The 57,671-nt window shown below is 49.6% G+C and carries 57 protein-coding genes (2 of these 57 running past the window's edge); 16 read left to right on the top strand and 41 right to left on the bottom strand.

Going from position 1 to position 57,671, the window contains the following annotated elements:
• The 3 genes from SPIBUDDY_RS01040 to SPIBUDDY_RS01030 all read left to right on the top strand — a co-directional run.
• Positions 1-214, top strand: partial view of an ABC transporter permease gene (locus tag SPIBUDDY_RS01040; RefSeq protein WP_013605902.1) — the end only. The gene continues 710 nt to the left of window position 1, outside the view; only the last 214 of its 924 coding nucleotides appear in the window; its start codon lies beyond the left edge, outside the window; the stop codon is at positions 212-214.
• 10 nt (positions 215-224) lie between these two features.
• On the top strand, positions 225-1,100 hold the full coding sequence (locus SPIBUDDY_RS01035; RefSeq protein ID WP_013605901.1) for a carbohydrate ABC transporter permease: 876 nt from the start codon (positions 225-227) through the stop codon (positions 1,098-1,100).
• A gap of 196 nt (positions 1,101-1,296) precedes the next feature.
• The gene (locus tag SPIBUDDY_RS01030; RefSeq protein WP_013605900.1) at positions 1,297-2,565 is read left to right on the top strand and encodes an ATP-binding protein; all 1,269 of its coding nucleotides are present in this window, start codon (positions 1,297-1,299) and stop codon (positions 2,563-2,565) included.
• 70 nt (positions 2,566-2,635) lie between these two features.
• On the opposite strand, the gene SPIBUDDY_RS01025 is transcribed toward SPIBUDDY_RS01030, so the two are convergent.
• From SPIBUDDY_RS01025 to SPIBUDDY_RS00995, 7 genes are all read right to left on the bottom strand, one after another.
• A complete protein-coding gene (locus SPIBUDDY_RS01025) occupies positions 2,636-3,031 on the bottom strand; it encodes a hypothetical protein (protein WP_013605899.1) in 396 nt (131 codons plus the stop codon).
• A 394-nt stretch (positions 3,032-3,425) separates the two neighbouring features.
• A complete protein-coding gene (locus SPIBUDDY_RS01020) occupies positions 3,426-4,541 on the bottom strand; it encodes an ABC transporter ATP-binding protein (protein WP_013605898.1) in 1,116 nt (371 codons plus the stop codon).
• Entirely contained in the window at positions 4,522-6,222 is a 1,701-nt protein-coding gene (locus SPIBUDDY_RS01015) for an ABC transporter permease (protein WP_013605897.1), read from the bottom strand. Before SPIBUDDY_RS01015 ends, SPIBUDDY_RS01020 begins: the two co-directional genes overlap by 20 nt.
• A gap of 81 nt (positions 6,223-6,303) precedes the next feature.
• Positions 6,304-7,335: an ABC transporter substrate-binding protein gene (locus SPIBUDDY_RS01010; protein WP_013605896.1), complete on the bottom strand. Its 1,032-nt coding sequence runs from the start codon at positions 7,333-7,335 to the stop codon at positions 6,304-6,306.
• A 117-nt stretch (positions 7,336-7,452) separates the two neighbouring features.
• The gene (locus SPIBUDDY_RS01005) at positions 7,453-8,151 is read right to left on the bottom strand and encodes a response regulator transcription factor (RefSeq protein WP_013605895.1); all 699 of its coding nucleotides are present in this window, start codon (positions 8,149-8,151) and stop codon (positions 7,453-7,455) included.
• On the bottom strand, positions 8,148-9,185 hold the full coding sequence (locus SPIBUDDY_RS01000; RefSeq protein WP_013605894.1) for a sensor histidine kinase: 1,038 nt from the start codon (positions 9,183-9,185) through the stop codon (positions 8,148-8,150). Before SPIBUDDY_RS01000 ends, SPIBUDDY_RS01005 begins: the two co-directional genes overlap by 4 nt.
• 4 nt (positions 9,186-9,189) lie before the next feature.
• Entirely contained in the window at positions 9,190-10,317 is a 1,128-nt protein-coding gene (locus tag SPIBUDDY_RS00995) for an ABC transporter ATP-binding protein (protein WP_013605893.1), read from the bottom strand.
• A gap of 231 nt (positions 10,318-10,548) precedes the next feature.
• Here SPIBUDDY_RS00995 and SPIBUDDY_RS00990 point away from each other — a divergent pair, with 231 nt between their 5' ends.
• Together SPIBUDDY_RS00990 and SPIBUDDY_RS00985 are read left to right on the top strand one after the other, a co-directional pair.
• Positions 10,549-11,610, top strand: coding sequence for a helix-turn-helix domain-containing protein (locus SPIBUDDY_RS00990; protein WP_013605892.1), 1,062 nt, complete (start codon positions 10,549-10,551; stop codon positions 11,608-11,610).
• An 80-nt stretch (positions 11,611-11,690) separates the two neighbouring features.
• Complete coding sequence (locus SPIBUDDY_RS00985; RefSeq protein ID WP_013605891.1) at positions 11,691-12,560, top strand: AraC family transcriptional regulator; 870 nt, start codon at positions 11,691-11,693, stop codon at positions 12,558-12,560.
• A gap of 5 nt (positions 12,561-12,565) precedes the next feature.
• On the opposite strand, the gene SPIBUDDY_RS00980 is transcribed toward SPIBUDDY_RS00985, so the two are convergent.
• The 13 genes from SPIBUDDY_RS00980 to SPIBUDDY_RS00920 form a co-directional block, all read right to left on the bottom strand.
• Positions 12,566-13,861 carry a TRAP transporter large permease gene (locus tag SPIBUDDY_RS00980; protein WP_013605890.1) on the bottom strand — a complete coding sequence of 432 codons (1,296 nt, stop codon included), beginning with the start codon at positions 13,859-13,861 and terminating at the stop codon, positions 12,566-12,568.
• The gene (locus SPIBUDDY_RS00975; RefSeq protein ID WP_013605889.1) at positions 13,858-14,427 is read right to left on the bottom strand and encodes a TRAP transporter small permease; all 570 of its coding nucleotides are present in this window, start codon (positions 14,425-14,427) and stop codon (positions 13,858-13,860) included. Before SPIBUDDY_RS00975 ends, SPIBUDDY_RS00980 begins: the two co-directional genes overlap by 4 nt.
• A gap of 73 nt (positions 14,428-14,500) precedes the next feature.
• Entirely contained in the window at positions 14,501-15,490 is a 990-nt protein-coding gene (locus SPIBUDDY_RS00970; RefSeq protein ID WP_013605888.1) for a TRAP transporter substrate-binding protein, read from the bottom strand.
• 20 nt (positions 15,491-15,510) lie between these two features.
• A complete protein-coding gene (locus SPIBUDDY_RS00965) occupies positions 15,511-16,257 on the bottom strand; it encodes a 6-phosphogluconolactonase (RefSeq protein WP_013605887.1) in 747 nt (248 codons plus the stop codon).
• Between the two features lie 28 nt (positions 16,258-16,285).
• Entirely contained in the window at positions 16,286-17,479 is a 1,194-nt protein-coding gene (gene nagA, locus SPIBUDDY_RS00960) for an N-acetylglucosamine-6-phosphate deacetylase (RefSeq protein ID WP_013605886.1), read from the bottom strand.
• Between the two features lie 141 nt (positions 17,480-17,620).
• Positions 17,621-17,800 (bottom strand): hypothetical protein, encoded by a 180-nt coding sequence (locus SPIBUDDY_RS00955; protein WP_013605885.1) that lies wholly within the window; start codon positions 17,798-17,800, stop codon positions 17,621-17,623.
• Positions 17,801-17,903: 103 nt separating this feature from the next.
• Entirely contained in the window at positions 17,904-18,257 is a 354-nt protein-coding gene (locus SPIBUDDY_RS00950; RefSeq protein ID WP_013605884.1) for a TIGR04076 family protein, read from the bottom strand.
• Positions 18,258-18,383: 126 nt separating this feature from the next.
• Positions 18,384-19,892, bottom strand: a complete 1,509-nt coding sequence (gene garD / locus SPIBUDDY_RS00945) for a galactarate dehydratase (RefSeq protein ID WP_013605883.1) — start codon at positions 19,890-19,892, stop codon at positions 18,384-18,386.
• The gene (locus SPIBUDDY_RS00940; RefSeq protein ID WP_013605882.1) at positions 19,889-21,379 is read right to left on the bottom strand and encodes a tripartite tricarboxylate transporter permease; all 1,491 of its coding nucleotides are present in this window, start codon (positions 21,377-21,379) and stop codon (positions 19,889-19,891) included. The genes garD and SPIBUDDY_RS00940 overlap by 4 nt, the downstream gene beginning before the upstream one ends.
• An 11-nt stretch (positions 21,380-21,390) precedes the next feature.
• Positions 21,391-21,846, bottom strand: a complete 456-nt coding sequence (locus SPIBUDDY_RS00935; RefSeq protein WP_013605881.1) for a tripartite tricarboxylate transporter TctB family protein — start codon at positions 21,844-21,846, stop codon at positions 21,391-21,393.
• A 71-nt stretch (positions 21,847-21,917) separates the two neighbouring features.
• Positions 21,918-22,952, bottom strand: coding sequence for a type 2 periplasmic-binding domain-containing protein (locus SPIBUDDY_RS00930; RefSeq protein ID WP_013605880.1), 1,035 nt, complete (start codon positions 22,950-22,952; stop codon positions 21,918-21,920).
• Positions 22,953-23,402: 450 nt separating this feature from the next.
• A complete protein-coding gene (locus SPIBUDDY_RS00925) occupies positions 23,403-24,317 on the bottom strand; it encodes an AEC family transporter (RefSeq protein WP_013605879.1) in 915 nt (304 codons plus the stop codon).
• Positions 24,318-24,341: 24 nt separating this feature from the next.
• The gene (locus SPIBUDDY_RS00920; RefSeq protein WP_013605878.1) at positions 24,342-25,667 is read right to left on the bottom strand and encodes an enolase C-terminal domain-like protein; all 1,326 of its coding nucleotides are present in this window, start codon (positions 25,665-25,667) and stop codon (positions 24,342-24,344) included.
• A gap of 307 nt (positions 25,668-25,974) precedes the next feature.
• On the opposite strand from SPIBUDDY_RS00920, the gene SPIBUDDY_RS00915 reads away from it, so the two are divergent.
• Complete coding sequence (locus SPIBUDDY_RS00915; RefSeq protein WP_013605877.1) at positions 25,975-26,766, top strand: IclR family transcriptional regulator; 792 nt, start codon at positions 25,975-25,977, stop codon at positions 26,764-26,766.
• Here the strand turns inward: SPIBUDDY_RS00915 and SPIBUDDY_RS00910 are convergent.
• From SPIBUDDY_RS00910 to SPIBUDDY_RS00880, 7 genes are all read right to left on the bottom strand, one after another.
• Entirely contained in the window at positions 26,747-28,135 is a 1,389-nt protein-coding gene (locus SPIBUDDY_RS00910; protein ID WP_013605876.1) for an ATP-binding protein, read from the bottom strand. The genes SPIBUDDY_RS00915 and SPIBUDDY_RS00910 overlap by 20 nt on opposite strands.
• Before the next feature lie 139 nt (positions 28,136-28,274).
• Positions 28,275-29,177: a dihydrodipicolinate synthase family protein gene (locus tag SPIBUDDY_RS00905; RefSeq protein WP_013605875.1), complete on the bottom strand. Its 903-nt coding sequence runs from the start codon at positions 29,175-29,177 to the stop codon at positions 28,275-28,277.
• 2 nt (positions 29,178-29,179) lie between these two features.
• Entirely contained in the window at positions 29,180-30,064 is an 885-nt protein-coding gene (gene garR, locus SPIBUDDY_RS00900; RefSeq protein WP_013605874.1) for a 2-hydroxy-3-oxopropionate reductase, read from the bottom strand.
• A gap of 266 nt (positions 30,065-30,330) precedes the next feature.
• Positions 30,331-31,488, bottom strand: a complete 1,158-nt coding sequence (locus SPIBUDDY_RS00895) for a type III PLP-dependent enzyme (protein WP_041380893.1) — start codon at positions 31,486-31,488, stop codon at positions 30,331-30,333.
• Between the two features lie 58 nt (positions 31,489-31,546).
• Complete coding sequence (locus SPIBUDDY_RS00890; RefSeq protein WP_013605872.1) at positions 31,547-32,503, bottom strand: D-2-hydroxyacid dehydrogenase; 957 nt, start codon at positions 32,501-32,503, stop codon at positions 31,547-31,549.
• 88 nt (positions 32,504-32,591) lie between these two features.
• Positions 32,592-33,011: a response regulator gene (locus SPIBUDDY_RS00885; RefSeq protein WP_013605871.1), complete on the bottom strand. Its 420-nt coding sequence runs from the start codon at positions 33,009-33,011 to the stop codon at positions 32,592-32,594.
• Complete coding sequence (locus SPIBUDDY_RS00880; protein WP_081454585.1) at positions 33,008-35,125, bottom strand: substrate-binding domain-containing protein; 2,118 nt, start codon at positions 35,123-35,125, stop codon at positions 33,008-33,010. Before SPIBUDDY_RS00880 ends, SPIBUDDY_RS00885 begins: the two co-directional genes overlap by 4 nt.
• 429 nt (positions 35,126-35,554) lie before the next feature.
• Between SPIBUDDY_RS00880 and SPIBUDDY_RS16490 the strand changes: the two genes are divergently transcribed.
• The 3 genes from SPIBUDDY_RS16490 (at position 35,555) to SPIBUDDY_RS00870 (ending at position 37,481) form a co-directional block, all read left to right on the top strand.
• On the top strand, positions 35,555-35,695 hold the full coding sequence (locus SPIBUDDY_RS16490; protein WP_425358136.1) for a DUF3644 domain-containing protein: 141 nt from the start codon (positions 35,555-35,557) through the stop codon (positions 35,693-35,695).
• Positions 35,674-36,579, top strand: coding sequence for a DUF3644 domain-containing protein (locus SPIBUDDY_RS00875; RefSeq protein ID WP_081454584.1), 906 nt, complete (start codon positions 35,674-35,676; stop codon positions 36,577-36,579). Before SPIBUDDY_RS16490 ends, SPIBUDDY_RS00875 begins: the two co-directional genes overlap by 22 nt.
• 392 nt (positions 36,580-36,971) lie before the next feature.
• Positions 36,972-37,481 (top strand): FUSC family protein, encoded by a 510-nt coding sequence (locus tag SPIBUDDY_RS00870; protein ID WP_013605869.1) that lies wholly within the window; start codon positions 36,972-36,974, stop codon positions 37,479-37,481.
• Here SPIBUDDY_RS00870 and SPIBUDDY_RS00865 read toward each other — a convergent pair whose 3' ends face one another.
• Positions 37,482-39,614 carry a KamA family radical SAM protein gene (locus SPIBUDDY_RS00865; RefSeq protein ID WP_013605868.1) on the bottom strand — a complete coding sequence of 711 codons (2,133 nt, stop codon included), beginning with the start codon at positions 39,612-39,614 and terminating at the stop codon, positions 37,482-37,484. It lies immediately after the preceding gene.
• A 350-nt stretch (positions 39,615-39,964) separates the two neighbouring features.
• On the bottom strand, positions 39,965-40,420 hold the full coding sequence (locus SPIBUDDY_RS00860; protein ID WP_013605867.1) for a hypothetical protein: 456 nt from the start codon (positions 40,418-40,420) through the stop codon (positions 39,965-39,967).
• A gap of 223 nt (positions 40,421-40,643) precedes the next feature.
• Between SPIBUDDY_RS00860 and SPIBUDDY_RS00855 the strand changes: the two genes are divergently transcribed.
• Positions 40,644-41,507, top strand: coding sequence for a DUF2156 domain-containing protein (locus tag SPIBUDDY_RS00855; RefSeq protein ID WP_013605866.1), 864 nt, complete (start codon positions 40,644-40,646; stop codon positions 41,505-41,507).
• Entirely contained in the window at positions 41,504-42,280 is a 777-nt protein-coding gene (locus tag SPIBUDDY_RS00850) for a GNAT family N-acetyltransferase (RefSeq protein ID WP_013605865.1), read from the top strand. Before SPIBUDDY_RS00855 ends, SPIBUDDY_RS00850 begins: the two co-directional genes overlap by 4 nt.
• Positions 42,281-42,285: 5 nt before the next feature.
• On the opposite strand, the gene SPIBUDDY_RS00845 is transcribed toward SPIBUDDY_RS00850, so the two are convergent.
• Both SPIBUDDY_RS00845 and SPIBUDDY_RS00840 read right to left on the bottom strand, forming a co-directional pair.
• A complete protein-coding gene (locus SPIBUDDY_RS00845) occupies positions 42,286-43,503 on the bottom strand; it encodes a hypothetical protein (RefSeq protein WP_013605864.1) in 1,218 nt (405 codons plus the stop codon).
• A gap of 89 nt (positions 43,504-43,592) precedes the next feature.
• A complete protein-coding gene (locus tag SPIBUDDY_RS00840) occupies positions 43,593-44,252 on the bottom strand; it encodes a Crp/Fnr family transcriptional regulator (RefSeq protein WP_013605863.1) in 660 nt (219 codons plus the stop codon).
• A gap of 84 nt (positions 44,253-44,336) precedes the next feature.
• Between SPIBUDDY_RS00840 and SPIBUDDY_RS00835 the strand changes: the two genes are divergently transcribed.
• Both SPIBUDDY_RS00835 and SPIBUDDY_RS00830 read left to right on the top strand, forming a co-directional pair.
• Positions 44,337-44,666, top strand: coding sequence for a cupin domain-containing protein (locus SPIBUDDY_RS00835; RefSeq protein WP_013605862.1), 330 nt, complete (start codon positions 44,337-44,339; stop codon positions 44,664-44,666).
• A complete protein-coding gene (locus tag SPIBUDDY_RS00830) occupies positions 44,663-45,274 on the top strand; it encodes a 4Fe-4S binding protein (protein WP_013605861.1) in 612 nt (203 codons plus the stop codon). Before SPIBUDDY_RS00835 ends, SPIBUDDY_RS00830 begins: the two co-directional genes overlap by 4 nt.
• 84 nt (positions 45,275-45,358) lie before the next feature.
• Here the strand turns inward: SPIBUDDY_RS00830 and SPIBUDDY_RS00825 are convergent, their stop codons facing one another.
• Positions 45,359-46,039 (bottom strand): peroxiredoxin, encoded by a 681-nt coding sequence (locus SPIBUDDY_RS00825; protein WP_013605860.1) that lies wholly within the window; start codon positions 46,037-46,039, stop codon positions 45,359-45,361.
• A gap of 140 nt (positions 46,040-46,179) precedes the next feature.
• Between SPIBUDDY_RS00825 and SPIBUDDY_RS00820 the strand changes: the two genes are divergently transcribed.
• The 3 genes from SPIBUDDY_RS00820 (at position 46,180) to SPIBUDDY_RS00810 (ending at position 51,389) form a co-directional block, all read left to right on the top strand.
• Entirely contained in the window at positions 46,180-47,133 is a 954-nt protein-coding gene (locus SPIBUDDY_RS00820) for a substrate-binding domain-containing protein (RefSeq protein ID WP_245523792.1), read from the top strand.
• A 281-nt stretch (positions 47,134-47,414) separates the two neighbouring features.
• A complete protein-coding gene (locus tag SPIBUDDY_RS15545; protein ID WP_013605858.1) occupies positions 47,415-50,207 on the top strand; it encodes a PAS domain S-box protein in 2,793 nt (930 codons plus the stop codon).
• Between the two features lie 30 nt (positions 50,208-50,237).
• Positions 50,238-51,389, top strand: a complete 1,152-nt coding sequence (locus tag SPIBUDDY_RS00810) for a YgeY family selenium metabolism-linked hydrolase (RefSeq protein ID WP_013605857.1) — start codon at positions 50,238-50,240, stop codon at positions 51,387-51,389.
• Here SPIBUDDY_RS00810 and SPIBUDDY_RS00805 read toward each other — a convergent pair.
• The 9 genes from SPIBUDDY_RS00805 to SPIBUDDY_RS00765 all read right to left on the bottom strand — a co-directional run.
• Entirely contained in the window at positions 51,339-52,586 is a 1,248-nt protein-coding gene (locus SPIBUDDY_RS00805; RefSeq protein ID WP_013605856.1) for an MFS transporter, read from the bottom strand. The genes SPIBUDDY_RS00810 and SPIBUDDY_RS00805 overlap by 51 nt on opposite strands.
• Before the next feature lie 94 nt (positions 52,587-52,680).
• Positions 52,681-53,043, bottom strand: a complete 363-nt coding sequence (locus SPIBUDDY_RS00800) for a DUF4180 domain-containing protein (protein WP_013605855.1) — start codon at positions 53,041-53,043, stop codon at positions 52,681-52,683.
• Positions 53,040-53,927, bottom strand: coding sequence for a M23 family metallopeptidase (locus SPIBUDDY_RS00795; RefSeq protein ID WP_013605854.1), 888 nt, complete (start codon positions 53,925-53,927; stop codon positions 53,040-53,042). Before SPIBUDDY_RS00795 ends, SPIBUDDY_RS00800 begins: the two co-directional genes overlap by 4 nt.
• 57 nt (positions 53,928-53,984) lie before the next feature.
• Positions 53,985-54,473 (bottom strand): GNAT family N-acetyltransferase, encoded by a 489-nt coding sequence (locus SPIBUDDY_RS00790; protein ID WP_013605853.1) that lies wholly within the window; start codon positions 54,471-54,473, stop codon positions 53,985-53,987.
• Positions 54,457-55,293, bottom strand: coding sequence for a class I SAM-dependent methyltransferase (locus tag SPIBUDDY_RS00785; RefSeq protein WP_013605852.1), 837 nt, complete (start codon positions 55,291-55,293; stop codon positions 54,457-54,459). Before SPIBUDDY_RS00785 ends, SPIBUDDY_RS00790 begins: the two co-directional genes overlap by 17 nt.
• A complete protein-coding gene (locus SPIBUDDY_RS00780; RefSeq protein WP_013605851.1) occupies positions 55,247-55,681 on the bottom strand; it encodes an iron chaperone in 435 nt (144 codons plus the stop codon). Before SPIBUDDY_RS00780 ends, SPIBUDDY_RS00785 begins: the two co-directional genes overlap by 47 nt.
• A gap of 1 nt (position 55,682) precedes the next feature.
• Positions 55,683-55,961: a DUF1905 domain-containing protein gene (locus tag SPIBUDDY_RS00775; RefSeq protein ID WP_013605850.1), complete on the bottom strand. Its 279-nt coding sequence runs from the start codon at positions 55,959-55,961 to the stop codon at positions 55,683-55,685.
• A 120-nt stretch (positions 55,962-56,081) separates the two neighbouring features.
• Complete coding sequence (locus SPIBUDDY_RS00770; RefSeq protein ID WP_013605849.1) at positions 56,082-57,383, bottom strand: ATP-binding protein; 1,302 nt, start codon at positions 57,381-57,383, stop codon at positions 56,082-56,084.
• 180 nt (positions 57,384-57,563) lie between these two features.
• Positions 57,564-57,671, bottom strand: partial view of a DsbA family protein gene (locus SPIBUDDY_RS00765; RefSeq protein ID WP_013605848.1) — the final stretch only. The gene runs 753 nt beyond the window's last position; the window shows 108 of its 861 coding nt (coding positions 754-861); the start codon falls outside the window, past its right edge — the gene reads right to left on this strand; the stop codon is at positions 57,564-57,566.

Here is a 57,671-nt window from a genome sequence, read left to right as displayed (position 1 = left end):
GCTGTTGATCTTCGAACAGGTCCTGGTCATGTACAATGCAGCCGTCTACGATGTGGCCGATGTACTGCAGACGTACGTATTCCGAGAAGGGGTGCTTGCAGGAGACCTGGGGTACTCGATTGCCGTGGGTATGTTCACTTCGATTGTAAGCTTGACGTTGGTGCTTTCCACCAACAAGCTCAGCGCCCGGTTCCTCGACGAACCGATTTTGTAGGAGAAAGAGCATGAAACAAGCTACAACACCAAGTACGATCCGCGAGAGCGGAGGGCGTAAGCTCTTTCGGGTTATCAACACCCTGATGCTGGCCTTCATCTGCCTGATTTTCATTATCCCCATCTGGAACGTACTCATCACCTCGGTGGCCAAGGACGTCGATGTCATGGGTGCCGACTATCTCTTGATGCCCCGCTCCTTTACGTTAGAGAACTACTGGAGAGTGCTGAACAGCGGCTATATGGGTGCGTTCAAGAACTCTTTGTTCGTCGCCCTGCTGGGGACCGGACTTTCCATGCTGATTACGGTTCCTATGGGCTTCTCCCTTGCACAGAAGCATCTGGTGGGAAGGTCGGTCATCATGAAGGCCATTGTATTCACGATGGTCTTCGATGCGGGCATCATGCCGTTTTATATCGTTGTCCGCTCGCTGGGTCTTATCAACAGTATGGGAGCCATCATATTCCCGGTGGCGATCTCCACGTTCAATCTGATCATTATCAAGAACTTCATGGCCAGCATCCCGGTCTCGCTCATCGAGAGCGCCACCTTGGATGGTTGCAACGATCTGATGATTCTGCTCAGGATTGTACTGCCTCTTTCGGTTTCCATTATTGCGGCGGTTACATTGTTTTACTTTGTAAGTTACTGGAATAGATATTTTGAGGTTATTATGTTCATCAATGACAGCCGCAAGTACACCCTGCAGGTGGTCTTGCGCTCTCTGATGTTCGAGTCCGACGAGTCCCTCGGTGGTGGTCAGTATGTGTACAACAACCTGAAGATGGCAGTCATGGTACTGGGCATGCTTCCTGTTCTGATCATTTATCCGTTCGTCCAGAAACACTTTGTTTCCGGTCTGATGCTCGGAGGTGTCAAGGGTTGATACGGGGTAGGTTCTACTTCTGAGTTCTTCATAGTATCCCTTTGCAGGCCGGCTTCATACGAGGCCGGCCTGCTTTTTGTGTCCAATCTACCGAATAATTATCGTCCAATCTACCGAATGGATACTGTCCATTTTACCGAATTAAGTTGCTTGATCTCTTGTTATGCAATATCATATTGATACAGGAGGAATCCGTATGAAGGAATATCTACCAAGAGTTGCTGATAGCGTGTTGAACAATAAGCTTGAGGCAAAAGGAGCTGTACTTATTGAAGGACCTAAATGGTGTGGAAAAACAACTACGGCATTACAAAAAGCAAAAAGCGTAGTATTAATGCAGGATCCTCTTCATAAACAACAAAATCTAGCTCTGGCTGAGCTAAATCCTTTACAACTGCTCACAGGGGAGACTCCCAGGCTCATCGATGAATGGCAACTTGCACCTCAGTTATGGGATGCCATCCGTTTTGAAGTTGATAAGCGGGATGAATTTGAACAGTTCATTCTCACAGGATCTTCTGTACCGATTGCTGATATGTCAAATTCACACACAGGCACAGGACGCATAACAAGAATGACAATGCGACCAATGACACTGTATGAAAGCAAAGATTCCGATGGATCGGTATCCCTACGGTCACTGTTTGGACCAAGGAGTGATGTTTCTTCAGAGAGCAAAATTTCAATCGAAGAACTCGCTTTCCTCATATGTAGAGGCGGGTGGCCGAAAGCCATTGGTCGGTCGGAAAGAATTTCCTTGCAACAAGCTTTTGATTATGTGGACTCAATTATTGCTCAAGATGTATCTCGAGTTGATGGAATTTCGAGAGATCCACAACGCATGAAAAATCTACTCCGCTCATATTCCAGATTTGTCGCTTCTGATACAAAGATTACTACAATCCGTGATGATATGGTCGTAAATGATGTTGATACTCTTGATTATGATACTGTCTACTCATATATCTCTGCATTGAAAAAAATCTTTGTCATAGAAGACCTTCCAGCTTGGAATCCCAAACTTCGTTCCAAGACAGCAATAAGAACAACTGATACACGGCATTTTACCGATCCATCCATTGCAACCGCATCACTGGGTATTGGGCCACAGGATCTATTGGGAGATTTGCAGACCATGGGATTGTTTTTTGAAAACCTCTGTATACGTGATTTACGAGTTTTTGCTGAAGCTCTCGATGGGGATGTTTACCATTACAGAGACAAAACCGACTTGGAATGCGATGCAGTCATTCACCTTCGCAATGGCTCTTATGGATTAGTTGAAGTAAAGCTGGGAGGTAGCGCTATTGATATTGCAGCTGGTAATTTGCTGAAGCTTCAGGAGAAACTTGATACAGATCGAATGAAACACCCCTCTTTTCTCATGGTCCTAACAGGAACGAAGTATGCATATACACGAAAAGATGGTGTTCATGTAGTGCCTATCGGATGTCTGGGATTATAACAAGGCTTTCCACCGTGATGGAACTAGATTTATAAACAGGTACAAGCCCTCCCCTCGGAGGGCTTGCCTTTCAGCTCTCCTCGAACAACTCCTCGAAGGTGGGAGTGTTGTCCACCGAGTCTTCTTCGTATTTCTCTTCCTCTAGCGTCCTGACTGTACTATTTCCTATCGAGTGGTAGAGATAGAGCTGGTCGAGGTACTCGATGGCGGTTCGGATTTTGGAACGAAGTAGATAGCCGCTACGGTCGACCTTGGAAAGCATTGCCTTCAGGTCAACCTCGGGCTTCCAGTCATACGCTTTGCCGTGGAAGTCCACGATCTTCTCCAAAATCTGCTGGATTTCTCGTGGTGTCAGCGGCTTGAGTTGCGGTGCTTTCACAATCTCATCAAGAACTGCCTTCATGGGCATCTGGTCCTCGCCATAGAGCTCCTGGAGATTCTGGTACTCTGACTTGGCCTCAATCACATCCTCGGTATAGGATTATAATCACACTTTACGCAGGTTTTTTGTGATATATGGTTTATTTAGTCTATATACAATACTTTTACTAGTACAGTATTCCATCAGTAGGTAGCTTGTTCAAATTTTGAACATCATGCTATAGAGCACAGGAGGGAAGAGGCCAAGGCCGCAGAGTTGCTCGGCCTATCTGGTATGGAGTTTCATCGTAGTCGTTATATGAGAGATAGAGATGCCACAGTTGTTAGTCAGTGATACCAACATCTTCATCGATTTGGAAGAGGGTAATCCCTCACAAAATACCTGCAGATTGTGTGATATCCATCACGTTTTCTGCAGGTATTCTGTGATTCACTCTCTTCTCTAGGTATTCAATACGTTTCTTACTTGTAAAGTCTCCTCAAGCAGGCAGGAACGCCGAGTTGGAGGAGTCGAACAGGGCGTAAACCTCACTGCCCTCCTCGAAGATTTTCATCCCCGAAAGGTAGGGAACCGAGGCCTTGATCTCCGTGTTGTTTTTCAGGCGCAGCTCATACTCGATATGGCTGCCCACAAAAATGGATGAAATAACCTGTGCAGGAAACGAACTAGGATCGCTGCTCTGCTGTTCCACTTGGATGCTCTCCGGTCGTACTACCAAGGCGGCATTGTTTCCTACGTGGTAAATCACCTCGGTCTTTTGGTACTTGTCCGGCTTAAGGGCCTTTGCTGCATAGGTTTTGCCTCCAGGCACACTGGCTGTGAGTGTTTCATCATCAATGGCCGTTACTTCCAACTTCACAATATTGGCCTGGCCGATGAAGTCGGCGACAAACAAGGACTGCGGATTGCTGTAGATCTCAAACGGGGTGCCGATCTGCTCCACCTTGCCCTTGTTCATGACCACAATGCGGTCAGCCATGGTGAGAGCCTCGCTCTGGTCATGGGTGACATAGAGGCACGTAATACCCAGCTTCTTCTGCAACTTGCGGATTTCGGTGCGCATATGCAGGCGTAGCTTTGCATCCAGGTTGGAAAGCGGCTCGTCCATCAACAATAGCTTGGGTTCCATCACAATGACCCGGGCCAGAGCGACGCGCTGCTGCTCGCCGCCGGAGAGCTGACTGGGATAGCGGTTCTCCGTATTCTGCAACCCTACCAGAAGCAAGGCCTTGATCACCTTGGGCCGTATTGCATCATCCTTCTCGCCCCTGGACTTCAGGCCGTATGCCACATTGTTGAAAACGCTCATATGGGGAAACAGGGCATAGTTCTGGAACACAAACCCGATACCCCGCTTGTTCACCGGCGTATTGGTCATGTCCTCGCCTTGGATGGTAATCTGTCCACCGCTGGGGAGCTCGAAGCCTGCAACCATGCGCAGTGTCGTTGTCTTGCCGCAGCCGGAGGGGCCGAGGAACGTAACCAGCTCACCCTCTTCCACCAAGAGGTTGACGGTATCGACAGCACGGACGGTTTCCCGGCCTTTCTGGAATACTTTCGTTACATCTTTGAGTTCAAGCGCCGACTTTTTCATAGGAAATCTCCTGGGATTTATGGAATTTGGAGGTGGAAAGCTTCATCAGGTACAGCATGATTGCATCGGCAATGAAGACGATGACGATCAGGACCATGGAGAATGCCGATGCCTGGGAAAACTGCAGCTCGGTCATGCTCTCCAGGATTCTGGTAGTCAGGAGCGTCCAACGCACCGATACCAGGAATATGGTTGCACTGATGGCTGTCATGCAGTGGATGAACAGATAACGCATACCTGCAAGCACTGCCGGGATGATCAAGGGAATGGTGACATGGGTGAAGGTGCGGATCGAGCTAGCCCCAAGGCTGAGGGAAGCCTCCTCAAGGGCCGGGTCGATTTGCTCAAGGGAGGCGATCACCGAGCGGATGCCGGTGGCATAGTAGCGGAATACATAGGCGGCAACCAGAATGCTCAAGGTGCCGGTCAAAAGGATCGGACGCTGGTTGAAGGCAATAATGTAAGCAATACCGACAACCGTACCGGGAAGTGCGTAATTGAGCATGCTGCTGAATTCAAAGAAGCGCTTGCCGACGAACTGCTTGCGCTGGGCAACGTAGCCGATTACCACTGCAAGAACCGAACCGATGACCGTCGAGAGGATTGCAATCAAGAGGGTGTCCGAAATGGCCTTCTGCCCATGCTTGAATACATAGAGGTAGTGGTCGAGGGTGAAACTGTTGTTCACGCTCCAGACCTTCACGAACGAACCCCAGAGGATGATCGCATAGAGGTAGAGGATGAACACCACCAAGAAGGAGCAGATGACGGCAATAAAGGCTGTCAAAGCAGAGGGAAGTCTCGCAAACTCCGTACGGGCACCGTTCTTTCCTGTCACCGATACAAAGCTCTTGTTGCCAAGCAGCATGCGCTGTAAAAAGAACACCAGCAAGGCAGGAACCAACAACAGGAAGGAAAGGGTTGCTCCGCCTCTCAGGTCGAACATGCCGGTGATCAGCAAGTAGGCTTCAGTAGGCAATACCGGGAACGTGTGCCCTCCCAGAATGAGTGGGGTGGCAAAGTCGGCCAAGCTTGCCCCGAACAACAGCAACACTGAGTTGCCGATACCCGGCAGCGACAGGGGAATGGTAATGGTTCTGAACATTCTCCAGCGCGATGCTCCCAGGCAGAGGGCGGCATCGTCGAGGGTTGCGCTCATGGTATTCAGAATCGCGGTAATGACCATGAAGGCAACCGGGAAATACGTCAGGGTTTCAGAAATCCACGTTCCCAGAAACCCATAGATGGAGAAATCACCAATGCCGAATGCTTTGAGCAACATGCCGTTGGGCCCCAGAGCCAGCGTCAAGGAGATACTGCTGGTAAACGGAGGGGAAATGAGCGGCAGGATGGTGACAGCCCCCAACAAGGTCTTAAGAATTTTTGGTAGATTGGTCCGGGTTACGGCAAGGGCAAACAAGTACCCCAAGAAGGTGCCTGAGAGGCTGACTGCGGTGGCAAGAATCAAACTGCCGTACAATGCCCTGATGTTATATCCGGTTCCCAACACCTTTTTCATGTTGGTAAATGACAAGGCTCCGTCGACTATGAAGGTAGTCAGCAAGAGACGTATCAAAGGAAGGAAAATGAAAACAGCGAACGAAAGCCAAACGGTAACCAGGGCAAAAAAGAGTGCCGGGTCGGTTTTGGAGAGTGACTTGCGTTTCATCGTACCATGCATGCGATGTTCCTTTTGATAGAGGTTTGACAGAGGGACCGTCTTAGGTCGACGATCCCTCCCTGTCCGAAAAAAATCCTTGCGTTACTGCTGAATGACTTCAGCAATCCAGCGTTCAACCAGACGGGTCCGATTCTCGCCCTTCCATGCAACCTCAGCTTCAAGCAACTTGACTTTGGACATGTCCAATGCCGGGTTGGTGACCGTTACATCGGGTCTGGTGGGGATGTAGTTGATCAGGTTGGCAACCATGACTTCACCGAGTCTCTTGGTGGAAGCCCAATCCATGAGAGCCTTTGCAGCTTCCAGGTTCTTTGCTCCCTTAATGATGCCCGAGGCCTCAACACCGTAGGTCACGCCTTCCTTGGGATAGGAAATGACCAAATCGTAACCCTGTTGCTGGATGTCAAGTGCGTCGACGATGTAGAAGACACCCGAGGCAGCCTGACCGGTTGCAACCGGCATGGCACCACCGGCTCCGCCCTTGGTGTAGAGCTGAATGTTCTGGTGAAGCTTCTTCTGGTAGGCAAACGCTTCGTCCTCACCCATTACCTTCACCAACGAGTAGATGCGTTCGGTAGCTGTGCCGCTGGTGCGGGCATCGGCCATCTGCAGGCTGTTCTTGTAGGCGGGATCAAGCAGGTCGTTCCAGCTGGTCGGGGGATTCAGGCCTTTTTCCTTGAGGTATTTGGCATTGCTCATGAATGTGAGCGGAATGACACCGATTCCGGTCCAGTAGCCCTTTGCGGACTTGAACTGGGTGGGAACCTTAGCAGCTTCGGAGGGTACATACACATCGAATACACCCTCAAGTACGCCGGCTTCATAGGTGTCGGCTGGGCCGCCCCACAGAGCATCGACCTGCGGATTAGCTTTCTCGGCGATGATTCTCGCAAGAGCCTCACCCGAGGAAAGGCGTACAAAATTCACCTTGATTCCGGTTTCCTTGGTGAATTCTTCAAAAATCTTGGTGGCATACTTCTCAGGCATGATGGAATACACATTCAGTGTTCCTCCTACCTTGGGCTTGGCCTCTTCCACACCGGCTGCAAAGACGGGTGCCATACACAGAGCAACCAACAGCAGGAGAGTCAGTACTTTCTGCATTTTGTTCATAACGTTCCTCCCTTTCTCAGAACTTATTCACTTTGCTGGAAATACGCATATATCCAGCACGTATGTACAGTCTCAGCCCAAGGGTGAAGAACCGCAAGTTACAAAACCGTAACAATGTCATTTCCCAATGAGAGAGGTATCGGTCAGAAGGTAGCCATACCCCCAACGGTTGAGCAGATAGCGAGGATTGGAAGGATCCTTCTCCAGTTTCTTACGCAACCTGCTGATATTCACCTTCACCATCTCAGGGCCCTGAATCCACTCTTCAGCATTCCAAACCTGCTGCAGCAGCATTTCACTGGAGACCGGCGTATGGGCATGCTTGGCCAGAAACTCAACAATCTTGTACTCCGTCGGGGTGAGATTAATCAGCTCTCCCTCGATGGAAACGGCACTCTTACGCATATCGATGGTTAGAGAGCCGATGGCAAGGAGGGCAGCCGCTGCTTCGGCCGGTCTGGTTCTGCGTAGAATCTTCTCTACTCTGAGCAACAGCTCCTTAAGGTTGAACGGCTTGGAAACATAGTCCTCAGCCCCGACCTCCAGACCTTCAACAATCTGGTCGTCACGGTCGTGGCTGCTCAACACAATTACCGGAATGTCCATGGCTACCAAGCGGGGACATACTTCCAAACCATTGAGGCCGGGCAGTCCTATATCGAGGATTACGATATCGGGCAGCCACTCTTGTGCAAGGACCAGGGCTTCATCGCCGCGGCCGGTGGTCCTGGTCTCATAGCCGGCATCCTCGAGCACAAAAGCAAGTACATCCTGAATGTCACGCTCATCATCGACTACCAAGACTTTCCCTTTCACCTTGAAGCCTCCGCCGGTAGATTGAATGATACCATGGTACCCATCTCCTTGGTACTGGTTATGTACACCTTGCCATGGTGGCGCTCGATGATGGCCCGAACAATGGAGAGACCGAGGCCGAATCCATCCTGATACTCCCTCTTGTCCTGGTTCTCCTGGTAGAACTCCTTGAACAAGGTCTCCCTCTCACTGCCCAGCAGGCCGTGGCCGGTATCGGTTACGGTGACGACCACCTGCCGGTCATCCTGTGTCACCGTAATGAGAATAGAGCCCTGCTCATCGGTGTGCTTACTGGCGTTGTGGATCAGGTTGATCAGGACTTGGCGGATCCAAGCCTCGTCAGCCTTGGGTCGTGACAAAAGCGAGGGAAAGAAGCATTTGATCTGCTGCTTTTTTACCAGCAGCATCGGTTGCATGGTATCGCTGACTTGACGGATCAAAAGCCTGAGGTCGATGGGCTTGGATAGGTCGGGTTGCCAATCCTGTTCCATCTTCAATAGTGTCAGCATGTTCTCACTGAAGGTGATCAGTCGGTGGGTGTTGATGAATATCGACTCCATGAATTTTCTCTGGCGGGCGTTGAGCGGGCCGGGAATTTGCTCCATCAAGACATTCTCCGTTGTCTGCATGATGGTAAGCGGGGTCCTGATCTCATGGGCAAGGGTTGCCAACATGTGCTGGTGGGCTGCTTTGGTGATCGATTTCTCTCCCTTCTTGGTCAATCGTGATCGATATTTGACCACCAGGGAAGCAAGCGAACCTGCAACCAGGATAAGAACTGCGGCGGTCCAGGAGAAGGTAGGAAACGCTGTGAACCGAACAACTGCCAGAACTATTGGAACCAAAAGAGCGCTCAGGACGTCCACCACGAGGCGTTGTTCTCCAAGGGTCGGGCGCAACGTACAATAAATCAGGAAGCAGGACAGGACGATAAAGGCTTCATGAAAAAGCAACGAGACAAGGTACACTAGGATGGATTCCAATACCAGGCTGAGCACGTGCAGTACAACATCGTTGGCATTTGCTTTGTTCATCAGCCTACTCCTCTATCCCGAACAGATGAAAGGAGTCCGGATGGAAGGTAAGCACCACTTCCGTATCCACCTCAAATTGGGGTGCATCGCCCATACTATTCGGTTGTACCACCCGAATGCTTGCATCCCCGAAGGCAAGGGTATACTCAAAGGCTTGGCCACTGAATTGGCAAAGCTCAACTACGGCCTTGCATTGGTTTTTACCTAGGCTGGTACTGCAAACCTCGATGCCGATGGTTATCGGATTGATACAGAGCAGCAGCATTTCCTCTCGAGTAGGCTGGCCCTCACAGTTGGGGAGGGGAACCTCAAACTCAAGGTCCTGCAACATAATTTGGACTGATTGGGGGCCCACCTGATTTACACAGACATCGTAAAAGTTGGAATTACCGATGAAGTCGGCAACAAAGGGAGTCTTGGGATGGTTGTACACCTCCCTGGGCTTGCCTATCTGGATGATTCTGCCCTTGTTCATGACAATGACCCGGTCGGGAATGCTGAGCGCTTCGCTCTGGTCGTGGGTGACATAGAGCACGGTGATGTTCAGCGTCTCCTGCATGCGTTTTATCTGAGCGCGTGTCTGCAGGCGAAGGCGAGCGTCCAGGTTGGACAGCGGTTCATCGAAAAGCAGGATCTTGGGCTTGAGTACCAAAGCCCGGGCGAGGGCGACGCGCTGCTGTTGGCCATCGGAAAGTTCATCGGGAAACCGTGTTTCGGTTCCCACCAGATTGAGCATCTGGCACATCATTGCCACATCGTGGCCGATGATCTCATCGGAAAGTTTCCGGGCTCTCAGCCCATAGGCAATATTCTCAAAAACATTGAGATGGGGAAACAGGGCATAATTTTGGAAGACCATGGGAATATTACGATCCTGAGGCCCCAGATGGGTGATCGGCTTGCCTTCCAAAAGGACTTCTCCGCCACTGGGCTTGAGAAACCCTGCAATAATTCTCAGCGTTGTGCTCTTGCCGCAACCGGAGGGACCGATGAGAGTGACAAACTCACCTTCTGCAATGCATAAGGAAACAGATTCCACTGCCTCTACATAGTGTGTTTTGGAGATCTGGTAGGTCTTGCTTATGTTCCTGAGTTCAAGGAAAGCAGGAGAAGTCGCTTGCTTGGATGTCATGGTGGAAGGATACACCACCTGAGGGTAGGACCACCAGAGAAAACAACAGCAGAGGTTTTTGATAACGATAATCTCTTGCGGGGCTTGGCCTAATCACATCATTTTGCTAAACGCTGCCTATACAACCTCCAATTATTGTCCCATAGATATTTCATTTGTTGTAGATAATGGTTTATAAATATGTAAAGTAGTGTTTTTTTATAAACCAGACAACACAAGGAGAAACCAGCAATGTTTGCTGAGCGATTGAAACGAGCACGTGTCTCATCAGGATTCTCGATGCAAAACCTTGCTACGAAGGTGGGAATAAGTGCCAATATGATTAAGAAGTACGAACATGGGGAAAGCATGCCCTCTTCGGCAACCCTCATCAGGCTGGCGGCTTCTTTGGGCCTCAAAAGTGAGTATTTCTTCCGTCCTACACAGATTACCTTACAGAACATCCAATATCGGAAAAAGTCATCGCTTTCCCGGAAAGTTCTCCAGCAAATTGAAGCTGATGTGCTTGAACAAGCAGAACGCTGGTTCGAGTTGAAGCAACTTTGGCCCCACTTTCCCATTTCTCCACCAGTACTGCCTCCTGCCACTATTGAGAATCTTGAAGATATTGAAACGTATGCGATGAATCTTCGATCTGCGTGGAATCTGGGTACCAAAGAAATCCCCAATCTCACTGCGCTAGTGGAAGAACACGGATTCTTGGTAATTATGAGCAATATTTCAGCTCAGGGAGCTTATGATGGACTGCAAGCATCCATTGAAGGAACGCCCATCCTTGTTTGTCAACAACAAGGCGACGGTACCCGCCAACGCTTTACCTTGGCTCACGAGTTGGGTCATTTTGCGTTTGCATCGTCGCTTCCAGAAGGCTTGAATCTAGAGTTGTGTTGCCATCGTTTCGCCCAGGCATTTCTCATACCATTACCCACAATCTACTCCTTCCTTGGGACAAAGCGACATACATTGGAGATTGGAGAGTTGTACCATATCAAACATCGGTATGGGATCAGTATGCAAGCATGTATCCGACGTGCATTTGACACTTCAATCATCTCAGAATCTACGTACAAACACCTGTGCATGCTGTTCTCCTCCAATGGCTGGAAAAAGCAAGAACCAGGAGAGCCATATTCTCTTGAGACAACATCCTTTTTCAAGCACCTTGTGTATCGAGCATTAGGGGAAGGCATTATCGAAGAAGCCAAAGCAGCTGAGTTGCTCGGTCAATCTGTTATGGAGTTTCATCGAAACCGATATATGAGAGATAGTGATGTCGCCCTTGTTAGTCAGTGACACAAACATCTTCATAGAAATTGCAGATTGTCTCACCCCACGCTCTTTGGTATGCTACACAAAGTCAGACGAGGTACACGATGGCCACCTTTGTTCCTTACAAGAATTACTTTTATAATCAATTCCACGGAATGTCCTCACTCATCGTACATTCGGTGGGTATAGAACAAAGCTCTCCCGGTTTTGTGCACGGCCCCGATGTCAGGCAGTTCTATTCCCTGCATTTCTGTCTGCATGGAGGGGGAATACTGCGTACGAACAACAAGGTCCATACCGTGGAAGTGGGAGACCTGATGTTGATCTACCCTCATACAAAAGTATATCCGAAGGCTGATCGCCAAAACCCGTGGGAGCTCTGCTGGGTAGGCTTTACCGGAGGCGATGCCCGTCTATTGACCGATGCAATCGGGTTCACCCCGTTGAAGCCTGTCTTGCAAACCCCGATCGGCAGCAGGGCGAAAATTGAGGAGACGTTCCGTGAAATCTATGGCTGCCGGGGTGACAGACCAGCCCAGATCGTAGGAATGACCGGTAAGCTGTATTCGTGTCTCTCTTTCCTTATGACGCAGACAAGTCAGGTGTTCCCCCATAATCCCGGTCTTGAGTATATGGAACCCGCCTGTGAGTACATTGCCGCAAATTTTGCAAACAAAATTACCGTAGAGGATATCGCCCGGGCTGTCGGAGTCAGCCGAAGCTGTCTGTATCGTGCATTCCTGGCAAATATGTCACTGTCACCTTTGGACTACCTTACCGAATACAGAATAAAAGCATCATGTAACCTCTTGGAGAAAGGCTGTTTCTCCTTGAAGGAGGTTGCCTACCAGTGTGGCTTTACCAATGCATTGTATTATTCAAAGGTGTTCAAAAAAGTGATGGGCTTTCCGCCCACCAACTATCTGGACCACCTTTCGGCCTATCGACCGAAGGTGGAAGATAGTGAATCGTAACTGCCTTATACGGCATACCCCAAAGACATGGGGATAAAAAGAGCAATGGAAGGAAATACTACGATAAGAACCAGAACAACCAAGTAGGCCAGGTAGAAGGGCAAAAAGCCCTTGATTACCTTCTCAATCGGCATATTGGCAATTGCACACCCTGCCCACAGGGACGTTCCCACCGGGGGAGTAAGCAGTCCTAGACCGAGCGTCAGAACCATGATCAAGCCAAAGTGGTAGGGATTGAATCCAAAAGACATGGCTACCGGGTAGAGAATCGGGGTGAGAAGAATCAACAAAATGCCCATATCCATGAAGCATCCGAGGATTATCATCAACAGGATCATCAGGAACATAACAACAGCAGGACTTGAGGAAATTGACAGCAAGCCACTGGCTACAAGCATGGGCACTTTCAGATAGGCAAGGCAATAACTGAATGCACTGGACGTGGCGATGATGGCCATGATGGTACCCAAGGTCTTCAAGGACTTAAGCAAGCAAACCATCAATTTTCTCATGTTCATCGTCTTGTAGAAGAAGGTGGTCACAATAAAAGCATAGACTGCCGCAATTGCACCGGCCTCGGTTGCTGTAAATACACCGGCTACGATGCCGACTGCAACAATAAGGATGGTTACCAGACCAAGCAATGCTTCACGAATGATGACAATATTCTCTTTCCAGTTTTTCTTCTCCGAGATAGGGTACTTTTTCTTGACGGCAATAATGAAGGAACAAACCATAAGAGATGCAGTCAACAACAGCCCCGGCAGGTATCCGCACATGAACATCGTACTGATGGAAAGTCCGCTACCGGCTGCCACCACGTAGAAAATCATATTTTGGCTGGGAGGGATGATTACCCCTTCCACGGAACTGGTACAGGTTACTGCGATGGAATAGTCAGCATCATAGCCTTCCTTAATCATGGCAGGAATCAAGAAGGAGCCAATCGAAGAGACGTCCGCAATCGAAGAGCCTGAGATTCCACCAAAGAACATCGACACGACACAGTTGACCAGGGCTGTTCCACCGCGGACGCGACCGATCAGGACATTGGAAAACTTGGTCAGTCGGTCGGAAATTCCTCCATCGGTCATAATTTGGGCCATGATGATGAAGAAGGGAACACACATAAACGTGAAACTGGTAATACCGGTAGCCATTTTCTGGAACAAATTGAAAAAGGGAATTCCCAAATAGGTTGCAGTGAAAAGACTGGCCACGCCCAGTGCGAAGGAGATGGGAAAGCGCAGCATCATGAGAATAATCAAACTGCCGAAAAGAATCAGAATACCGTTGGTCATACCGTACCTCCCCTCTCTACCGTAACTTCATCAATCGTCTTTGGTCTGTCAGCATCCCGCTGATACTCGCTGCGAGGTTTGAGAACAGTCGACACAAAATTCACCAGGGAGTAGACAAGCATCAAAGCGCCGCCTACCACAAGAGGGGCATACAACCAGCCTTGGGATAATCGGGTTGCAGGCTGTGGTTTCGGGAGGTTGAGTTTGGTCAGCATCCATCCATACTTAATCATTTCAGCAAAGAACCATACCAGAAGCCCATGCCTGAACAGATCGGCTGCTTTTCTGAGCGTAGGAGATAAGCGATTGTACAGAAAATACAGGGCCGCATGGTCATCGGTATAGATATCGATTGCCATGCACAGGTACCCAAACCAGACAAGAAACATCAGTGTTACTTCTTCAGACCAGCTGAACGGAGCATCAAATACAAAACGCATGACTACCTGAACGAAGGTAATAAGAGTTACAATGATAAGAATGACACTACATACATATCGTTCAGCTTGTATGAACTTATCGAAATAGCCTCTGACTTTCATCAGAATTTTCTGGTTGTTATTCATGACGTTACTCCAAGACGGGATAGGTAAGTTCCTCCCTCTCAATGCAGGAAGGAACTTCCATCATTACAAAAGCTTAGTTTACAGCCTTAATCTTCTCGATGATCGACTTGTACTGAGGATACATGTCATAAATCGGGGAGACTGCGTTCTGGAAAGCCTTTCCATCAACTTCGAAAATCTGGCATCCGGCTTCTTCCACTTTGGCTCTGGATTCGTTCTGGAAATCCATCATAGCCTTGCGCTGCCAGACGGCGGCCTCTTTTGCTGCTTCACGAACTGCCTGCTTCTGGCTGTCGTTGAGCTTGTTCCAGGAAGTCTGGCTCATCAGCAACATGGCAGGAGGTGCCATATGGGCATCGAGTGAGTAAAACTTTGCCACTTCATAGTGCCCGGAGGTATAGTAGGAGACAAAGTCATTCTCAGCTGCATCGATAACACCGGTCTGCAGACCCTGATACACCTCGCCATAGGCCATCGGAGTAGCGGCACCACCGAGAAGCTCTACCATCTTGATAGCTACTTCACTCTGCTGTACACGAACTTTCATGCCCTTCACATCGGCAACACTCTTGATCGGTTTCTTGGTGGAATAGAAGTTTCTCGATCCAGCTTCCCAGTACTCCAAACCGATCATGTTGTATTTCTTCAAGGAATCGGAAACTCCCTGACCTACAGCGCCATCAAGCACGTTGTACTTGTGTTCATTGCTGGTGAAAATGTACGGAAGGGTGAATACACCAACTTCATCTGCCGTTGAGGCAAGGGCTGAAGTGTTGATGCGGGCAAAGTCCAAGGCACCAATCTGTACCTGATCAATGGTTTCGTTCTCGTTGCCGAGCTGGGCATCAAGATACACATCGATCAACACGGTTCCGTTGGTTTTCTCCTTCACCAATTCGGCGAACATCAGCATCCCTTTTGAGATGGGGTTGTTTGCAGGCTGGTTCTCTGCAAGCTTGAAGTTCAGAACAGCATTTGCTGCATCCTTGGATTCTGATCCACCCTGGGCAAACAGGACGGAGGCCAACAGCAACACCACAAGAACAGTCGCTAACTTTTTCATTTCGTTCTCCTTTTCGATTCTTATTTTCCCCACGCAACCAGCTTTGATGCTGATTCATGGTCGATAAACAAATTCCAGTCCGCATGGGTTTTCAGCAAGGTAGCAGGAACCATCGGATCCACTGCCTTGGTGAGGGTGTTGTACACCGCCTCAGCCTTCACCGCATGCGGGACCGAGGAGACGATGTGCCTTGCAGACAGGATCTGCCTGGGGCACATCGTGATCGCCTGTACCGGCACATCCTGGATGCTGCGGAACCATCCCTCGCCCACCTGCTGCTGCTTGCAGCGGCCGTCCAGCTCCACCACCTTGTAGGCCTGCTCGGTCTCAAAGTCCGCCGGAGGGTCGTTGAAGGCGATGTGCCCGTTCTCCCCGATGCCGATGACCCCCACGTCCACCGTCTTGCTCCTCAGCTCTGCACTAAGGGCGGCGATGTTCTTCTGCACATCCCCTTCCCCGTTCACGAAGTGGGCCGCCTTCAGCCCGACCTTGGAGACGAAGCGCTCCTTGAGGTACCTGCGGAAGCTCGCGATGTGGCTCTCGCTCAGGGCGACATACTCGTCCAGATGGAACATCTCCACCTTGGCCCAGTCGACATCCTCGGCCGTCAGGGCCTCCATGGTCTCGAACTGGCTCGCCCCCGTGGACAGGATGATCCTCGCCTCCCCCCTCTGGGCTATCGCCTCGCATAGCAGTTCGGCTATCTTCTTGGCTGCCCGCTTTCCCAGCTCCTGCGGGTTTTGCGCAATCGTGATGGTAATACTCATATTCGCTCCTCACTCATAGTTGGTATATTCAGTTCCTAACGGGCACTTCCATCCCGCTGACAAAGACACGCTTGACATCGATTCCCTCATCGAAGATCACAAGGTCGGCCTGCTTGCCCACAGTAAGCGAGCCGGTCTCATCCCCCAGGCCCATGAAGGTGGCTGGCAACAGCGACGATGCCCGCACGGCCTCCCACAGCGAAAGCCCAATGTCGCGCATCAGGACGCGGACCATCCGGTCGCACGTGGCGACGCTTCCGGCGAAGCAGGTTCGGTCCGGCATCTTGGCGATCCCGTCCTCGACGATCACCGGCGTTCCGCCCTCAAGCGGACCCAGGATTGACGGTCCCTCTGCAAGACCTGCAGCCCTCATGCTGTCGGTGCACGCGCAGATCTGGTCATGCTTCTTGGCCTGGTAGACGAGCCTGAGCAGGGCCGGGGGCAGGTGCATGCCATCGGCGATGACCTCCAGCGTCAGCCCGTCGATCAGGTAGCCGCTCTCCACCACCCCAAGGACCCGAAAGCCCTTGTCGCGCGTGATGGTGGACATGGCCGAGTAGAAGTGGGTCAGGTGGTTGATGCCGTGGTCGAAGGCCTCGCTCATCTGCTCGTAGGTCGCAGAGGTGTGGGCCGCACTGAGGTGAATGCCCTGCTTGACCAGGCGGTCGGCCATCTCTAGTGACCCATCGAGCTCGGGGGCAAGCGACCAGCGGCGGATCAGGCCCCCGGCGTACTCGACCACCGGCATGTAGTGCCTCTCGTCGGGCAGGCGCAGGTGGCGCTTCTCCATTGCACCCTTCTCACGGGTGCTGAAATAGGGGCCTTCCAGATGCAGCCCCGGCAGGTGGGGCATGCCGTCTGTGAGCTTGCTCACCTGCCTGAATATATCCAAGGTCTTGTACAGGTGCGCATCAGTCGATGCAAGGGTGGTGGGAAGAATGGTTGTGGCACCGAAGCGCAGGTGGGCCTTCGCAGCCTGCTCGAACGCCTGGGCAGTGCCGTCCATGTAGTCGAAGCCGCCCGAGCCGTGGGTGTGGATGTCCACAAAGCCGGGGGACAGGTACAGGTTTTGCCCATCGATGACGGAGTTCGCATGTTTTTCCCAGATCTCGGGTACCGGCTGTTCCCCAAGGGCTTGGATAATGCCTTGGTCCTCGACCAAATACCCGTGCTCGACAATTCTATCCTCTACTATAAGTTTTACATTGGTAAAGAGTTGCATGAACGAAAATCCTTTGGACTAATTTGTACAGTTTTCCATGGATATTTTAATATCTATAGTTCGTACCGCCTGCAATCCTACCATTGAGACATAGTTCAAGCTATATACGTTTGTTGCAGGTATATATCAATTTCGTTCATTTCATAGGTGCATCACATACAGAAAGACCGACTTTTCAGTCGGCTTCTTGGAAGTGGTTCCGATTCCGGCCTTGCGGCCTTCCAACAGGACAAGGGATCGAGTCTCCTTGCTACCCTGCTGTGCCGCAGGCAGGTTGTCTGGCAACCTTTCTTCTTCCTTCCAAGGAATCGCTTGTGGCATTGCCCAGCTCCCTTGGTTTCTTGACTCCAGTTAACACTACCTTCATGAAGAAAGTGTGAACAAGGTATAAGAAATAGGTAAATCGTACGGGATTTGTACAGCATCAGGACCTGTCGAAGAAATCACCCGTAAAAAAGTTCTCATTCCCAAGCTTCTTGGCTGTCATTCTGAACATCACACAACCATCCGGGCAAACAAGGTCCTTGCTGTACTTGCCATCCCCTCCGATGTTTTGTAAATCCCCACCGCTGCGTACCGCCTCCATAATGGGAACCATGAGCATCATGGTTTTGGAGCAAATCCCATATCCCTGGGAATTTACCGGACAGCCATAGGTGCAGGTATAGACATCCCCGACTTCTTCTCCGTTGCGGCAGTAGCGCTCGGTGTGATCAGCTCGCAGCAAGCCCGTTACCTCAATGTTCCATTCGTACTCTTCTGCATACCATTTCTTCATACCCAACCTCCCCGTTTTTCTGATGTATCACCTAGTAGTATACGCCATATAACGAAACACTGGGACACCTCTTTGGAAGTGTCCCAGTAAATGACTATGCGTGTTTTTTCGGTTTGTCTTTGTTTCTTATGTAATAGGAGCCGGGTTGAAGTAACAAAGGAAGTTGTTCAGGCCGAACTGCTCGGCATAGGGCTTTTGGCCGCTTGCCACATCCAGAATGAGGTTGAACAGCCTCTCACCCACCTGTTTAACCGTCTCTTCACCGGTTGCAATACTGCCGGCATCGAGATCAATGAGGTCCTGCCACATTTCTTTCATGACATTGCGTGAGCACACCTTTATCACCGGTGCCTCTGCAAGACCGTAGGGCGTCCCTCGCCCGGTCATGAAGACTTGCAGGGCGATACCGCTTGCAAGCTGACTCGGCCCACAGACAATGTCACTGGCCGGAGTAGCGGCGAAGATAAGCCCTTGTTTGGTTGGAAGCTCACCGGGACCGATAACCTCGACAATGGGTGCCTTGCCACTCTTTACGATCGACCCCATCGCCTTCTCGACGATGTTGGAGAGCCCGCCCTTCTTGTTGCCCGGAGTAGGATTGGCACTGCGGTCGACACTACCCTTGGCAAGGTACTCATCGTACCAGCCGATTTCGGCCACCAGTTTGTCGACGGCTTCCTTGCTCGTACAGCGCTGTGCAAGCAGGTGCACACCGTCGCGGACCTCGGTCACCTCGCTGAACATCACCGTAGCACCACCGGATACAAGCAAGTCACTGGCATGGCCCGCAGCAGGATTGGCAGTAATGCCGCTGAAGGCATCACTTCCGCCACACTGCATACCGATGCAGAGCTTGGAGAGAGGGAGGGTCGTGCGCTTTCGCTCATTCAGCTTCTTCAGCTTCGAGTCGGACATCTGCATGAGGGCTTCCATCATTGCCACAAAACCGGGATGGTCCTGCAGCATGATTACATTCTCAGCAGTAATTTCTGCTTCGCTTACAAGCTTATCGACAGTCAACTTTTCACACCCGAGTCCTACGACCATGATCTGGCCGCCAAAGTTGGGATTCTTGATGGTGTTCTTGATCGAGCGAATGGGAATGACGGCATCGGGGGCGTTTATGGCAACCCCACAACCATAGGCATGGTTGATTGCGACCACCGAATCGACATTCGGATATTTGGGCAGGAGCTCTGCCTTAATGCGCCTCACCAGCTGGTCGACCACTCCGCTGACACACTGCACCGTCGTGGTGATAGCCAGAATGTTGCGTGTTCCTGCATACAGGCCATCGTCATTCGCATAGCCCTCGAAGGTTGTCCTCTTGGGAACTGGAAGCACAACGGGCTTTGGCTTTTCAAAGTGCAGATCCTTTAGCGATGGCTGCGCAGGAAGCTCAAGCATATGCTCATTGATCCACATGCCGCCCTTCACATCCTGCAGCAGGTAACCAAGCACCACAGCATAGCGAAGAACTGCATCACCTTGCTTCAGGTCCTTCAGGGCCACCTTGTGCCCCTGGGGGATATCACAGAGCAGGGTGAGGTTGTCTATCACCTCACCCTTGGTGGCAGCCTCGGTTACGATGGCTACATTATCGATCGGATCGATCTGAATCAGGCGTGCCTTCATGCCTTCGCCTTCTTTGCTTTCTTGTTGGACTTATACTCATCGTAGAAGGCATAGGCCAGAGAGATGAGAATGAGAACCCAGATCACATTGCCGATGGGACGGCTGAAGAAGGTGGCAAGGTTTCCACCCGAGCCTTTGATGGAGTCGACAAAATACTTCTCCAGGTCATCGCCTAGGATGAAGCCGATGAGGAAGGAAGGAATGCTGAAACCAAACTTCCACAACACATACCCAACCAGACCGAAGAAAACCATGGCCCATACGTCGAACATGTTTCCGTTCTGGGTGGCATAGCTGCCAACCGTACAGAGCAGGATGATGACCGGGTAGATTCTTGTCTTGGGGAAGTTGATGACTTTCACAATGTGCTTGATCGGGTAGAACATGATCACGAACATCAAAATGTTGGCAAGACCCAAGGCAATAAGAATTGCCCGCCAAATTTCCGGGTTGTTCATAATGAACAGGGGTCCTACCTGAATACCCTGCAGCATGAATGCACCGATGAGCACAGCTGTCGTACTGTCACCAGGAATACCCAAACTGAGCAAGGGAATGAGAGCACCACCGGTAAGGCCATTGTTCGAACCTTCACTCGCAATCAAGCCGTCGATGAGGCCGGTACCGAACTTCTCAGGGTGCTTGCTCATGCTCTTTGCCTGTGAATAGGAGAGCAAAGAAGCAGCAGAGCCACCGACACCAGGAAGGACGCCTACGAAGGTGCCGATCAAACCGGAGCGAAGCAGGTTGAAGCCCTGTCCCTTGAAATCCTTGAACGAGAAGCTGCGCGTCTCGTGATTGAGGTCCATTTTCCGGTGCTCTTCCTTCATACCCGTCTCAGCTTCCTGAAAAATCTGGACCAAGGCAAACAGCCCGATAAGCACCGGAAGCAGCTGGAACCCCATACGAAGGTCGACCCTGAACAAATCAGGAACCATGCGCATTTTATTGTTATCAGCGAATTGACCTACCAAGGCGATGAGAACACCCAAGAAACCTGCAAAAATCCCCTTGATCATTGCTCCCTTACTCAGGGCGGCAATAATGGTGAGAGCAAAAAGAATAATCAAAAACTTTTCAATTGACGAAAAGTTAATTGCTACCCTTGCAAGGGGAGGGGTGAAGAACCACAGGCATGCAAGGCTGATAAGACCACCGATGAGACTGGCAGTTATGCCAATCCTCAGGGCCCTCAGGGCCTCTCCTCGCTTAGCCATCGGATACCCGTCAAAACCAGTGCAGATTGAGGATGGGGTACCGGGAATGTTAATCAGGATGGCAGGGATAAGACCGCCGGAGATACCACCGACATACAGACCCAGCAAAAGGAACAAGCTGGTAGTCAAATCATAGGCATAGGTTAAGGGCAGGAAAATGGCAATCGCCATGGTGGCAGTCATACCCGGCAGAGCACCGAAAATGATTCCGATAACCACCCCTACAAACGACATCACAAGTTGGGAAATTCCAAAGGTAAACACTTCCATTGCTTCACTCCTTAGGGCAGGGTAATCTTGAAGACTTGCCCAAACAGAAACCAGATCACGGTTGAACCGACAACCGAAATGATCAGAGAAATCAGCAGGGACCTAAAGTCGGGGTTCGACCAGAATTTCTTGGTCTTGAAAGCCACAGGAATGGAAGCAAGTTGTCCTAATCCAACAAAAAGCACATTGAACAGGAAAATAAACAGAATCGAAGCAGGGAGGAACCCCAACAGATTCATGGCAGGAATGTACAGCAGCAGAAGTACCAGGGAACCCGGCAGCCTGACTGTATCCCAATTAGCCACAAAAAAGTGATAGTTCTTGAAATTAAGAAAGGGCTTACCCTGCTTCTTGCACTTGAATGCACGTTGGATGAGCATGATAACCATCAGGAACACCAGAATTCCCATAATAATGGGAGGAAAAAGCCAGTGGGATGTGGATGGTTTATAACTGATACGCAGCATGAGGTCTCTCCTTAACAGAGTGACTGCAGACCTAGGGTCTGCAGTCATTATCAATACAACCGATCAAGAATTTACAGAACCAGGTCGTCCAAGGAAGGAGCCCTGTCGATCAAACCCTGGAGACTGGCGCGCTTTGCATAGATGAAATCCTTGCTCTGGGCGGCAGTGAGGTACTTGCCCGGGCGGTAGGTCATCTTGGCGAGGTCGGCAATCAAAGCGGGGTCAGCATTGGTGCGCTGCATGGCAGCATCAAGCTCAGCAACCAAAGCAGCGGGGAAATCCTTGGGCAGATAGATCAGGAAATCCTTGGAGAAGCGGAATTCCTTGCCATCAAGGGTGATGCCCTGATCAGCATAACTGGTTGCATTCACGCCTTCGATGTTGTCCAAGAGGCCCACAAACTTCATGGCAAGCTTCTTGTCAGTAGTCTGGGTGTACTGGAGCAGGCTGGTATAGTCAGCGAAAATGACGTCGGCATTGCCGTCCCAGAGCATCTGCAGCTTGTCACCGGTGGAACCACCGATTACGACCTTGATGCGGTTGGCGATGTCCTTGCCATAGGTGTCGACCACCCACTGGTAATACACGATGAAACCAATGTGGGATACACCGCCGGCTTCGCAAGCCATGCGTACGATCGCACTAGGGTTCTTCTGCAGATATACAGGAATGTCAGCCATGTCCTTGTAGGGGGCATCGGCCTTGGCACCCCAAGCAGAACCGGGGTTCTGGGCAATGCGGGGACCGACAGTCATGTTCTCAAGACCATACATCTTGTCATAAGCACCAAAGGAGATGCCAAGGTAGGTCATGTCGTGGAACATCATAATGGTAGCGCCATCAGCCTTGGAGGTCTGCATGGCATCGAGTGCCTTTGCAGCGCCGACAGCATCAACCTTGAGGTTTGCACCCAGTTCCTTGGCAAGGTAGCGGCTAACGGTTTCAGCGATCAGGTATGAGTCACCGCTGGTAGCAGTGGAACCAATAACAACACGTACATTTTGGCCCTTGAACGTAGGAGCTGCAGCAGTTTCGGTAGTTCCGGCTGCGAAGACCATACCTCCAACAAGTACCAAGCAAAGAGAGAGAATCAACAGTTTTTTCATGAAATGTTCTCCTTCTGAATCTAGACCACCCCAAAAAGGGGTATCGATATGTCATACACCTGCATGCAGGTCCATACCCAAACACGAGGGCCGCCTTCTCATACTTTGATAGGTCAAGCCTGTATTGATAGCGTACGCTTGGTTTTTCCATCTGTCAACGAAAAAATATTCATTTTCAAAATCCTTTTGATTTTTTATAATGAAAGTTCAATTTTTTCAACTAATAGATGAAAGAATCACCCGTATGCACTTTCTATCTCCCAGAAAAGCACTAGCCTTTACAAATGTATTTATTGCATTATGTTTAAACATTTTAGATGATTTTTCTCAGGTTTTTTTCTTCAGCTAATAGAAGTGGCATATACCCTACCACATCAAGCCGCCATAAAATAAGTCATAATTTTTATAACACTGTTTGATTTTATGAAGCTAAAAACAAATACACTGAAGTCAAAGAATCATACCCCAGAAAGGAATGGAAACCAAAGAAAGCAACGTGCTGATAATAACCAGTTTTGAAGCATAGGTAGTATCTCTTCCATACTTGGAAGCCAGAATGACCGTTGAGGACCCCCCAGGCATCGCCGCAAGAATAACCCCCACTCCGATGAGCAAGCGATCGATGCCCAATATACGTCCCGCCAGGAGGGAGACAAGGGGAATCAGCACCAACCGCAATAGGGAGAACTGCAACAGATTCACATCCAGGTGCAGATGTTCTTTCTTCATCTCCGCGAACAAGGAACCGATAAGCAACATCGACAGGGCTGTAGTGCAGTTGCCCAAGCTCGAGAGGGTCATACGGGCGAAAGCCGGAATAGGAAGGCGGGTTACCATAAGGATCAACCCTACATAGACAGCCACCATGCAGGGGTGCAGGATGACTTTCCTTGCTGCCTGCTTCTTATTGGCGGCAGCCGGACTGAAGATTGAGAGACCTGCCGTCCACATCACCACCCGCTGGGGAATAAGGTAGATGGAGGCATACATCAAACCGGCCGCGCCAAAGAGTTCCCCTGCGATCGGAAGACCCAGAAAGCCTGCATTTGAAACCAGGATTCCATAGTGCAGCACGCTTCGTTTGGCCATTTCCACCTTGCGAAACGTAAAGCGGGTCAACAGGTAGCAAAACATCTGGATTGCTGTAGAAATAAGGAAAATGATCGACAAGGAGACAAACAGCTCGGCATTAATATCTATTTGGAAAGACAGCACAATGCTGCACGGAAGCGTGACGTACAGGACCAGGTCGGTGAGCAGCGTCTTGGCACTCTCGTTGAAGAGTCCTACCTTGCGAAGTAGCAAACCGACCACCAGCAGGGCGAACAGTTGGCCCTGCAGGTTCCAGAGACTGGAAAAATCCATCGTACACTCCCTTCAGCTAAAGCATCAGCGAACCAAGGCAGGGCGCTTTGGGTCGAACTTCCAACCAGGAATCAAATACTGCATGCCAAGAGCATCATCACGGGCTCCAAGGCAGTGCTCCTCGTACACCTTGTTGGCCTTCAGGATCTGGTTGCGATCGACTTCAATACCCAAGCCGGGCTTGTTCGGAATCGCAATATATCCGTCCTCGATCCTGGGGGGATCGACCGTCAGCCGTTCAATGCCTTCCTGCCAGATCCAATGGGTGTCGATAGCGGTTGGATTACCCGGTACCGCAGCTCCTACGTGGGCGATCATAGCCAGGGAGATGTCAAAATGGTTGTTGGAGTGCGAACCCCAGGTCAAGCCGAACTCATCGCACATCTGACCGACGCGCACAGCCCCGCTCATGGTCCAGAAGTGGCAGTCGGCAAGAGGGATGTCGACACTCTGCAGCTCAAGGGAGTGACCGAACTCCCGCCAGTCGGTAGCAATCATATTCGTGGCGGTGGGAAGGCCGGTGGCTCGGCGGAACTCACTGAGCACCTCGCGTCCGCTGTAGCCCTTCTCTGCCCCACAGGGATCCTCACAATACGTCAGAATGCCATGCATGTCCTTGCACAGGCCAATGGCTTCCTTCAGGGACCAACCGCCGTTGGGGTCGATGGTCATGCGGGCTTCGGGGAAAGCCTTCTTCAGCGCCTTGATCACCTCGATCTCCTGCCTACCCTCGAGCACTCCGCCCTTAAGTTTGAAATCCCTGAAGCCGTAGAGGTCCTGGCTTGCACGTGCAAGCTCCACCACGGCCTCTGCATCGAGGGCCTCTTCATGGCGCAGACGGTACCAGTCGATGCTGTTCTTCTGATCCGCATAGTAAGGGAGATCGGTCTTCTTCCGGTCGGCGATGAAGAAAAGGTAGCCCAACACCTTGACCCTGTCACGAACCATTCCGTCGCCAAGCAGCGAGGCCACTGGAACTTCCAGGTACTGGCCGAGCAGGTCCAACAGGGGTGCCTCGATTGCGGTAATTACATGAATGCCGGTTCTCAAATCAAAGGTTTGCAGTCCGCGTACATCATTGTCGTCGTTTCCCAAGGCCGCCTTGACCTTCAGGAGCGTCTGCTTGTATTCGCTGAGCTTCGAGCCTTCCACCACAGGCTTGACTTGCTCCAAGGCGCGGGTGATTTTCTGTCCGCCGGGGACCTCTCCGACGCCGGTATTCCCCTGGCTGTCGGTAAGGATGACGATGTTACGGGTGAAATAGGGTGCATGGGCACCACTGAGGTTCAGCAGCATGCTGTCTTTGCCGGCTACGGGATAGACTTCCATTTTCTGGATATACGGTGTCATGGGTTCTCCTCCTGATCGGGAAACGTGGTATTCAGGCTACGCACACTTCAAGGCTATAACGGTTTTTCCGGATTGTCAATTTAATGTTAATTTTTTATAACATCTATTTAGTTTTCTATAATACCATTTGACGTATTGACCCGGATATCTTAGTTTCATGGCTGGGGGATACACAAATATCCACTACTGTACAGAATTGTTCTGGATATTTATGCATATTTGGTTTGATTTTCCATTGCTTGCATGTAATACTATAATAGTATTATACAAATCATCCATACTTTCAAATGCAGACCGAGGAACTACCATGCCCATTGATACCGACAAGTACAATATCAAGACTGTTGCCCGTTGCTTCCAAATCCTGGATTACGCCTCCGAGCAGAGCGGCCCCATCTCCATCCAGGATGTCTGTGCAGCCCTGGACACCAACAGCAATATGGCATTCCGCCTGCTGGCGAGCCTGCAGAACTCCGGCTACATGACCAAGGACCCCTATACGGGGCTCTATGCCATTTCCCTGAAAACCCTCAAACTCAGCAGGAGCGCTTTGCAGTCCCAGGAGATCCGAAAGGTGACGATGCCCTACCTGGAGCTGCTGTGGAACCAGTTCCCCAAGGCGAATGTGAACATGGCGGTGTTCTATAACGGGGAGGTTCTGATGCTCGACCGCATCGACACCCAATCCACCCCCCGAACCTACTTCACCCCCGGACGCCAACTGCCCTTCCATTGCTCGGCTTTAGGCAAGGTGCTGACCTGCGAGTTGAAGGAAGAGGAACTGGACACGCTCATCAAGCAGAAGGGCTTGAACCGCTATACAGAGAAAACCATCACCGATCCCAAGGCCTTGAAGGATGAGCTTGCCAAGGTTCGCAAGGAAGGAGCAGCCCGCGACCGCAATGAGTTCATTGAGGGCGACAACTGCTCCGCTGTTCCCGTACGCGGCCGCGACGGGAGGATTATTGCAGGCATCAGCGTAAGTGCCCTCACCTCCAACATGGCGGTCGAGGAGATCGAGGCTGCCATCCCAAGGCTCAAGGATACCGCCTCAAAGATATCCTATATGATGGGCTACACTACACAACCGGTGATGTAGTTGGTACCATTTGCTCAACGCCAACCAGCGTGGCAAGCTTTGCTTTTTGAAGCTCATCGGTGAAACCTGATTTGGAGAACAGCCAGTACTCGGCCTGTTCTCCTTTCAATAAGAGCGTACTGCGTTGGACCAAACGGGCATAGTCGCTCAACCCTACCTTGGTGGTTCTCCATTTGCATTCTGCAAAAACCATCCCCCCATTCGCATCTTCGGCAACCAAATCCAATTCCTCATTCTGCTGATTTTGTTGGTCAAAGCCCCACCAATGAGAAAGTGCAATGATTGGTCTATTCGTGTGTTGGAGAAAATACGTATGACACATTTGCTCAAACTGCTTGCCCACGAATTGGTCCATGTGCTGTTCAAGAAGACGTAATGGACCTTCCGGTTTTCCTTGTTCCAATAATGCAAGGTAGGGATAGACAAAACGCAAATAAAAGGTAAAAAGAGAATCAGAAATCCGATAGACCCCTTTCTTGCCTTGCTTCTCGCCAAAAGGTAGTTCCTTGGTAACAAGACCTAGCGTTTGAAGCGTTGAAAGAAGAGCAGCAAGATGTGCTGAGCTGACCCCAAGTTTATCTGCCATCTGGTTTGGCTTCGTGGTTCCCGCAGCAAGGAGCGCCAAGACTTGTGCATATTGCTCTGGATTTCGTGTCTCCATCGAAAGTAAAAATTGCGGTTCATAGTACAAAAGACCTGTTTTTAGGAACCAAATTTCCCTGATCGCCTCCCACAAAGGCTCTTTTGATGCAAAATATTGTACATATAAGGGAACACCACCGGTCATCGCTTGTACAAGAACTGATTCAATCGGACTACGAGCACAGAGTGAGGCTGTTTCAGCAAGAGAGAAAGGATTTAGTTTCAATGTCCTTGTTCTACGACCGTACAGTGGACTTTTTGATCCCATTACTTCCTGTTCCATGAAACTGACTGATGAACCTGTGAGAATAATCATGAGCTTGGTTTTCTTCAGCAGGTGGTCAATGGCATATTGGAGTACACTCATGCTACTTGGAATGGACGAGCAGAAGTAGGGAAACTCATCAATTACAAAAATCAGTCGCTCATGCTCAGAAACTTCACAAAGATACTCCAATGCCTTCTCGAAACTTGCAAATTTCACTTGGGCTTTCTGGAGCAAAGAATCACTGATAGCCTCAGACAACTTCTCCAAGCCAATTGTTTCAGTTCCCTTTTGGGCCATGTGGTAAATTGCACGCTTTTCCTCACAAAATCGCACTACCAACGAGGTTTTGCCGATTCTTCGTCTCCCATATATGACACAGAATTCAAAATCTTGCGATGCATAGGCTTTTTCAAGGTAGGCAAGCTCTTCTTCTCTTCCGATAAATAGTTGGTCAGTCATAGATACAGTTAATCACTCAATTTCGTTTTAGTAAAGTACGTTTTACTAAATCATGTTTGAGTAACTATAATGAAGGCTGCCCTTTTCGGACAGCCTTCATGTTGGTTGTAGAGAATTGGGATGCCTGTGGCAGTGCGTATCAGCCGGAGACGAAACCGCCGTCGACCAGTTGCTTCCTCAGGTTCTCCTGCTGCTTGGCGGGGGACGGCAGGTTCGGCAGGAACGGGCTTCCCACCTGCATGCCCACCAGGTTCGCCAGGTCCTTGGTCGCCACCGGGAAGCTGGAAGCGTCGGTCGCAAGCCTGACGGGGTTCAGCTGCCACTGCGCCTCAAGCGACCCCTTCAGGTCCCCGCCCACGTACTTGTCGTAGATAGAGCAGACAAGGGCGGGCAGGTAGTTGGCCGTCGAGCACACAGCACCCACGGCACCCACGCACAGCCCCGAGTAGATCAGCGTGTCCTTGCCGCACATCACCTTGAAGCCCACGTCGGCGTTGCGCCGGATGAACTCCATGGTCTGCGTCAGGTCCCCGCTGGAGTCCTTCATGCCCACCAGGTTGGGGATGCTGTGCGCAAGCTCCTGTACCAGGTCCTGGCTCATCGCGTAGCCGCAGCGCCCCGGGTTGTTGTACAGCAGCACCGCAGTATCGCCCACCGAAGCGGCTATGCTCCTGATGTGCCCCTTCAGCTCCTGTTCGGTCGGCTTGATGAACATCGGCTGCAGGATCGAGATTCCCTTCGCCCCCAGCCTCACGCCCATTTGGGCGAGGCGGATGCACTTGCCGGTGCGGATGTTGCCCACGCCCATGTACACCGGCACCCGGCCCGCCGTCTGGTCCATGATGACCGACAGGGCCCTTTCCATCTCGTCCTCCTCCATCATGTAGAACTCCCCGTTGGAGCCGAAGGCCAGGACGCCGGAGCATCCGCCCTCTATGACGAAGTCGATGAGGTTGCGCAGCGCCTGCTCGTCCAGGCTCTCGTCTTCTGTGATGGGTGTCACGATCGGGGGGATGATCCCCTTGATGAAGGAGGTATCCATACTCACTCCCCGATCTTCGTGCCGGACAGCTTGGCGTAGTAGCGGGCAAGGGCGCTGTGGTCGTCGCCTCCGAACCCGTCGCTGTGCAGCGTCTCCATCATCTCGCGCGCAAGTGAGGTCAGCGGGAGCGGGGATCCCACCCCGTGGCCGGTGTCCAATGCATTGGCGAGGTCCTTGATGTGCAGGTCGATCTTGAAGCCCGGCTTGAAGTTAGAGTCCATCATCATCGGGGCCTTGGCGTTCATCACCGTGCTTCCGGCAAGACCTCCCTTGATCGCATCGAACACAAGGTGCGGGTCCACCCCGGCCTTGCGCACCAGCGTGAAGGCCTCCGCCACCGCCGCTATGTTCAGCGCCACGATGATCTGGTTGGCCAGCTTGGTCGTGTTCCCCGCCCCAATCGGCCCGCAGTGCACCGCACTGGCCCCCATGACCAGCAGGATGTCCCTCACTTCCTCGAAGAGGCCCTTCTCCCCCCCGACCATGATCGCAAGGCTGCCGTCGATGGCCTTCGGCTCGCCGCCGCTTACCGGGGCGTCGAGCATGCGCACCTTCTTCTGTGCACAGGCCTTCTCGACCTCCTGGCTCGCAAGGGGGGCGATGGAGGACATGTCGATGAGGATCAGGCCCTCTCTTGCCCCCTCGAGCACCCCGCCCTCTCCCATGACCACGCTCTTTACGTGCGGGCTGTTGGGCAGCATCGTGATCAGAAGGGGCACCTGGGCCGCCACGTCGGCAGAACTCCTGCCCGCTGTCGCTCCGGCTGCTACCACGTCGGCCACGTTGGCCGCATTCACATCATAACAAACAATACTATGACCTGCCTTGAGCAGGTTCTTCGCCATGGGCTTGCCCATGATGCCAAGTCCGATGAATCCAATCTTCATATGCTTACTCCTCAGAATTATTGTGCGTATCAACAGAAAGACGTGTTCATTACGCGAAACACACCTGCCCTTACTACTAGAGTACGAGGAGACATTGGAATTGTCAACTAAAATTATAGATTCAAGAGAGTCTATTATATTTTTTATATTTACTAGTATAAATTTCAAATTGCATTATATTTTACAACTTTTAGTAACAAAAAGGGCCTACCCGAAGGTAAGCCACAGAACGTTACTCAATACATGAGAGAAGAAAGGATTCCTAATTATATCACCAGAGTCTGTAAAGGCGGGAAACCGTTGAACTCTATTGCAGAGTAACTGCTGGTGTACGCTCCGGTGGAGAGCCAATACAACCGATCTCCCACCGCAAGGCTCAGCGGTAGTTCGTAACGGTAATCCTCATACAGCGTATCCATGGAATCACACGTGGGTCCTGCAAGAATCACCTGCTCCAAAGGTCCATTGCGTTCACAGAGGATTGGATAGTGGATAGCCTCACCAAGTGTTTCCATAAGTCCGCCGAAACGCCCGCAGTCTTGGTATACCCATCGTTCCAGTGCCGTTCGGGACTTGCGGGAAATAAGTACTATCTCCGAGACAAGCACCCCTGAATCCCCAACAAGAGAACGTCCGGGTTCTATGATTATTTCAGGTAAAATATCCCCATAATCTTCCTCGAGGTACCGCTTGATCTCATCGGCATAGGTTTGGACAGGGTTGGTCCGTTCCCGATAGGTGGCAGGAAACCCGCCTCCCATATTGATGCAGGATAGCTTGAGGTCCTCATTCTCCAACAGCCACGTAAACAAGTAACTGACCTTCGAAAGAGCACTATCCCACGCGGTAATGTCGCGCTGTTGGGAGCCCACATGAAAAGAGAGCCCCCAAGGCTGCAGGCCTAGCTTTCTTGCCAGTATGAGCAGGTCGCCGGCCAAATCCGGGCTGCAACCAAACTTTCTGGACAGCGGCCAGTCGGCGGTCTGCGCTCCTTCGGTCATCAGGCGGACCATGATTTTCGAACCGGGGGCTGCCATCGCAATATTTCTCAAGTCGCCTTCACTGTCGGTTACGAACAACCGTATTCCCGCAGCATAAAACTCTTTGATGTGTTCAAATTTCTTGATGGTATTGCCACAGCTCATGCGATCGGCACTGATACCCAGCTCCTGCAAGCGACGAAGCTCATACACCGATGCCACGTCGAAGTTTGAGCCAAGACGGTCAAGCAGACTCAGCACAGCTGGCGCAGGGTTGGCTTTTACAGCATAATATATCTTTGCAAAAGGAATTGCATCGAGAAGCTCTTGATACTTCTCCTCGATTACATCCGAGAGAATCAGCTGGAACGGTGTCTCACGGTCCTGGGAATTTTCCAGTACTCGCTGCCACCGTTCCTTAGACATTATTTCAGTAGTGTTCATATGGCTGACTATGTAATTTTGTGCTCGATGTGTCAATCAGAACACTCCTACTATTTTGCTATGCATTCACCACATTCTGGCTCTTGCCTGAAAGGAATGCCTTAAGATTCTCAACTGCAATATCCATCAGACGCTGTCTGCTTTCCTTCGGTGCCCAGCTGATGTGCGGAGTGATGAGACAATTCTTAGCAGTCAGAAGAGGATTGTCTTCCCTGATCGGCTCAGAGGAGACTACATCCAAGCCTGCTGCATAGACTTTGCCGCTATTCAGTGCATCGGCGAGGTCCTGCTCCACAATAAGAGGTCCCCGACTGTTGTTGAGAATGATCACCCCGTCCTTCATCTTTGCAATGGTGTCCTTGTTGATGATGCCCTTGGTCTGTTCAAAGAGCGGACAGTGAAGAGAAATGACATCACTTCTGTTCAGCAGTTCGTCCAGCGAGACATACACATCCTGCTGCTTCGGATCCTGGTAGGAGTCATAGGCGATCACCTGCATGCCGAAGGCACGGGCGATCCTGGCTACCGACTGTCCGATCCTACCATAGCCGATAAGGCCCATGGTCTTGCCTGCAAGCTCAATGAGCGGATAATCCCAGAAGCAGAAATCAGGGCAGTTTGCCCATCGACCTTGTTTGACGGCATCACTGTGATGCTGGACATGGTGGGCGATTTCCAGAAGTAAAGCGAATGCAAACTGAGCAACGGCATCGGTTCCATACGTAGGAATATTGCAAACAGGAATACCCTTCTCTTTCGCTGCCTGGGTATCGACTACATTGTAGCCGGTGGCAAGAACACCGATATACTTGACCTTCGGTGCTCGATCTATGGTTTCCTTACTCAGCGGTGTCTTGTTGGTGATTACAATATCGGCACTGCCGATGCGAGAAAGAATATCCTTTGCATCGGTTCGATCGTAGACTGTTACATCGCCGAGCTTTTCAAAGCCTTCCCAACTCAGGTCTCCAGGGTTTTCGGTATATCCATCAAGAATAACTATGGTGTGCTGCATACAAACTCCTTCAATCATTTTGCCTATCGTAGCATACAACGATAGAGAAAATCAGCTGTCTGATAGAAGGAGCCCTTCATTGTTTGCGTTACAGCCTGTCAGCCATACGCTGCTTGAGGTTCTCGCTGATACCCAGCTTGCCGTGGAGGATGTGCCTGATTGAGTCCAGAAGGACTTCAGGGCGCTCGTGTTTCATCACATAGCCGTTGGCGCCGCTGGCGAGGGCTCGTTCCCCATACAGGTTTTCATCGTGCATCGAGACTACAAGTATTTTCAGCTGTGGATGCCTGGTTTTGCATTCATTGACCAAGGTAAGTCCGCTTTCGCCCAACAGGGAGATGTCGATGATCGCAAGCGAAGGCTCAAGCGAGTTCAGGAGTTGTCTTCCTTCCTCTAGAGACCCGGCTTCCCCGATGCACTGTAGGCTCAAGCCTTCCCGCACCAGTGCGCTGATACCGCTTCTATACAGCGGATGGTCGTCGATGATGACAAACGTTTTACTTTTCACACGCCCTCCTGAAAGCCAACCCTGCAAGAGACTACCGTCCCTTGGGAAGTAGATGAAAAATGCAAGGTTCCTCCAATAAGATTGGCCCGATAGGTAAGAATCTTCAGTCCCATACCAGCAGCAGATTTTCCCTTCTTCAGTTCAAAACCCACTCCGTTATCAGCAACCTCAACCAACATCGAATGAGCATCGCAAGAGAGCCGAACCGTTATATGGCTGGCTTTTGCATGCTTGATTGCGTTGTTCAAGGCTTCCTGGATTATTCTGTATAGTTGGATTGACTGTTCCTTATCGTCGATTTGGAAACCCGGCTGAACCTCAAGGGTGATTGTATCCCCATCGGTCAAATTCTTTGATTTGACCAGCTGCATTACCGAGGCGACGAACCCGTTATCCTGCAAATCAGAAGGAAATAGGTCGCGAGCAATTTGCTTGGCAGTATAGGCACTTCGCAGTGCCGATTCACTGATGAGCTTGGCAAGTTGCTGAGCCGATGGAGAGCCATTCTTCTTTAATGTCGACTCCAGTGTCGCAGCAAGCATGCCAAGGCCTGCCAAATCCTGGCACAAATCATCGTGTATATCCTGACCGATGCGGGTCATAATATTGTTTGAAACTTCCAACAATTCCCGCTCCAACTCCTTACGCTGGGCAATTTCCTTCTTCAGCAGCTTGTTGGCCGACGTGAGTTCGCCGGTACGTTTGTTCACTTCCCGCTGCAGCGTCAACTCCCGGTCCTTTTCCAAGGACATGATCAAAGCTCCTTTCATGGACGTGGTGATCAAATCCCGCAAGGTGGCGTATACGTGCATGTCATTTGCATCGGGGGTGCAGATGAAATATCCCATCTGCTCGGAACCAAATTGCAGAGGCTCACAGACGTATGCCTGAAAATCATCAGGAAGCCCTTGGGGAAGCAGGGTACTGGTAGAAAACTGCTGTCCATTGGGAGCAAGAATGGTTACCTCATCGCCTGCAAGGTGCATATACAGACTTGAGCGGTCTGTGCCTTTACTCTGCTCGTCTATCATGACCACAGCGGCAAAGCGGATACCCAACCGCCTCAAGCCCCGGGCAAGCTCGGAGAGAATTTCCTCGAGCTTGAATGTTCTGACAACGGCAGCTTCAATGCGCCTGAGAACGCCAGAACGAGAACGCTCCCCCACCTGCAGAGAAAAGAGTTTTCTTAGGCTGACCTGCAACTGAGCAACTGCAGACTCTGCACTGCCGGTAGCGGCGTTCATACAGCCGCAACTCTGCCGGATTACCACATCGGTTGTCAGGTCGGCAACAATATGGCTTTGGTCGAAAAGGTTCAACTTCCATTCTGAAGCCAAGTATTGAACCGCCCTTCTGCCCAACTCGCTGGTAGGCTGATGAATGGTGGTAAGGGCTGGAATGGAGAGAACACTATAGGGGATGTCATCGAACCCTGTTACCGATACCTGGGAAGGTACATGGATGGCGTTCTCTTCCAACGCCCGAATCGAGCCGAAAGCCATCTGGTCGTTGGCTGCCACTACTGCGTCAAAGCACCAATCTTGTTCAATGAGCGAGAGGGTTCGTTCATACGCTCGCTCTTCCAAGAAATCTGCATACACGACCGTAGGCTCTGCTTGGGGGAGCAATTCAGCCAACGTGGATACAAATTCCGCCTTTCGCGCCTCACTCTCGGGATGTCCCTTCGGCCCTGCAAGAAACAAGAAGATCTTGCGTCCATGCTCCCTCACCAAATGGCTGGTCAGTTGTGCCATGCCTCCACTGGCTTGCGGGCACAGCGTAAAGGCATTTTCGAATGGAAGACCGATGGAGACAATGGGAATATGGGAAAAGGAGGCGAGGTACCCTCCAATGCGCTCACGGGAGAATGAGGATCCCATGGTGTTGGTCATGACGATCAAGCCATCGAGCTGGGTCTTCGCAGCCAAGTTGAATGCGGTATCGTCCAATGCCCCGGCCTTGCTTAGCGTATTGGTGTTGCTCCCTTCGTAGAAGATGAGCTGCACAGGATATCGCCTTGCTTCTTCCAAGGCCCCATGAAAGACAAGGTTCTGATAGTACTCATCAAATTGGGTTGCCAAGAACCCAATCCGCTTTAGTGCTGGACTTCCCATATACTTGGTAGTATAGCCCGAATTCGATGCGAAGATGAATTTTTTGTATGACGATTATAAGGACAAGGCGATAAAGACTCTTCACTGAACTTTCGATAATTTTCTATTCCGAATGTTGATTTCATTGTATAAATCTGTTTTAGGAAGAAGTACACACCTGATTAAAACTATTCTAATTGTTACGTACATGTTAAACCATAACCGTGGATTGATATGGTACATTTTTGTTTACACATTTTGAAACACTGGAGTACGCCTCGGAGACACCTTCTTATTGATCAACTCTGTCCTGGTTTCTTTAGTATTTGTATGATACCTATCTCGACAGATGGAATATCCCATTTCGCAGATTTACAGAAAATATCAACAATAAATAATCCTTTGTATCTTCATGTCTCTATGTATATAATCGCCTAGAGAGGTGTTGGGGTGAACGACATTGAAAAGAAAATATATTCGCAGTTACTCGACAAATCACAAGAAGCTTTCATTATGGCAGTTGAAGTATATAATAAGCCCACAATCAAATATCGTGTTGAAGGGTATGCATTTTTTGTCTGCAATGCATAGGAGCTCATGTAAAGGCGAAGCTAGTCCGTGATTCCGGAGAGCAATCAATATACTATAAGGAAAATGAAGCTAGAACTATTTCGCTAGAGAACTGCATAAAAATGGTTTTTACTAATGAGAAAGATCCTCTACGCAAGAATCTGGATAAGATAATTGAATTGCGAAATACAAGCACTCATTATGTGACTCAGGAATATGAAATGGTATATGTCCCTCTTTTTCAGGCGTGTGCATATAACTATGCGGAAAAACTTCTGACTTTTCATGATATTGATATTTCCGATGTCATACCTGTACATTTCATAAATCTTGCGATTGCCAGTTCCCCAATCATGGACGACGCGATTAAGGCAAAGTACTCTCAGAATGTTTACAACCGATTGGTTAAGGCTCAAGTTGTAATATCTGAGCTTGCACACGAAGCGAGCAGCGATCGTTTTGCTATTGTTATTCAACAGGATTTACGGTTGACTAAAAAGAATGAGGGAGGCGTCCCTGTATTTAGATTGGCTAAAACCGGCGAAGAAACAGATGGAACTTGTACGATTATCAAAGAAGTTCAAAACCCTAACAACACCCATCCGTATAATGTTAAGCGTCTCATTGAAGTTGTAAACGCTGGACTCAAACGAGCAAATTTGCACATGAAATTTACTAGTGGCAACTTTACCGAATTCAACAAATATTTTGATTTCAAAGGAAATTCTGATTTCTGCTTTACTAATAACATCAATGCAAATCCAGTATTCTCATATTCTCAAAAAACTGTTGATTTCATACTATTCGAAATTGCAAAAAATCCTGGAATTTGTGATGAAATCCGTCGCAAGAAAAAAGAAAAAGAAAAAAAGCCAACCCCGGGAGCAAAGGATTCTCGCTCCTAAGAGCTTACTGCCATTCGGCAACCCAGCTTTTTTCCCTCACAAGTTAGCTTCTAACAAAATTATACCTATCCTTAGTTCTATGGTCAAGAGAATCCGGATTAAGTTTGTTATCCTTGAGTTTGTTATCAATCTCATTGGATAGTGATAGGATTATTATGAATACTACTGGAGTGGGTGTTGGCGCATGATTCAAGTAGTGTATTTCACCAACATTGATGATTGTAATTAGATATCGTTCCTTTCTTGAACAAAGTTATGTTCATTGATCCAATTGAAAATCTCCATCATCAGTGAATCACTCTACTCAAACAGTTCCTAAAAAATTCACCGTCATGACAAAGCCTTTCGCTTTTCCTTGACAGAGCAAACAGGGCTTCTTCATACTTGCCTGCATGAAACGACAGCTTTTTAATCCAGTCTTCCTGCTCTATATAACCAAATGCCTCATTGGAACCATCGTTTGCTATGGGTTCTACAAGGCTTTCCCCCAATATTACCTCTCTTGGTCCATCGTGAGCCTGCTGTTGGTATTGGCTCCCGACTGGGACAACTCCATCATCCTTCCCATCGCCCGGATAAAGGCAAACATCACCGGGGCGCTTATCGGCTTGTTCTGTTTCACCCTGCCGGTTCCTCAGCTGGTGAGTCTTTGCATAGGGGTGGTGCTCACCATTGCTGTTTGCACCTTGCTGAGAATCCCCACTTCCACCCGAAGTGCCCTGGCCGCTTTGGTCATCGTGCTCCTGCAGGAGATGGGAAAACCGATGTGGTCCTTTGCCCTGCAGCGCATTGCTGCGGTACTGCTGGGTTGCTTGGTGGGGCTCGCACTTACCCTATCGTTCCAGTACGTTGAACGGCTTTTGAGAAAAAACCCCTCTCCAAGTGGAAAGGGGCACGAGTAGTTACTTGGTTGTTCCTTCAAACACAGGACTTCTTGGCTCGAGGCTTCCAGCTGAATAGCCCCAGATAGTGGCATATTCTGTAATATCCTCCCCCATTTCTGCTAGCTGTTTAAGGTAATAGGCTATCGATTTCGATTCAATGATAATTACAAAACCCATGTCCTCGATCACCTTGCTGTGAGCTCTGGTATGGTCGAATTCGAAACGAAGAATCCGCCTGCCATCCTCGGTGATGCCGATGGTTCGGTACGTATTGCTCTTGCCTACCCCCGGGAGGTTCAGCGTATTGCGATCGGGGGAGATGAAGGGAATCTCATCACCCTTACGGACCGAATCAATCTGCTCTACCATGGCTTCGGCATTCTTCATGAAGGTGCGGATGGTCGCATGGTAACGCTGGGCGATCTGACCGATGGAACTCTCTTCAACCTGCTCCTGCGTACTGCGGGCATTGGTGGCGAACAAATCACGGTTTTCCTTGAAGCCTTTGACGGAGAAGTTGTAGTAAGGAAGCACCCCGATATCGTTGAGTACCTTGCGCAGCTTTGCCGAGTGGCCCCTGCGGCTCGCTGCGACGGTGAAAACTTCTTGGTTGGTGACAGCCCAGCCGGATGCCAGCAACCTTTTCACAGCCTTCCTCGTTTCCGGGGTAATTTCCATTGCAGAGGAAACGTGGGTCTGGACCACGCATTGGTCAATGCCAACCAGAGCCGCCTTCTTCTTGAAATCTGCAAGCACCTGGACAAGCTCGGCTGTTACCCGCTGGGGCAGGTAGACTGGAATTTTGGTTCCAAGGCGTACCCTTCTCATCGGAGCATACTGTTCTTCCGGGCTCCTTGCCTCATTATCCTCAATTTTCTGCCTTGCCATAGCCAACACAGCATCCAAAATATTCTTCAAGGATTTGACAGAGCTCATGAAGGCATCGCCTCCGGTAATGAGAATATCCCACAGGTACGGATCATTGCGGAAATACTCCATGTTCTGCTCAAGCTGTTCCTGCCAACTCTTTTTAGGGCGAAGCTTTTCCAATTCGAAATTGAACCTTCCCCCCTGAAAGTCATACATCCGCTGACAGTAGGAACAGAGTCCCCCACAGGCTCTTCCCATGGTATCGGGGATGAAAATGGCGACATTGGGATAGCGGCGATGCACGTTGTGAGAGGGAAGAAGCCACCCAGCGGCATTCGGTTCACCGGGTCTTGCAATATCTTCCTTCTCCCACGCCACAATGGAACCAAACTCCTGGACGAGGTCCTTACTGTAGAAGAGGTAGCTTCGAATCGCTTCATCGCTTCTTGGATTCTCCCGCTTCTCAAGCGGACGGGTATCGATGAGGGAGAGAAAGTACGGGGTTGCGAAAATGGGAATCCCCTTAGCCTGCGCCTCACGCATAAGGCTCAGGGTTTTTTCATCCATACTGTGGGCCAGATAGAGATTCAGATCATCGGCACTGCGGATTGCAAAGTGGAGATGAAACCTATCGTCCCTCCACCAGGTGAGCACCTGCTTGCGCTTCTCCTCGAACGAAAGGCCTTCACGAAAGTGGTAGAATGAACTGGATTTGGTCTGTGTCTCAAGTCTTTGCACCAGCAGAGCGACAATGCGTTTCTTATTCTGCACTCTCCAAGCGATCACCTGCCGATCGAGTCCACTGGGATGACGTTCCATCCACTGCTTCACTTTGCTTCTGGAGGGAATTTCTCGTTCTTCCACTCCACTGAGCTGGGCCATCAGATGGGCCATGTCCTCTACAAAATCCACTGAGCATTGACATTTTTTCCCTACCAGCACTTTGCGTAGGAGGCCGATGGGCCGGGAAACGACCTTTTTACCATGGAGGTTTCCATCCTCAAAACTCTGTCCTTCATGGTCGAGGTAATCCATGATCCGAAGGTATGCCATGGAGGTACTCATGAGTTTGTAATAGTCCTGTTCGGTCTGCTCCTCTCTTGTGTAATAGGCCCATGCTTTGGGGTAGTGCTGTTGCATGACAGTAGAAAAATGCTCACGCAGGTGTGCAACGAGGGCCGCATCATCAAGCTTTTGGTCAAGGAATAAGGCGATAACCTGTGGGTTGTCTTGCTTCATCTTGGCGACAAGTTCAGCAATGCGTTCATGTTGTGTATTCATGTACTAAAGATACAGGGATAGGGAAGTAAGTGTCAAGGTTTCACTATTATTGTTTATATTATATATAATTAAATAGTATCAGACTGACACTTTTTCATTTCTGCAACAGTAAAGCAGTATATCCTCATTAATTACAACAAAAAGAGGCTTTCGTGGTGCAGAAGGTCAATGAACCATATTACTCGCTATCGTGACTCAAATAATTGGGACCTGTCCCCTACAGTTACAGAAGTGAAATTTTTAATATCTGATCAAGATAGTTTCCAAGATTCATTAAAGTAATGGAAGATCATCCTTCGGAAGTGATTAAACAATCATTTTTGTATCGGAAGAAAAAGATGGCATAGGGATTACCGGAACGTATACTCCAACCAATATGTACCAGCCAGATTTCTTCGGTCACTTGCTTCTACACAAACCACTATGGTACGAATGAGATTATTAGAAATAACAATCTCTTCATCTGCTGTACCTTCCGCATCAGAGTTTAAATAATAATCGGAACCATTGAGGGTTATTGCATTATTTGAGCCATCGTAGCCAATGACCATTAACTTCAAATCCTCTGAAAGATGATGTAGCATTACTTTTGCCCAACTCGAAATGGGACCTATGTTGATTGTCCAATAATCCATATCTGATGGAATATGGATTTGGCCCTTGGTAATATTATTTCGCATCAGCGTAGCAGTATCTGGAGTATTGTTTGGTTCTTCTTCAAAAGGATATGTATACTCACACCCCAACAAACCAACCAACAGCAGACACCCAAGCAGCACACCCAGAATGTGATTGATTCTCTTCATAGCAGACCCTCCTGCTATCTATAGTTTCCTATGGCTTTAGCGAATTGTCATCAGCACTACTACCCTGCTTTTCTTTATTCAAGCACAGTACAAACCTCTCATTCTTTCTTGCCCCACTCCACTCAAAGTAGTATCTTAACTCTGTCGGGCTCTGCTTGCCTTGACTATTGACATAAAAAAACGTATCAATACATGCGTATATACGAATATATTTTGAGGTATCATGTTACACTTTTATACACCGTCCTTTGCGGACAAATCTCTGTTTCTCTCGTACAGCAAACACTTTGCCTACGAGTATTTTTTTTCCTATTCAATACTCTGGAAAGAAGCAATCGGCCTTACCATTTGTAAAACCGATACTGCCCTGTATATGCATCTGGATGTCGATGACTGTTTCCTCCTCCCCATAACCGACGACCTTCCTAAGGCTATGGCAGAACTACAGGCACACTGCACCGAAAGCGGCCAACGCTTTCAGCTGGAGTGTGTTCCCTCGGAACAAGCATTGGAACTTGAGAAGCTTGGGTACACCATTGAACACATACGGGCCCTTGACGACTACCTGTACGAAAGCCAGAAACTGATTCATCTCAGTGGAAGGAAACTGCAGGCAAAACGGAATCACATCTCTCAGTTTGAACGCAATTACACCTATTCCGTGCGTTCCCTCTCCACCAAGGAAATGCGTGAAGAGTGCTACAAAATGACTGCTACCACGTGGCTGGATACCAAGGATTGCAACACCAAGGAAATTCAGGATGAACTGAGGGCACTGCGCCTTGCCTTCGACAACTGGGATGAACTGGGATTTGTCGGTATGCTGGTCTGTGTCGATCATCACCTCACAGCCTTCACTGTAGGGGAAATCATCGACGACCAACTGGCCATCGTACACTTTGAGAAAGGCGACACCTCCTACATGGGTATCTACTCAGTCATCAACCAACTCTTCTGCTCCCAATACCTCTCCGATGTAAAATACGTCAACCGTCAGGAAGACGCAGGAGTTGAAGGCCTGAGAAAAGCCAAGCTTTCCTACAAACCCGACCTCATGGTCGAAAAGTACAGGGTTACCAAACAGTGATCATAGAGCAAGCAAACAGCGGTGATTTTATTGAGCTCAAGAATCTCTGGTCGGCTGTCTTCTCCGAAGACCCAACTTTTTTGGAGCACTTTTTTTCCACACGCTTCGCTGCTCACACTATCTATGTAGCACGCATCGACGACCACATCGTCAGTGCTCTTCATGCTCTTGCCTGCCAATACATGCAACAGGGAACAATCCATCCCTGTTCCTATATTGTAGGAGCGGCAACCTATGCTTCCTATCGCAAACAGGGCATCATGGGCAAATTGCTTGCAGCAACCCAGCAAGCATACACCCATCCGATCACCCTCTTTCCTGCAGTAAGGCCCTTCTACGAAGCAAACGGGTATTACACCACCTCCTCGGTTCTGTCATTCCCCTTGGAAGGCTGTGCCGCTTTATCGCCTACTTTGATTCCCCTCGACTTCCAACAGTTGGACAGCCTGTATAGAAACGAACATGCATTGCACGGTTGCCTCCTTCGGGACGAAGAAGCCTGGAAGTTCTTAACCGATGGATACCAAACCCTCTGTGTTGAGGACGGCTATGCCTTCATCAGTGAAGGCAAGGCCGTTGAGGCCTGCGCACGTACTGAAAAAGCGGCAAGAGAACTCGTGGGAATTCTGGCAGCCAGTTGCATCACAGAAGTGTATACCTTGGACCATTCTCTCATTGCAACCATGCTGGACAGAGAAAAAGCAGTGCCCATCCCCATGGGGATGAGCACTGACATAACGATGCATGGTGTGTACATTGCTGAACAGTATTAAACGTACTAACGCACCACTACTTCAAAGTTCTGAGCCCAACTGTCACCCTTGTCGTTGCTTACCGTCAAGGTGAAAGGAATGACAGAACCGCTAGGGGCACCCTCGCTTACAATAAAGCGGAAGGTGTTTGCTTCCCCGCGAACCTGCTGCTTCTCCGCCGTTGCATAGCGGCTGTTGTTCGTGCTGGAAAGCCCTGCTGACAATCTTCCCAACGGCAGCTCGTTCTTCAGGATTCTCACATACTCACTCTGCGTGGAAAGCGTGGCCTTCAAACCAGAGAGGGTAACGTTGCCCGTATTGCTGTAAGAGAAACCGATACCCATCTGTGTATTGGTCGGAAGCTTTGCGGCATCGTAATAGAGCACACTGACATCCTCAATACCCAAACGCTTCCACAAAGCCTCGAAGTGGGCCCCCTTGCCTTGGGTAGTGTAAGAAGCGGGATCAGTAAGCAGCTGGGCGGTCGTTTTGTCATACCAACCAGCGAAAATAGCCGAAGCATCACTAACAGAAGGGGTAGGAACTTCTACCTTCCCTGCTTCGAAGAAAACATCGGTTTTGTTCAGCTCATCGACAAACCGCACTCCGCTTTGGTAGATGGCATAGAGCGTCTGGTCGGTAAAGCTCATCGAAATCGTCTGCCCCGGCTGATAGGTAACCTCATCGGGCGTCAGACCCCAACCAGCAAGCACCCCAAGGTGTGCTGAATTCAACCTAAGCTGGGAGCTGTCAGGGAGGGTGATCTCAAGACCGGGTTCACGCCTGATTTGCTGGCGGTAGCTGTAGCGATAATTCTCCCCCTCGGCTGAGAAGTCGAGCGTCAAGGCAGGCTTGTAATACGAACTGGTCTGATACAGCCATGCTGCATATTCGCTTCGTTTGGGCTCCTCAAGAACCAGAATCCTCTTCAAAAGCTCTTCAGTCTGTTCACTGGTCATCCGATAGCTTGCAAGCTTTTGCAGGCTCTCGTACGCTTCACTATATGCGGCTCTGTCACCCTTGGCGCGAGCGTGGGAAAGATTCTTGTACGCTTCGTCGCTTTCACGCTCAACCGCTTGCTTGAGGGTATCGATCGAGCCCTTCAAGTGCTCAAGACTTTGAGAGCTGATGTCACTATTCTGTAGCGTCGCAAACTGTTTCTCAGCAGTCGGTGTTGCCACCAAGGCAAGCATTCCGACCATCATCACCAAACTAACCATCAAGAGTATACGTGTTCGCTTCATAGGCAATTCTCCTTCATCTCTTGTTACCCATTTCTATAGCAACAGAGAAGTAAGAAGGCAACACCTTACAAGCCAACTTCACATATTCTTTAAGTCCTTGAAGAAATGTGAAGTTGAACTGATCGACCACGAAAGCGCAATATCCCTTCGCTCTGCAGATTGGAGAACTCCCGACTTAAGGAAGTACGTGCAAAACCCAGGCGATCGGCAAGTTCCTTTTTGCTTGTGGGAAGCAGAATCGTGTTGCTTCCCTGTTGCAGGGAAAGTTGTGTAAGGTAATCGAGCAAGCTTTGCCTGAGTGTCTGCTCATTGCGTTTGGTGAGTGTAAGACCCAATTCATGGGCTCGGTCGCTGATGATTTGCAGCAAACCAACCAAAAACTCCCGATTTTTAGTACACAACGACAACACCAGACTTTTCTTCAACCGTACAATCGAGCAGGCACGGTCACACACAACCTGCATCGGATAGTGGTTGCATCTGCTGAACAACAAAGTTGCCCCCCAAATCTCCCCTGCCTCAAGTACCCTTGCCTTGAACACGTTCCCATCGTCATCGATGCTCTGCAGCGAAAGACTACCTTCCAAGACTACATCGAGTGTCGTACACAACTCTCCTTGTACCGCCACCAGCTGGTCCTTGCAAAAATGCACAAGGGTAATACCCCCTTCCTTAACAAAAGAGGCCAGAGCCTCGTCTGAAAAACACTGAAACAGAGCAACAGTGCCCAATGATTGCACAATATCCATGTCACCCTCCAAAAGTGTAGCATATGTAACACTCTATCGCTTGATTGTACCCTATACTAGACGTATGGCTGAAAGGAGATTTCTATGATTGAAAAGCACTATCCGTATACACAAAGCAACGAGAAGGTCATCGAAAAGCTGATCGGCGACGATATGGCAATGATCAACCACGTAGTGTTGGCAACAGGTGATGCTTTGCCTGAACACTATTCCGATTCGAACGTCTACCTGATTGTCGTAAGGGGAAGCTTGACGATTCAGCTGGAAGAGCTGGAAGCGCAGTATTATCAAGCATCCATCGTGAACGTGCCGTTCCATACAAAAATGAACATATCCAATACCGGCAAGGAAGCCTTGGAATTCTTTATTGTCAAAGCCCCCCATCCAAGGGTATACAAGGCGGAGAAGGTATGAAAAAGGCACTACAAAGAACCGTCCAAGTACTTTCACTAATTCTTTTCATCTTCCTGTTGGTTCAGGGAAAAGTGCAGCTGTGGATGGGAATTTTCTTTGCTTCCGTCCTTCTCTCGCTTCTTTTCTCCCGTTTTTACTGCGGTTGGCTCTGCCCGATCAACACCATCCTCAGACCCATCGCCTATGGAAAGAAAAAGCTGAAGATCAAGAGCCTGAAAACTCCCGCCTTCTTTAGGAACGGAGTTGTCAGAATCCTTATGCTGCTAGGGTTCCTGGCTATGATGGTCGTGGTATTCAGAACCGGAAAGAAACTTCCGGTGCTTCCCGCACTTGTTCTTTTGGGAGTAGCGCTCTCCCTCTTCTTTGAGGAAGAGCTATGGCACCATTGGCTTTGTCCGTATGGGACCATCCTCTCCCTGCCGGCGAGAGCTGGGAGAAAATCCATGGTCATCAATCCATCCTTGTGCACCAACTGCACCCGCTGTGCAAAGGTCTGTCCAAGCGGGGCCATCGTTAAGGAAGAGAAGCACAGGATCATCAAGAACGAATGCCTTGTATGCCATGAGTGTGAGCGAGTCTGCACCAAGGGTGCAATTTCCTACAAGTAACACAAGAGAATTGAGTTCATTCATTAAAAACAGGGAGAGCGCCGCTCTCCCTGCTTTCTATTGAACATAGTAATGTTGGGGCTTTTACTTCTTTTCCTTACGGAAACAGAGGAACCAGTCGAGACAGTACTGATTCTCATCCTTACTCTCCATGCGTTCCTTTGCAGTGCCGCAGCTGCCGGGAGTAGGAATAATTACATCCTGACCGGGTCTCCAGTTTGCAGGAGTTGCAATCTGCTCCTTGTCAGCCTTCTGAAGGGCAAGCACGACACGCTTGATCTCATCGAAGTTGCGACCGGTGGAAGCAGGATAGAATAAAATGGTTCTCACCACTGCATTGGGATCGATGATAAAGACTGCCCTGACCGCTTGGGTGGAGGACTGGGACTGAACCATGCCGTATTTGCGGGCGACATCCATCTTGATATCCTCGATAACGGGGAATTTCACTTCGACATTCTTCATGCCATTCCACTCGAGCTCCCCAATCTTTCTCAACCATGCAATGTGGGCATAGAGGGAGTCGATGGAAAGTCCAACCAGTTCGGTGTTCAGTGCCCTGAATTCATCAGCCATAGAGGCAAACGTCATGAATTCGGTGGTACAGACAGGGGTAAAGTCTGCCGGATGACTGAAGAGTATGACCCACTTACCCTTGTAGTCCTCGGGAAAGTTGATCGGGCCCTGCGTGGTTACTGCCGTAAAAGCGGGAGCCTTGTCTCCAATTAATGGCATACTGGTCGGGGTGTTCTGCATTTCGTCCATGATTTCTATCTCCTTATGTATTCGTTGTGATATCTGATAAGCTAATAGTACGTATTCCTATTAATAAAAGCAAGTACTTATTGATATTTATTATCATTAATAGAATTTTATGCTTTCCTGTAACCCGATTAAAAGTTGGCTTGGTTACTGCCCAAGGTGTTTCGGAATCTAAAGGTGTTCCCAAAATCGGTATCGCCGTACCCTCGCCCGACCACGGTTGGACCGGTGGCATCGGCTGGTGGGCTGACAAGGCTGTCAGGGATTTGCAGCAGCAGTATCCCGGCAAGTACGAATTCAAGGTTCTGCATGCCGACGGCTATGCAAAACAGATTTCCGATGTCGAGGACCTGATGGTCTGGGGCATGGATTATCTGGTAATCCTCCCCCACGAGTCCGCTCCGCTGACTCCGGTTGTTAAGGAAGCACACGCTTCTGGAGTGAAGTGCATCGTAGTTGATCGCGGCCTCACTGATACAACGTTCGGCTATGTCAACCTGGCTGGAAACAATCCTGAAATGGGCAAGGTTTCCGGTATCTTCATGCGTGATTACATGAAGGCCAACAAGCTGACCAAGTATGTGGCCATGGGCGGCATGCCGGTCGTTATCGACGGAGAGCGCATGAATGCATTCTTCGACGAAATCACCAAGGAACCGAGTCTGATCAACCTTGCCGGTGGAAGAAGCTATGACTTCGCCGACTGGTCAACGCAGAAGGGACTCGAGCTGATGGAAAACTACATCCAGAAGTACCCTGAAATTCATGCAGTATTCTGTCAGGATGACGATGTCATGACTGGTGTTCTGCAGGCAATCAAGGAGAGCGGCCGCAAAGATATCAAGTTGGTATTTGGCGGCGCAGGTTCCAAGGCAGCCTATGAGATGATCATGAACAACGACCCGCTGGTAAAGGCAACGGCCACCTATCATCCATCCATGGTGTATGATGCCATTATGTATTGTCTGGATGTGGTCGAGGGCAAAAAGAGTGATGCCTTCCATACCGCAAAGTCTCCGACCGCCGTGGTGCTCCCCTCAGTCTTGGTCGATAAGAACAACGTCATGAAATTCTACGACAAGGATTCTGTTTTCTAGACCGAATGTAATGTAGTTGTACCTACGAGCTGTTGGATTTCCAACAGCTCGTTTGTTGTCTGGAAAATATCCCAAAAAAAAGGACAAGAAATATCCTTTCGCTTCATAACCAGTTAAAGAGCAGGTAATTGGAGATTAATCTCTTGTTATGCCTACCTTCATATGAGTATGATATATAGAAGGAAGGAGAATCCTCAATCAAAGAGCGTAGCATCACCCGGCGATTCATCATCGGCTTGGTACTTATCCTGGTAGCCCTCTTAGTTATAGGGTACATTAAGATGACCCTTACCACACGCGCAATTGAAACAACGCGTGAGCTTAGTCATACCTATGATGTCATTACTGAAACCAAGAGTCTGATGCGCACCTTCCAGAACATACGAGTTGCCGAGCGCGGCTATTTGCTTACCGGCGATAGACGCTACTTGCAAGAAATCGGTGTTAGTTCCTATTCCTTTAGCCAACACCACATCAAGCTCAGCATTCTCACCCGTGATGACGAGGAACAACAACAGCGACTCAAAACTCTGGAAGCTACGTTTAAGGACTTGATTGAGCAGGCAGTGCAGCCGATATTGGCCTTCCGAGACGACCTGACTGGAGAAGTCGCCATCCATTTTGGGCAGGATGAACTCACCCATCTCATGGATGTTTCAAAAACCATCTCCCTTGAACTGGAAAGTATTCTCGACGCTATTGAAACAACCGAGTATTCATTGCTGGCAATGCGACAGAAGGCTGTCGATTACTGGTACGAGCTTGACCGCATTCTTACCTTCCTCGGCCCCGTACTAATCATCCTCATCACCTTCTTTGCAGGCAGAGGGGCAGTAATCCGTCTTGACCGCTACCGCCGCCAGCAGGAGCGAGACCAGGGTGAATTACGTTCAGCACGCGACCGTTTTGCTTCAGTCATCAAAGGCTCGAACCTGGGAACTTGGGAATGGAATATCGTAACGGGTACGGTACATATCAACGAGAGCTGGGCGGCCCTTCTTGGGTATACCAAGGAAGAACTCGAACCGGTCACCATTGAGACCTTCAAGCGCCTTACCGAACCCCAAGATTTTGAACGGTCCTTCAATCTCTTGCAGAAACATTTCCGCGGCGAGCTTGACTTCTACTCCTGCGACGTCCGTATGCAACATAAGGACGGGTATTGGCTTTGGATTCTCGATCGCGGTCAGGTGATAACCTGGGATGCACAACACAATCCCCTCATTATGACAGGGACCCATGCCGATATTTCCAAACGTGTTGCGAACGCCCAAGCCCTTGAGAGAAGTGAAGAAGAAAACCGAAAAATATTCGAGAGCATGAACCAAGGTTTTGCCTACTGCCAGATACTCTTGGATGAGAACGGGACACCCAACGATTATCGCATCCTCAGGGTCAACCAAAACTTTGAAGTGCAGACTGGACTAAGAAACAAGGAATCGGTAGGTAAGAGAATTACCGAGCTAATCGACCAGGTTGAGCCGTACTGGTTTGAGTATAACGGCAAGGTTGCCCTAAGTGGCGAGTCAATGACCTTCGAGGCGTACAATGCAGGCCTTGGAAGGCTTTTCAGAATCTCCTCATTCTGCCCCAAGCAAGGCTACTTTGCCATGATCATCGACGATATAACCCATCAGAAAGAAACTGAAGCACAGCTTATTTTCGAGAAAAACCTCTTTGAGACTACCTTGCTTTCCGTTGGCGACGGTGTTATTTCCACTGATGCCCAAGGCAACGTTCAATTCATGAACAAGGCTGCTGAATCGCTTACCGGTTGGGATGCAGAAGAAGCAAGAGGAAGAAAATTCGAGGAAGTCTTCAAAATACTGAACGGCAAGGACCGTCAGGTGGCTCCCAATCCCGTACAACAGGTTCTCCAGCTGAAACAAGCCATCGAACTTGATGAGGATACCATCCTCATCGCCCGTGATGGTTTTGAGCGGTACATCAGCGACAGTGCGGCCCCGATTCTCAATGCAAAAATGAATATTACCGGAGTAGTCTTGGTATTCCGTGACAGCACCGAGCAGCGCAAGAAACAACGGGAGATTCTCTCGCTCAGTTTTACCGATTCCTTGACCACCCTGAACAACCGCCGCTACTACGACCAGGTAAAACACGAAGTGGACAGCGAGCCGTACTATCCTCTCACCTTGGTCGTAGCCGATGTGAATGGTCTGAAGCTCACCAATGACGCCTTCGGTCATGAAGCAGGCGATGAATTGCTGCGCAAGGTCGCCGAGGTCATGCGTAAGACGTGCCGTGAGGACGATATCATCAGCAGAATCGGCGGTGACGAGTTTGTCCTTCTGCTACCCCAGACCGATGCCCTCCATGCACAAGCCATCATCAGGCGTCTCAATGCTGCTCTTGAAAAGGAACATATCAAGGGAATCCAGGTTTCGGTCTCTTTCGGATATGCAGTGAAGAATGAGAATGACAACCATTTTGAGGACACCTTCAAAATGGCAGAAGATGTGATGTACCAAAACAAGCTTGCCAGCAGCCTTTCGTTCAAGAAACAAGTCATATCCTCGCTGCTTGGCCGTCTTTTCAGCCAAGATGCCACCCTACAGGAGCACAGTCGCAAGGTAGCAGACCTAGCTGGCTCGTTCGCCCAAGCTTTAGGGTATCAGGAACATGAGATTCAGGAATTACGCCTTGCAGGCACCTATCATGATTTGGGAAAGATTGCCATCGACCCTGCCATTCTCACAAAATCGAGCAAAGAAAGAACACGGAGTGAGGCACTTGAATTCAAGCGCCATGCTGAGATCGGGTACAATATCCTGCGATCAGTCGGTGAGTATGCCCCCTTCTCTGAAGCGGTTTTGCACCACCATGAACGCTGGGACGGCAATGGCTATCCCCAAGGCTTAAAGCATGAGGACATCCCCCAGACGGCTCAAATCCTTGCCATTGCAAACAACTATGCCGATCTCGTAGGTCCCCGGCTCCATGGCAGTACCATCACTGAGGAAGAGGCAATACTCTCGTTGAGGGAAAACAAGAATACAGAGTTTGATCCCAATTTGGTTGAGACCTTTATCACCAAGGTCCTCAACAAAGCTTGACTTTCTGTTTATCTGACCTACCATAGGGTCATGCACACCAACGAACAACTCATCCATCTTTGTCAGGACCTGATCAAGCGTCCCAGTCTTTCGGGCTCTGAAGGCGAAGTAGCCTCCTATATCCAAGGAACCATGCAGCAATTAGGATTTGATGAAATCTTTGTCGATGCCTTTGGAAGTGTTACCGGCAGCATCTATGGCAACAAAGAAGGACCTTGCATTCTTATGGATGGCCATATTGATACGGTGGGGGTGGAGAATCCTGCGTTGTGGAGGCACGACCCCTACCAAGGTACGGTGGATGGAGGGCTCCTCTATGGGAGGGGAACCAGTGATATGAAAGGCGCCCTGAGTGCCATGCTTATTGCAGCTGCAGACTTCAAGCAGAAAACAAACGGCAACTTTGGCGGGTCGGTCCATGTTTCCTGCACGGTATGTGAAGAGTGTTTTGAGGGCTTCTCAGCACGCCTGATTACCAAGCGTATCAAGCCCGATGTCGTCATTGTGGGAGAAGCCTCCTCGCTTACGATCAAGCGCGGCCAGCGCGGGCGTGCTGAGATTGTACTGCAAACCTTCGGCAAGAGCTGTCACTCCTCCAATCCTCAACAAGGAGTGAATGCAGTACATTCCATGCTGACACTTCTTGCAGAAGTCCTTGCGCTTGAGCCGCCGCATCATCCGATTTTGGGAGAGGGGATTATGGTATTGACCGACATCATTTCTGCTCCCTACCCGGGACTTTCGGTGGTTCCAGAATCCTGCAAGGTCACGTTCGACCGCCGGTTGCTGCCAGGGGAGACTGAATCTTCCATTCTCCTTCCGATCCAACAGATTCTGGATAAGCATCCTGCTATACAAGCTTCGGTATCGATAGCTGAGGGAACACTTACCTGCTATACCGGTGTACACATCAATGCCAAACGGTTCTTCCCCGCCTGGCTACTCCCCGATGACCATCCCTTGGTGCAGACGGCCAAGCAGGCGCTTCCCTCAAGCCCTCTCTCCCACTACAGTTTTTGCACCAATGCGAGCCACTTCTGTGCAGAGGCAGGGATCCCGACCATTGGCTATGGACCTTCAGAGGAGTCGCTTGCGCATACGGTTGATGAATATAGTACTGTCGAGCAGCTCTTACAGGCTCGGCGGGGTTACCTCAGCTTGCTTGACCACCTGCTGATTTGAGGAAGTACGACCATATAGCAGGCCGACGGCGGCCAACAGGACACCACTGATCACCAAGAGCAGTTGAATCGAAACCCTGTCTGCCAAAGGCCCGAAGATCATGATACCCAAGGGGATGGAGCTTCCACTGATAATCTGGACGATGGAGAAAACACGACCCAGCTTGTCCTCGTCGCTGATCTCTTGGATCATGACAATTTCAGCGGTGTTGATAATGGGAACAAAAAGCCCGCCAAGTCCCATGACGATAAGGTAGAGCACAAACGTTGGGGCAACACCGAGCAGGGCGAAGCAGGCGCCAAAGGCAACAAGGGAGAGTGCAATTGCCTTGATTTTGTTCTTGAAATTTCCCTTCAGGGAGACCAATAAGCCCCCAAGCAAGGCACCCCCGGTCCACACCATTTCATTGAGCGTCAACCGCCATACCTCACTGCCGAAAGTTCGTTCAACCAGCAAGGGAGTGAGGATTGCAGCAGGCGTGATCAAAAAGAATGAGAAGCCGTAACAGATCAGAAGGTTGCGCAGAATGGGATGCGAGAGGGTATAAGAAAGCCCGATTTTTATATCGGCAACCACCGAATGAGTCTCTTCCGATCGTTTGGGTTTGGCAACTTTGATGAAGCTGAAAACCAAGACGGCAAGGGTCGCAGTGACTACATCCAAATAGAACGTAGAGACCAATCCAAAGAGGCCGAGCATCATGCCACCTACCGCTGGAGAGATGAGCATAAGCGCTGAATTGATGCTCTGATTAATGCCTTGGATACGCACCAAGTGCTCTTCAGGCACCAACTGGGGTATGATTGCATTCACTGCGGGACTCTGAATTCCCCCTCCGATGGATCGGATTACCGAAACAGCGAGGATGGCCCATATCGACTCCCAACCGAGGGAGAACATGACGGCCAACGCCAAGGTGGCGATCGCAATGAAGCTATCGCTTATCATAATCAGAATCTTGCGGCTGTGCCGGTCAGCCCATACGCCACTGTAGAGGCTTATTACAAGATGGGGCACCATCTGTGCCAGGGTTGCCAGCATCAGGTACATACCCGAGGAGGTTTTCAAGGTGATGTACCAGATTATGGCAAAGCCGACTACCGAGGAGCCGAATAGGGAAAGGTTCTGGCTAAGAAGAAAAAGGACCACCCGTTTGGTAAGAAGTGGAGGTACCTTTGGTGATGTAGTGTTTTGCATATATTCTCTAGTCTATGGATGAATTAGGAGAAACGATTTCACTCCTACCGACGTCCTCACTGTAGCGAGTAGGAAGAACCCTGTAAAGACCTGCTCAACGGGAGAGTTTTGCAATGGCCTCACGCTCATCACGAACAAAGAATATGTCCCTGCCCTGGTTCGATTCGCGGATACAGTCTTGCAGACTTTTGCTGCTATAGATTGAAAAATCACCAATAATGGCAAGCTTAACCTGGTAGGTCACAAACTTCTGCAGGATGTCGCCGGCTAGGCGGGTCTTCAGATCAAAGAACCGTGCATCGAAAGCATTGCTGTCTACAATAAGACAACGAGATTGTGTCTGATACTGGACCGTTGCCATAAGATCCAAGGCACTTTCGGTGTCGGTAATAAGGACAGTTTCACTTTCTACACGGGCAAGAGTGACTGCGTTGTGCTGTATCGTTCGTATGGTCATAGTCCCCCCTTCTCATTCTGTACGGTATACCCCCTGCTGATGTATCCCTTCGGAATGCTATCAGCAGGCATGACAGGACGTTTGTCCATGTGTGCGTACTGCTCGCAGGGCTTGAGTGCTATACCGGAAAACCGTAGGGGAAGGCCAACGCTGGTATAAAAGTTTGGCCCGCTCTGCAGATGGAAATGCAGATGGGGCTCGGTTGAGTTGCCGGTATTGCCGCATTGGGCAAGCGTTTGGCCCCTCTGAACATGATCACCCTCGTTCACCAGGATGCTGTCCTTCTTCAGATGGGCCATAAGGCTATACTCGCCCTGTGCATGCTTCACTACCAAATAATTACCTGCTATATGACTTGAGCGGCTGAAAAACCTATCCTTACCCAGTATGAGGCTATCGAGTGAGCGATTACGCACCGTTACCACCACCCCGTCCGCAGGAGAAAGAATCGGCTTCCCATAGCAATAATAACTCTCTACCTTCCGTGCATCACCGAAGTATGATCGGCCCTGTTTCATTAGCAAAAAATCGTATGCATAGCGCTGCCCCGGGATGTTCCATGAGTGGGAATACTCGGGGGTAAACCCACCGTTGACCGTTTCCCAAGCTCCCTCGAAGGGGAGGTCGTAGAGTACACTACTCTCAAAGGTTTCCACCGAGGGAAGATTATTAGCATACCTCTTTCTAATAACCAGCAGGCCAAAAAGCATGGCGATCGAACAGGAGAACACAGAGAAATTGAGTGCAATCTCCAGCACCACGAACAAGGTGAGCAGGGTGAGGTAGGAGAACAGAGCTTGTTCACTGAAGAGGGAAATCAGAAAAGCAAGAAGGCCGACATATTTGGCCCATTTGCTGAAAACAGAGAGCGTATACAGAAACATATCGGTATCCTTTTTCCACACAATACCGTGTCAATCCAAGTATGAGAAGAGCTCGGGCTACTGTGCAAAGGAATAGAGCATCAGATAATCTTCACCTTTATCATCAATGATGGCAAATCCGACCCGTGTATAGAGGTTTACTGCAGGATTTTCCTTCTGAACCGAAAGGGAGGCCTGCTTGTATCCTTTCGCTTGCAGCAAATCCAACAGTGCCAAAAGCAAGGCAGTCCCTATTCCTTTGTTGCGATACTCCTTCTGTATCGATATGGCGAACTCCGGGGTTGCATCGTCCACATAGCCATAGCCTTTCACAGGCCCGGCAAGGATTCTTGCCCAAACTACACCTACCAAATTCCCCTCAGTTTCTGCAACCAAACAGAAGTCCCCATCTCGTCCATAGTCCTTACAGTAGTTCTGGATGGAGGGCTCAAGCAATACTGATCGCAATGGAGGTTCTTCTCCGTCCGGAACAAAAATGGCATCGTAGAGAAAGTCTTCAAGTACACCATACTCTTCTTTCTGTAACGGCCTAAGGTTGTACTGCATAGAATGCCACCTTCTCGTTGTTGTAAGGACCGCTGCCATGCAGCAGCCCTGTTTTCATGGTGATGTGAGAAAAGCCGAGAGCTTGGATCTGTTGTGTTGTAAAGTAATGATTCCAGAATCGATAAAGGCGGGATGTTCCATCCTCGAAGAGAATCAAATGCTGGTCCAACACTGCATGGTGGAGAGGAAAATGGAACTGCTTATCCAAACAAAGATAGGGCTCGGGACTATAGAATCCTCTCTCAGCAATGCTATAGGAGGTGCTGAAGCACATGTCTGCAATACTCGCTTCGGTTATTGCATCAAACAAAAAAATTCCGCCGGGTTTGAGACTCTGCTTGATCGCAGAGGCAACAATTACTTGTTCTTCGGGAATCAACGCCCCAAAGTCACAGTAAATCATCATGATCAGGTCGTACTTCTGATCGAGCTGTAGTGACCGGTAGTCCTGCTGCAGGTACGTAATCGACAATTCCTCTGTGTCACGCCTCTCTTTTGCATAGTCCAACGAGCGTACAGAGTAGTCGATCCCGGTGACCTGGTAGCCCCGCATGGCAAGCTGGTGGGTATAGAGCCCCGGCCCGCACCCTAGATCGAGTATGGATGCGGGTTTTTCCACCAACGACTGGATGTAGGCAAGGGTGGCCTCAATGGCCTTTGGACTACGGCTTGCAGCTTCGACATTCGGATCGAGATGCACTTGCAACAACCGCTTGGAGATATAGGGATCGGTCCACATGCTGTCCCTTCCCCTGTCGTACGGTTTGGGTTGTTCAGTTTCGTCTATCAGCGCTTGAAAGTTCAACAGGTCTTTGCTCATAACTCCACCTCGCTATCTCTGCAATCAAATCAAAAGGAATAGGTTTATTGTAGGGGAATTGCACCGCTCCCTTGCTGGTCTTGAATGAACGTAGTCGATCCTGAAAGCGAGCAAGTACATCTGAACCGATATGCAGCCCTACATGGTTGGCATGAGCAGCAAAGTGCACCAGGTTGCTACCCTTCCAATAGGTAGGCATGCCCCAGGACATGCGTTGTTCGGCATCGGGGAGTACCGCGCTAATAGTTTGATGCATTGTGCTGAGCAAGCCCCTGATCTCTTCAGGCTGTGCCGCAATATAGGCCTCAATGCTGGGCTCAGGTTTTCCACAGCTGTGACTTTGGTTGGTTTTTTGGAAACTGCGACCACACGTTTCACATGTCCACATACTAAGCCTCCCGTTCAGTCAAGGTCACTGCTATGCTATCACCCGGACCTTTACCAATGCTTTTACGAATGTCCTTTCTCATACCAATAATGTAACAAATACTCCCATCGGCATTGGTAAGTCCCATGTTTACAACGCTTCCGTCATAGGGATACCCGTCGAAGGTGGCATGCACCTTCACCCTTTTCTTGCCGAACACCTGCTGTATATCGAAAGGAACCACTACATAGGCCCCATCCTGGTCGGGTACTTTCTGGATACTTGCTGTAAAGCTGTACATTACTCTTTTCCTTTCTCTCGTTGGAAATAGTACACTACTTTATACTGCTAGGCCAGAGTGATCTATATAATAGGGGAAATTTTTGCATCTTGGAACAACAATTTCCCCTTAACCATCGATCTACAAGTCCATAGAAGCTTCTTCTAGGAGAAATTGTTCTATCCCGAGGTAAAGAATACCCTGATCATCATGTTTGGGAACAATGCGATCCTTTATGATTACAATCTTCCGGAATGAATCAGGTACTCGAATGAGTGACAGGATTTCCTGCTGACGTTTTTCTTCGGTTGCAAGAGAAAATGCTGACTGCAGATAATACCGTTGGCTTCCTTTGCTTGCAACAAAGTCAATTTCGTGTTGGGTACGTATTTTCTTACCCTCATCAGTTGTTATACTGGTTTCCACAACCCCTACATCAACATCATATCCTCGGACAATCAATTCATTATAGATAATATTCTCCATGATATGATTCTCCTCAGACTGACGAAAGTTCAATCTCGCATTTCTGAGCCCCACGTCAGTAAAATAGTACTTATACGGCGTTCCAATATACTTTCGTCCTTTGACATCGTACCTGAGAGCCTTTCTAAGGATATAAGCATCCTGAAAATATTCCAAATAACGGGAAATGGTTTCAGGTTTAATGCTTGTTTGTGTAACAGACCTAAATGTATTGGAGAGCTTGTATGCATTGGTCAGAGACCCTACAGCAGAGGCAGAATAATCGAGTAAAGCATCCAATACTGATATATCATTCCCAATCTTATATCGCTCTTTTACATCTGAGAGATAGGTCTTTTCGAAAAGGTCCTTCAGATAATGACTCTTCTCTTCATGGTCTTCCAGCAGAACTGCATACGGCATACCTCCGTAGGTAACGTATTCATCCCACGCATAGCGTTCATCCCCTTGAAAAGCAGTATGAAATTCCTGATAGGTAAGCGGATTGACCTTGATTTCCGTTCCTCGATCCTTAAAATCAGTATGGATGTCCGATGAGAGCATCTTGGAATTACTTCCGCTTATATAAAGGTCGACATGCTTGAGTTTCAGCAAACCTAGAACAACATCGACAAAGCCGATTTTGGCATCAGGTACATCCACATAGGGATTTTGTACCGTATACACTCTCTGGATCTCATCAATAAATACATAGTAAAAACGGTTCACATCGGAAATCAGTTCACGAATATACGCATCAAGCTCAAAGGGATTCTGATATTTGGCATTGGTAATGTCATCAAGTTGTAATTCGATTATCTCCTGCTCAGAGACACCTTCTGAGAGTAGATACTTGTGATACAGTTCAAACAACAAGAAGGATTTGCCACATCTTCGTATCCCAGTAACAATCTTGACCCGACCGTTCTTCCTCTTATTAATCAACATATTCAGATATCGAGTACGTTCAATGACCATGGCATCCTCTCTCAGGAAATTTATGCATCTTGATGCACTTTTTTCCTTTCATAAGTATACCTCATTGTATGCAGGAATACCAGACTTGTAAAAATTACAAAAAAACAGAGGAATTCATTGCTCCTTGGAACAGAAATTCCCTCTCATTCTGCATGCACTACAGGAGATTCTCAAACAGACTCACATTCCCTTTCTTATAAAATAGCTGGGCCCAACCGCTTCCTTTTCCAGCAATCGTGTATCGATCAAGTCCTTAAGCCACCGATGCGTTTGCTCTCGGGAGGTGAA

It is taken from the genome of Sphaerochaeta globosa str. Buddy, from assembly GCF_000190435.1.
Classification (GTDB): domain Bacteria; phylum Spirochaetota; class Spirochaetia; order Sphaerochaetales; family Sphaerochaetaceae; genus Sphaerochaeta; species Sphaerochaeta globosa.
This window is presented reverse-complemented; position numbering and strand designations above follow the sequence as displayed.

Coding starts and splice junctions, on each gene's coding strand:
- SPIBUDDY_RS00770 (WP_013605849.1), bottom strand. CDS start 57,383: ATGGTCATTGAACGTACTCGATATCTGAATATGTTGATTAATAAGAGG.
- SPIBUDDY_RS00785 (WP_013605852.1), bottom strand. CDS start 55,293: ATGAGCAAAGACCTGTTGAACTTTCAAGCGCTGATAGACGAAACTGAA.
- SPIBUDDY_RS00910 (WP_013605876.1), bottom strand. CDS start 28,135: ATGACTGACCAACTATTTATCGGAAGAGAAGAAGAGCTTGCCTACCTT.
- SPIBUDDY_RS00845 (WP_013605864.1), bottom strand. CDS start 43,503: ATGAAGCGAACACGTATACTCTTGATGGTTAGTTTGGTGATGATGGTC.
- SPIBUDDY_RS00835 (WP_013605862.1), top strand. CDS start 44,337: ATGATTGAAAAGCACTATCCGTATACACAAAGCAACGAGAAGGTCATC.
- SPIBUDDY_RS00950 (WP_013605884.1), bottom strand. CDS start 18,257: ATGAAGAAATGGTATGCAGAAGAGTACGAATGGAACATTGAGGTAACG.
- SPIBUDDY_RS00880 (WP_081454585.1), bottom strand. CDS start 35,125: ATGGGAAGTCCAGCACTAAAGCGGATTGGGTTCTTGGCAACCCAATTT.
- SPIBUDDY_RS01000 (WP_013605894.1), bottom strand. CDS start 9,185: ATGAACAAAGCAAATGCCAACGATGTTGTACTGCACGTGCTCAGCCTG.
- SPIBUDDY_RS00895 (WP_041380893.1), bottom strand. CDS start 31,488: ATGAACACTACTGAAATAATGTCTAAGGAACGGTGGCAGCGAGTACTG.
- SPIBUDDY_RS00795 (WP_013605854.1), bottom strand. CDS start 53,927: ATGTTTCTGTATACGCTCTCTGTTTTCAGCAAATGGGCCAAATATGTC.
- SPIBUDDY_RS00955 (WP_013605885.1), bottom strand. CDS start 17,800: ATGCCACAAGCGATTCCTTGGAAGGAAGAAGAAAGGTTGCCAGACAAC.
- SPIBUDDY_RS01015 (WP_013605897.1), bottom strand. CDS start 6,222: ATGCATGGTACGATGAAACGCAAGTCACTCTCCAAAACCGACCCGGCA.
- SPIBUDDY_RS00840 (WP_013605863.1), bottom strand. CDS start 44,252: ATGGATATTGTGCAATCATTGGGCACTGTTGCTCTGTTTCAGTGTTTT.
- garR (WP_013605874.1), bottom strand. CDS start 30,064: ATGAAGATTGGATTCATCGGACTTGGCATCATGGGCAAGCCCATGGCG.
- SPIBUDDY_RS00780 (WP_013605851.1), bottom strand. CDS start 55,681: ATGTGGACATGTGAAACGTGTGGTCGCAGTTTCCAAAAAACCAACCAA.
- SPIBUDDY_RS00940 (WP_013605882.1), bottom strand. CDS start 21,379: ATGGAAGTGTTTACCTTTGGAATTTCCCAACTTGTGATGTCGTTTGTA.
- SPIBUDDY_RS00790 (WP_013605853.1), bottom strand. CDS start 54,473: ATGCAGTACAACCTTAGGCCGTTACAGAAAGAAGAGTATGGTGTACTT.
- SPIBUDDY_RS01010 (WP_013605896.1), bottom strand. CDS start 7,335: ATGAACAAAATGCAGAAAGTACTGACTCTCCTGCTGTTGGTTGCTCTG.
- SPIBUDDY_RS00920 (WP_013605878.1), bottom strand. CDS start 25,667: ATGACACCGTATATCCAGAAAATGGAAGTCTATCCCGTAGCCGGCAAA.
- SPIBUDDY_RS01035 (WP_013605901.1), top strand. CDS start 225: ATGAAACAAGCTACAACACCAAGTACGATCCGCGAGAGCGGAGGGCGT.
- SPIBUDDY_RS00860 (WP_013605867.1), bottom strand. CDS start 40,420: ATGAAGAGAATCAATCACATTCTGGGTGTGCTGCTTGGGTGTCTGCTG.
- SPIBUDDY_RS00870 (WP_013605869.1), top strand. CDS start 36,972: ATGAAACGACAGCTTTTTAATCCAGTCTTCCTGCTCTATATAACCAAA.
- nagA (WP_013605886.1), bottom strand. CDS start 17,479: ATGCAACTCTTTACCAATGTAAAACTTATAGTAGAGGATAGAATTGTC.
- SPIBUDDY_RS00990 (WP_013605892.1), top strand. CDS start 10,549: ATGTTTGCTGAGCGATTGAAACGAGCACGTGTCTCATCAGGATTCTCG.
- SPIBUDDY_RS00985 (WP_013605891.1), top strand. CDS start 11,691: ATGGCCACCTTTGTTCCTTACAAGAATTACTTTTATAATCAATTCCAC.
- SPIBUDDY_RS00800 (WP_013605855.1), bottom strand. CDS start 53,043: ATGACCATACGAACGATACAGCACAACGCAGTCACTCTTGCCCGTGTA.
- SPIBUDDY_RS00830 (WP_013605861.1), top strand. CDS start 44,663: ATGAAAAAGGCACTACAAAGAACCGTCCAAGTACTTTCACTAATTCTT.
- garD (WP_013605883.1), bottom strand. CDS start 19,892: ATGAAGGCACGCCTGATTCAGATCGATCCGATCGATAATGTAGCCATC.
- SPIBUDDY_RS00925 (WP_013605879.1), bottom strand. CDS start 24,317: ATGGATTTTTCCAGTCTCTGGAACCTGCAGGGCCAACTGTTCGCCCTG.
- SPIBUDDY_RS01030 (WP_013605900.1), top strand. CDS start 1,297: ATGAAGGAATATCTACCAAGAGTTGCTGATAGCGTGTTGAACAATAAG.
- SPIBUDDY_RS00905 (WP_013605875.1), bottom strand. CDS start 29,177: ATGGATACCTCCTTCATCAAGGGGATCATCCCCCCGATCGTGACACCC.
- SPIBUDDY_RS00865 (WP_013605868.1), bottom strand. CDS start 39,614: ATGAATACACAACATGAACGCATTGCTGAACTTGTCGCCAAGATGAAG.
- SPIBUDDY_RS00935 (WP_013605881.1), bottom strand. CDS start 21,846: ATGCTGCGTATCAGTTATAAACCATCCACATCCCACTGGCTTTTTCCT.
- SPIBUDDY_RS00975 (WP_013605889.1), bottom strand. CDS start 14,427: ATGAATAACAACCAGAAAATTCTGATGAAAGTCAGAGGCTATTTCGAT.
- SPIBUDDY_RS00810 (WP_013605857.1), top strand. CDS start 50,238: ATGCACACCAACGAACAACTCATCCATCTTTGTCAGGACCTGATCAAG.
- SPIBUDDY_RS00930 (WP_013605880.1), bottom strand. CDS start 22,952: ATGAAAAAACTGTTGATTCTCTCTCTTTGCTTGGTACTTGTTGGAGGT.
- SPIBUDDY_RS00970 (WP_013605888.1), bottom strand. CDS start 15,490: ATGAAAAAGTTAGCGACTGTTCTTGTGGTGTTGCTGTTGGCCTCCGTC.
- SPIBUDDY_RS00965 (WP_013605887.1), bottom strand. CDS start 16,257: ATGAGTATTACCATCACGATTGCGCAAAACCCGCAGGAGCTGGGAAAG.
- SPIBUDDY_RS01020 (WP_013605898.1), bottom strand. CDS start 4,541: ATGAAAAAGTCGGCGCTTGAACTCAAAGATGTAACGAAAGTATTCCAG.
- SPIBUDDY_RS00805 (WP_013605856.1), bottom strand. CDS start 52,586: ATGCAAAACACTACATCACCAAAGGTACCTCCACTTCTTACCAAACGG.
- SPIBUDDY_RS00890 (WP_013605872.1), bottom strand. CDS start 32,503: ATGCAGCACACCATAGTTATTCTTGATGGATATACCGAAAACCCTGGA.
- SPIBUDDY_RS00855 (WP_013605866.1), top strand. CDS start 40,644: ATGTTACACTTTTATACACCGTCCTTTGCGGACAAATCTCTGTTTCTC.
- SPIBUDDY_RS15545 (WP_013605858.1), top strand. CDS start 47,415: ATGACCCTTACCACACGCGCAATTGAAACAACGCGTGAGCTTAGTCAT.
- SPIBUDDY_RS00915 (WP_013605877.1), top strand. CDS start 25,975: ATGCCCATTGATACCGACAAGTACAATATCAAGACTGTTGCCCGTTGC.
- SPIBUDDY_RS00995 (WP_013605893.1), bottom strand. CDS start 10,317: ATGACATCCAAGCAAGCGACTTCTCCTGCTTTCCTTGAACTCAGGAAC.
- SPIBUDDY_RS00825 (WP_013605860.1), bottom strand. CDS start 46,039: ATGGACGAAATGCAGAACACCCCGACCAGTATGCCATTAATTGGAGAC.
- SPIBUDDY_RS00775 (WP_013605850.1), bottom strand. CDS start 55,961: ATGTACAGCTTTACAGCAAGTATCCAGAAAGTACCCGACCAGGATGGG.
- SPIBUDDY_RS00980 (WP_013605890.1), bottom strand. CDS start 13,861: ATGACCAACGGTATTCTGATTCTTTTCGGCAGTTTGATTATTCTCATG.